The organism is Caballeronia sp. LjRoot31 (genome assembly GCF_964253885.1).
GTDB lineage: Bacteria > Pseudomonadota > Gammaproteobacteria > Burkholderiales > Burkholderiaceae > Caballeronia.
The window spans coordinates 1,033,262-1,090,932 of the sequence record NZ_CAXURX020000003.1 but is presented as its reverse complement, the minus strand read 5'-3'; the positions used below and the strand labels follow the sequence as shown (position 1 = coordinate 1,090,932).

At 60.7% G+C, this 57,671-nt stretch carries 47 protein-coding genes (1 of these 47 cut by a window edge); 30 read left to right on the top strand and 17 right to left on the bottom strand.

Going from position 1 to position 57,671, the window contains the following annotated elements; translation table 11 throughout:
* The first annotated feature begins 134 nt into the window (after positions 1-134).
* Positions 135-2,501: a DNA polymerase II gene (locus ACSQ8V_RS33590; protein WP_436209238.1), complete on the top strand. Its 2,367-nt coding sequence runs from the start codon at positions 135-137 to the stop codon at positions 2,499-2,501.
* Positions 2,502-3,020: 519 nt separating this feature from the next.
* On the opposite strand, the gene ACSQ8V_RS33585 is transcribed toward ACSQ8V_RS33590, so the two are convergent.
* Positions 3,021-3,832 (bottom strand): IS5 family transposase gene (locus ACSQ8V_RS33585; protein ID WP_436180705.1). Its coding sequence is split into 2 segments (ribosomal slippage): positions 3,021-3,484 and positions 3,484-3,832, totalling 813 coding nucleotides; the frame shifts between segments, so codons are not numbered across the junction.
* A 475-nt stretch (positions 3,833-4,307) separates the two neighbouring features.
* Between ACSQ8V_RS33585 and ACSQ8V_RS33580 the strand changes: the two genes are divergently transcribed.
* Entirely contained in the window at positions 4,308-4,871 is a 564-nt protein-coding gene (locus ACSQ8V_RS33580) for a YSC84-related protein (RefSeq protein ID WP_213765972.1), read from the top strand.
* A 225-nt stretch (positions 4,872-5,096) separates the two neighbouring features.
* Here the strand turns inward: ACSQ8V_RS33580 and ACSQ8V_RS33575 are convergent, their stop codons facing one another.
* The 11 genes from ACSQ8V_RS33575 to ACSQ8V_RS33525 form a co-directional block, all read right to left on the bottom strand.
* Positions 5,097-5,438, bottom strand: a complete 342-nt coding sequence (locus ACSQ8V_RS33575) for an HVO_A0114 family putative DNA-binding protein (RefSeq protein WP_213765971.1) — start codon at positions 5,436-5,438, stop codon at positions 5,097-5,099.
* Entirely contained in the window at positions 5,435-5,728 is a 294-nt protein-coding gene (locus ACSQ8V_RS33570; protein WP_436208693.1) for a toxin-antitoxin system TumE family protein, read from the bottom strand. Before ACSQ8V_RS33570 ends, ACSQ8V_RS33575 begins: the two co-directional genes overlap by 4 nt.
* Positions 5,729-5,884: 156 nt before the next feature.
* The gene (locus ACSQ8V_RS33565; RefSeq protein WP_436208692.1) at positions 5,885-6,175 is read right to left on the bottom strand and encodes a nucleotidyltransferase family protein; all 291 of its coding nucleotides are present in this window, start codon (positions 6,173-6,175) and stop codon (positions 5,885-5,887) included.
* Positions 6,176-6,295: 120 nt separating this feature from the next.
* Positions 6,296-7,513 (bottom strand): ABC transporter substrate-binding protein, encoded by a 1,218-nt coding sequence (locus ACSQ8V_RS33560; protein WP_436208691.1) that lies wholly within the window; start codon positions 7,511-7,513, stop codon positions 6,296-6,298.
* A gap of 100 nt (positions 7,514-7,613) precedes the next feature.
* Positions 7,614-8,342: an ABC transporter ATP-binding protein gene (locus ACSQ8V_RS33555; RefSeq protein ID WP_436208690.1), complete on the bottom strand. Its 729-nt coding sequence runs from the start codon at positions 8,340-8,342 to the stop codon at positions 7,614-7,616.
* The gene (locus ACSQ8V_RS33550; RefSeq protein ID WP_213765967.1) at positions 8,342-9,127 is read right to left on the bottom strand and encodes an ABC transporter ATP-binding protein; all 786 of its coding nucleotides are present in this window, start codon (positions 9,125-9,127) and stop codon (positions 8,342-8,344) included. Before ACSQ8V_RS33550 ends, ACSQ8V_RS33555 begins: the two co-directional genes overlap by 1 nt.
* On the bottom strand, positions 9,124-11,046 hold the full coding sequence (locus ACSQ8V_RS33545) for an ABC transporter permease (RefSeq protein WP_436208689.1): 1,923 nt from the start codon (positions 11,044-11,046) through the stop codon (positions 9,124-9,126). The genes ACSQ8V_RS33550 and ACSQ8V_RS33545 overlap by 4 nt, the downstream gene beginning before the upstream one ends.
* 397 nt (positions 11,047-11,443) lie before the next feature.
* Complete coding sequence (locus ACSQ8V_RS33540; RefSeq protein ID WP_213765965.1) at positions 11,444-11,926, bottom strand: MarR family winged helix-turn-helix transcriptional regulator; 483 nt, start codon at positions 11,924-11,926, stop codon at positions 11,444-11,446.
* A gap of 106 nt (positions 11,927-12,032) precedes the next feature.
* Positions 12,033-14,807 carry a c-type cytochrome gene (locus ACSQ8V_RS33535; RefSeq protein ID WP_436208688.1) on the bottom strand — a complete coding sequence of 925 codons (2,775 nt, stop codon included), beginning with the start codon at positions 14,805-14,807 and terminating at the stop codon, positions 12,033-12,035.
* Positions 14,808-14,853: 46 nt separating this feature from the next.
* Entirely contained in the window at positions 14,854-15,363 is a 510-nt protein-coding gene (locus tag ACSQ8V_RS33530; RefSeq protein ID WP_436208687.1) for a (2Fe-2S)-binding protein, read from the bottom strand.
* A gap of 89 nt (positions 15,364-15,452) precedes the next feature.
* Positions 15,453-16,613, bottom strand: a complete 1,161-nt coding sequence (locus ACSQ8V_RS33525) for an FAD-dependent monooxygenase (RefSeq protein WP_436208686.1) — start codon at positions 16,611-16,613, stop codon at positions 15,453-15,455.
* A 318-nt stretch (positions 16,614-16,931) separates the two neighbouring features.
* Here ACSQ8V_RS33525 and ACSQ8V_RS33520 point away from each other — a divergent pair, with 318 nt between their 5' ends.
* The 5 genes from ACSQ8V_RS33520 (at position 16,932) to ACSQ8V_RS33500 (ending at position 22,768) form a co-directional block, all read left to right on the top strand.
* Positions 16,932-17,684 (top strand): maleate cis-trans isomerase family protein, encoded by a 753-nt coding sequence (locus tag ACSQ8V_RS33520; protein WP_436208685.1) that lies wholly within the window; start codon positions 16,932-16,934, stop codon positions 17,682-17,684.
* 102 nt (positions 17,685-17,786) lie between these two features.
* The gene (locus ACSQ8V_RS33515; protein WP_436208684.1) at positions 17,787-18,614 is read left to right on the top strand and encodes an alpha/beta fold hydrolase; all 828 of its coding nucleotides are present in this window, start codon (positions 17,787-17,789) and stop codon (positions 18,612-18,614) included.
* Between the two features lie 49 nt (positions 18,615-18,663).
* Positions 18,664-19,698: a 2,5-dihydroxypyridine 5,6-dioxygenase gene (locus ACSQ8V_RS33510; RefSeq protein WP_436186047.1), complete on the top strand. Its 1,035-nt coding sequence runs from the start codon at positions 18,664-18,666 to the stop codon at positions 19,696-19,698.
* Between the two features lie 25 nt (positions 19,699-19,723).
* Entirely contained in the window at positions 19,724-20,368 is a 645-nt protein-coding gene (locus ACSQ8V_RS33505; protein ID WP_436208683.1) for an N-carbamoylsarcosine amidohydrolase, read from the top strand.
* Positions 20,369-20,497: 129 nt separating this feature from the next.
* On the top strand, positions 20,498-22,768 hold the full coding sequence (locus ACSQ8V_RS33500) for a molybdopterin cofactor-binding domain-containing protein (RefSeq protein WP_436208682.1): 2,271 nt from the start codon (positions 20,498-20,500) through the stop codon (positions 22,766-22,768).
* 37 nt (positions 22,769-22,805) lie between these two features.
* On the opposite strand, the gene ACSQ8V_RS33495 is transcribed toward ACSQ8V_RS33500, so the two are convergent.
* A complete protein-coding gene (locus ACSQ8V_RS33495) occupies positions 22,806-23,276 on the bottom strand; it encodes a MarR family winged helix-turn-helix transcriptional regulator (RefSeq protein ID WP_436208681.1) in 471 nt (156 codons plus the stop codon).
* Between the two features lie 165 nt (positions 23,277-23,441).
* Positions 23,442-24,950: a PLP-dependent aminotransferase family protein gene (locus ACSQ8V_RS33490; protein WP_436209237.1), complete on the bottom strand. Its 1,509-nt coding sequence runs from the start codon at positions 24,948-24,950 to the stop codon at positions 23,442-23,444.
* Between the two features lie 125 nt (positions 24,951-25,075).
* Between ACSQ8V_RS33490 and gabT the strand changes: the two genes are divergently transcribed.
* Complete coding sequence (gene gabT, locus ACSQ8V_RS33485) at positions 25,076-26,359, top strand: 4-aminobutyrate--2-oxoglutarate transaminase (RefSeq protein WP_436209236.1); 1,284 nt, start codon at positions 25,076-25,078, stop codon at positions 26,357-26,359.
* Complete coding sequence (gabD, locus tag ACSQ8V_RS33480; protein WP_436208680.1) at positions 26,356-27,825, top strand: NADP-dependent succinate-semialdehyde dehydrogenase; 1,470 nt, start codon at positions 26,356-26,358, stop codon at positions 27,823-27,825. Before gabT ends, gabD begins: the two co-directional genes overlap by 4 nt.
* 463 nt (positions 27,826-28,288) lie before the next feature.
* Here gabD and ACSQ8V_RS33475 read toward each other — a convergent pair whose 3' ends face one another.
* Both ACSQ8V_RS33475 and ACSQ8V_RS33470 read right to left on the bottom strand, forming a co-directional pair.
* Positions 28,289-28,828: a hypothetical protein gene (locus ACSQ8V_RS33475; protein ID WP_213765955.1), complete on the bottom strand. Its 540-nt coding sequence runs from the start codon at positions 28,826-28,828 to the stop codon at positions 28,289-28,291.
* A gap of 43 nt (positions 28,829-28,871) precedes the next feature.
* Positions 28,872-30,926, bottom strand: coding sequence for an alkyl/aryl-sulfatase (locus ACSQ8V_RS33470; RefSeq protein WP_255631506.1), 2,055 nt, complete (start codon positions 30,924-30,926; stop codon positions 28,872-28,874).
* A gap of 523 nt (positions 30,927-31,449) precedes the next feature.
* Between ACSQ8V_RS33470 and ACSQ8V_RS33465 the strand changes: the two genes are divergently transcribed.
* The 19 genes from ACSQ8V_RS33465 (at position 31,450) to ACSQ8V_RS33375 (ending at position 53,977) form a co-directional block, all read left to right on the top strand.
* A complete protein-coding gene (locus tag ACSQ8V_RS33465) occupies positions 31,450-32,439 on the top strand; it encodes a LysR family transcriptional regulator (protein WP_436208679.1) in 990 nt (329 codons plus the stop codon).
* Positions 32,436-33,911, top strand: coding sequence for an NAD(P)-binding domain-containing protein (locus tag ACSQ8V_RS33460; protein ID WP_436208678.1), 1,476 nt, complete (start codon positions 32,436-32,438; stop codon positions 33,909-33,911). Before ACSQ8V_RS33465 ends, ACSQ8V_RS33460 begins: the two co-directional genes overlap by 4 nt.
* The gene (locus tag ACSQ8V_RS33455; protein ID WP_213765952.1) at positions 33,908-34,882 is read left to right on the top strand and encodes an ABC transporter permease; all 975 of its coding nucleotides are present in this window, start codon (positions 33,908-33,910) and stop codon (positions 34,880-34,882) included. The genes ACSQ8V_RS33460 and ACSQ8V_RS33455 overlap by 4 nt, the downstream gene beginning before the upstream one ends.
* Complete coding sequence (locus ACSQ8V_RS33450) at positions 34,879-35,814, top strand: ABC transporter permease (RefSeq protein ID WP_436208677.1); 936 nt, start codon at positions 34,879-34,881, stop codon at positions 35,812-35,814. Before ACSQ8V_RS33455 ends, ACSQ8V_RS33450 begins: the two co-directional genes overlap by 4 nt.
* Complete coding sequence (locus ACSQ8V_RS33445) at positions 35,811-36,857, top strand: ABC transporter ATP-binding protein (RefSeq protein WP_213765950.1); 1,047 nt, start codon at positions 35,811-35,813, stop codon at positions 36,855-36,857. The genes ACSQ8V_RS33450 and ACSQ8V_RS33445 overlap by 4 nt, the downstream gene beginning before the upstream one ends.
* Positions 36,854-37,867, top strand: a complete 1,014-nt coding sequence (locus tag ACSQ8V_RS33440) for an ABC transporter ATP-binding protein (RefSeq protein WP_436208676.1) — start codon at positions 36,854-36,856, stop codon at positions 37,865-37,867. Before ACSQ8V_RS33445 ends, ACSQ8V_RS33440 begins: the two co-directional genes overlap by 4 nt.
* Positions 37,868-37,920: 53 nt before the next feature.
* Positions 37,921-39,498 carry an ABC transporter substrate-binding protein gene (locus ACSQ8V_RS33435; protein ID WP_436208675.1) on the top strand — a complete coding sequence of 526 codons (1,578 nt, stop codon included), beginning with the start codon at positions 37,921-37,923 and terminating at the stop codon, positions 39,496-39,498.
* 7 nt (positions 39,499-39,505) lie between these two features.
* The gene (locus tag ACSQ8V_RS33430) at positions 39,506-40,852 is read left to right on the top strand and encodes an acyl-CoA thioester hydrolase/BAAT C-terminal domain-containing protein (RefSeq protein WP_436208674.1); all 1,347 of its coding nucleotides are present in this window, start codon (positions 39,506-39,508) and stop codon (positions 40,850-40,852) included.
* A complete protein-coding gene (locus ACSQ8V_RS33425) occupies positions 40,849-41,373 on the top strand; it encodes a CMD domain protein (protein WP_436208673.1) in 525 nt (174 codons plus the stop codon). The genes ACSQ8V_RS33430 and ACSQ8V_RS33425 overlap by 4 nt, the downstream gene beginning before the upstream one ends.
* Complete coding sequence (locus ACSQ8V_RS33420; RefSeq protein ID WP_213765945.1) at positions 41,370-41,948, top strand: peroxidase-related enzyme; 579 nt, start codon at positions 41,370-41,372, stop codon at positions 41,946-41,948. The genes ACSQ8V_RS33425 and ACSQ8V_RS33420 overlap by 4 nt, the downstream gene beginning before the upstream one ends.
* 136 nt (positions 41,949-42,084) lie before the next feature.
* Positions 42,085-43,074, top strand: coding sequence for an AraC family transcriptional regulator (locus ACSQ8V_RS33415; RefSeq protein WP_436208672.1), 990 nt, complete (start codon positions 42,085-42,087; stop codon positions 43,072-43,074).
* A 1,160-nt stretch (positions 43,075-44,234) separates the two neighbouring features.
* Entirely contained in the window at positions 44,235-44,807 is a 573-nt protein-coding gene (locus ACSQ8V_RS33410; RefSeq protein ID WP_436208671.1) for a carboxymuconolactone decarboxylase family protein, read from the top strand.
* Positions 44,804-45,916, top strand: a complete 1,113-nt coding sequence (locus ACSQ8V_RS33405) for an acyl-CoA dehydrogenase family protein (protein WP_436208670.1) — start codon at positions 44,804-44,806, stop codon at positions 45,914-45,916. The genes ACSQ8V_RS33410 and ACSQ8V_RS33405 overlap by 4 nt, the downstream gene beginning before the upstream one ends.
* A complete protein-coding gene (locus ACSQ8V_RS33400; RefSeq protein ID WP_436208669.1) occupies positions 45,913-46,701 on the top strand; it encodes an ABC transporter ATP-binding protein in 789 nt (262 codons plus the stop codon). The genes ACSQ8V_RS33405 and ACSQ8V_RS33400 overlap by 4 nt, the downstream gene beginning before the upstream one ends.
* 67 nt (positions 46,702-46,768) lie before the next feature.
* Entirely contained in the window at positions 46,769-47,959 is a 1,191-nt protein-coding gene (locus tag ACSQ8V_RS33395; protein ID WP_436208668.1) for an ABC transporter substrate-binding protein, read from the top strand.
* Position 47,960: 1 nt separating this feature from the next.
* A complete protein-coding gene (locus tag ACSQ8V_RS33390; RefSeq protein WP_436209235.1) occupies positions 47,961-48,785 on the top strand; it encodes an ABC transporter permease in 825 nt (274 codons plus the stop codon).
* A 257-nt stretch (positions 48,786-49,042) separates the two neighbouring features.
* On the top strand, positions 49,043-50,395 hold the full coding sequence (locus tag ACSQ8V_RS33385) for a TAXI family TRAP transporter solute-binding subunit (protein WP_436208667.1): 1,353 nt from the start codon (positions 49,043-49,045) through the stop codon (positions 50,393-50,395).
* Positions 50,396-50,719: 324 nt separating this feature from the next.
* Entirely contained in the window at positions 50,720-52,135 is a 1,416-nt protein-coding gene (locus ACSQ8V_RS33380; protein ID WP_436186026.1) for a YeiH family protein, read from the top strand.
* A gap of 606 nt (positions 52,136-52,741) precedes the next feature.
* Positions 52,742-53,977, top strand: a complete 1,236-nt coding sequence (locus ACSQ8V_RS33375; protein ID WP_436208666.1) for an acyl-CoA dehydrogenase family protein — start codon at positions 52,742-52,744, stop codon at positions 53,975-53,977.
* Positions 53,978-54,094: 117 nt separating this feature from the next.
* Here ACSQ8V_RS33375 and ACSQ8V_RS33370 read toward each other — a convergent pair whose 3' ends face one another.
* The gene (locus tag ACSQ8V_RS33370) at positions 54,095-55,006 is read right to left on the bottom strand and encodes a LysR family transcriptional regulator (RefSeq protein WP_436208665.1); all 912 of its coding nucleotides are present in this window, start codon (positions 55,004-55,006) and stop codon (positions 54,095-54,097) included.
* A gap of 116 nt (positions 55,007-55,122) precedes the next feature.
* On the opposite strand from ACSQ8V_RS33370, the gene ACSQ8V_RS33365 reads away from it, so the two are divergent.
* Together ACSQ8V_RS33365 and ACSQ8V_RS33360 are read left to right on the top strand one after the other, a co-directional pair.
* On the top strand, positions 55,123-55,764 hold the full coding sequence (locus ACSQ8V_RS33365; protein WP_213765935.1) for a glutathione S-transferase family protein: 642 nt from the start codon (positions 55,123-55,125) through the stop codon (positions 55,762-55,764).
* A gap of 42 nt (positions 55,765-55,806) precedes the next feature.
* Positions 55,807-57,671 carry the 5' portion of a 2Fe-2S iron-sulfur cluster-binding protein gene (locus ACSQ8V_RS33360; protein WP_436208664.1) on the top strand. 235 nt of this gene lie beyond the right edge of the window, so only the first 1,865 of its 2,100 coding nucleotides appear in the window; it begins with the start codon at positions 55,807-55,809; its stop codon lies off the right edge, out of view.

The following is a 57,671-nucleotide window of genomic DNA, read 5'->3' as shown; positions in this document are numbered from 1 at the left end:
CGATTTCATATCGATCGGAAGGATTGGCTTACGCTGGGGTGTTCAGACCGAGCGTAGGGAAGCGGCAAACCGGACAGGAAAGTCGCGCACCCACTAAAATCCATACCGAAGACACGTTTTTTCAAGGTGAGCATCTGAGCGGGCATCAACAAGGTTTTATTCTGACGCGGCATTGGCGGGACACCGCCGATGGAACGGTGGTCGAATTCTGGCTGGCGACGGACGAGGGTCCCCGTCACCTGCGGTTGCGTCCACAGGATTCGGTCGCGTTCATTCCGGCTGAACAACGCGAGCGCGCCGAAACAGTCTTGCAACGAGAGAAGCAGGTGGAGCTCCGCCCGCTGGATCTCGTCGACTTTAATCATCGGCCGGTGCTGGGCCTGTATAGCAAGCAATATCGGCAATTGACGGGGTTGGAGAGGCGCCTGAAGCAAGGTGGCGTCGATGTGTACGAAGCCGATGTCTTTCCGCCCGACCGCTACATGATGGAGCGCTTTATCACGGCGCCGGTCGTGTTCACCGGCGAGTCTCACGGAGACGGTCCGCTTCTGAACAGCGAGTTGAGGCCCGTGCCTGGCTATAGGCCGAACTTGAAACTGGTTTCGCTCGACATAGAAACCAGCGCGAAAACGGAGCTCTATTCCATCGCGCTCGAAGGCTGCGGCGAGCGTCAGGTTTATATGCTGGGACCGCCTAACGGCGACAGCAACGGCATCGACTTCAAGCTTGAATACTGCGAAAGCCGCCCTCTCCTGCTGGAAAAACTCAACGAGTGGCTTGAGAAGCACGATCCCGATGCGATCATCGGCTGGAACCTGGTTCAGTTCGATCTGCGCGTATTGCAGGAACACTCGCAGCTTTACCAGGTTCCACTGCGGCTGGGTCGCGGCGGGAGCGTGATGGAATGGCGGCAGCATGGTCTCACTCAAAACCATTTCTTCGCAGGCGCGGCGGGACGATTGCTGATCGATGGCATTGAAGCGCTCAGGTCGGCAACATGGAGCTTCCCTTCGTTCAGTCTCGAGTATGTCGCGCAGAGCGTGCTGGGTGAAGGCAAGGCCATCGACAACCCGTACCAGCGGATGGATGAAATCCAGCGTCGTTTCGATGAAGACAAGCCTGCTCTCGCACGCTACAACCTGAAGGATTGCGAGCTCGTCACGCGGGTCTTTGCGAAGACTGAACTGCTCCACTTCCTGCTCGAGCGTGCAACGGTCACCGGCCTGCCGGCTGATCGCAGCGGTGGATCTGTGGCGGCTTTTACGCACTTGTATATGCCGCGGATGCATCGGCAAGGCTTCGTCGCGCCCAATCTCGGCGATGTTGCCGGTGCGGCAAGTCCAGGTGGATTCGTGATGAATTCGCGTCCGGGCCTTTACGACTCCGTTCTGGTTCTCGACTATAAAAGCCTTTACCCCTCGATCATTCGCACGTTCCTTATCGACCCCGTCGGGCTGGTGGACGGTTTGCGCCATCCCGACGATCTGCACTCGGTGCCCGGTTTTCTTGGCGCACGATTCTCGCGCACGCGTCATAGTCTGCCGGCCATTGTCGATCAGGTCTGGAAAGGTCGAGAGGAAGCCAAGCGCGAGCACAACCAGCCGCTGTCGCAAGCGTTGAAGATCATCATGAACGCGTTCTACGGCGTGCTGGGTTCCACCGGATGCCGCTTCTTCGACCCTCGGCTCGCCTCCTCGATCACCATGCGCGGTCATGAAATCATGCGTAAAACGCGTGAGTTGATTGAAGCCGAAGGATACGAAGTGATCTACGGTGATACGGATTCAACGTTCGTCTGGCTAAAGCACGCTCGAAGCGAGGAAGAAGCGGCGCGCATTGGCGGGCTGCTCGTCCAACGCGTGAATGCGTGGTGGCAGGATCATGTGCGAGAGCGCTTCGGCCTGGAGAGCGCGCTTGAACTGCAATTCGAGCGGCACTATCGCCGGTTTTTCATGCCGACGATTCGTGGCGCGGAAGAAGGCAGCAAGAAGCGTTACGCCGGTCTTAGCCTTCTGCCCGATGGTAGCGAAGAGGTCGTCTATAAGGGACTTGAAACCGTTCGCAGCGACTGGACTCCGCTCGCGCAGCGGTTTCAGCGAGAACTCTATTTGCGAATCTTCAAGGGCGAGCCATATCAGGACTATGTTCGCGACTACGTGCGGCGCACGCTGAGCGGCGAGTTCGACGAGTTGCTCGTATATAGAAAGCGCCTGCGCCGGCCATTGGATGCGTATGAGCGCAACGTGCCGCCGCATGTCCGCGCGGCTCGCCTGGCCGATGAGTTCAACCGAGAGCGCGGCCGGCCGTTGCAGTATCAACGCGGCGGCTGGATCAGCTATGTGATGACGAGCGCGGGACCGGAACCGCTTGAAACCTTGCAAGCTGCCATTGACTACGATCACTATATGACACGGCAGTTGCAGCCCATCGCCGACGCTATCTTGCCGCTTCTGCAAAGCGACTTCCAGACGCTGGTCTCCGGTCAGCACGAGTTGTTTTAGCCACGACGATATCCACAGAAACTGTTGGCAAGGCTGTGGACAAGTCTTGGGGAGGTCAGGCAAGGTGTTGATTTGGTTGGGGCTTGGGCTCTTGCTTCGTTATGAGCGATACGGGCCGGCCGGGCAAGAGCCGTATGCGTCGTCGCCACGGTGCCCTTACCCGCTTCCTGAACCCCAAGCGTCGTTGGCTTCGAGCGCGGCAATCGCAGGTGGAGCGATAGGGACGACCGGCATGACGGACGCATCGAAACCGGCAAAGAACTGCCGAGCCGCCGCGATGGTCGTAACTACCGGGCAGGTCTGGTTGGATAGGGGGCTTCGAGACTCGGAACGGTTCGGGGTGTTTGTATCTGCGTTGTCGGTGGATATACTCGTCGCACAAAAAATTGAAACACCGAAACGAATTGCGATATTAATTCCATTATTTATTGAGTCTCTGATGCTTTGCCAAATGACAATGCTTGATATAACCTCCTACCCTATTAAACCCTCGATTTAATCTAAGAGACTGTTGCAGAATTAAGTTTGCATATTTTTTAGCCGGGTCCAGCAAGTTAAAGCGCACGCGAGCGTGAGGAAGGCTTCGTGTATGTGCGCATATTTCTCGTAGCGCATCTTCAGGCGGCGATAGGAGTGCAGCCAAGCGATCGTACGCTCGACAGGCCAACGTGTTTTGCCTAGACCACTGCCATGGGGTGAGCGCAGTTTCGCGAGTTCAGGAGTGATGCCGCGTTTGCGAAAGCGTCGCCGATGTGGCTCAGAGCTATAGCCTCGGTCGCCCTGAACAATTTTGGGCTTACGCAAGGGCCGTCCTGGCTTGCCTCGAATTGGCGGAATGGCTTCGACCAGTGGGTCAAGCTGAGTGACGTCATGGCGGTTTGCGCCCGTCAGGATGACGCCGAGCGGGATGCCTTGCGCATCGACGATGATATGGTGTTTGCTGCCGAGTTTGCGCCGGTCCGTGGGGTTTGGGCCTGTTTTTTTCCCGCGTACAACGCGCGAATGGAGGAGCTGTCGACCAGTACTCTGGCCATATCGAGTTGGCCCCGACGGCGCAGTTCCGCCAGCATCGTTTCGTGCATGCGTTGCCATACGCCCGCTTTATGCCACTGGTCCAGGCGCCTCCAGCAAGTGGAGCCCGACCCGCAGCCCATTTCCTGCGGCAGCAAATTCCACGCGAGGCCTGCGCGCAGCACGAACACGATGCCTGTGAGCACGGCGCGATCAGGTATTGGCTTGCGTCCTGCATACCGGCGATTGCGCGGCGCAGCTTTGGGCAGCAACGGTTCGATGAGTGCCCATAATTGGTCGTCTATAAGTTCCTTAGCCATGGCTTCCTGTCAGGGAAAACAAGACAGAAGTTAACACCAGAGCCAAAAAGTTAACAGCCCCTTTTTGTAATTTCGCAACAGTCTCTAAGCGAGAACCGCCGGGTCTGATCACTGAGTCTTCACAGATTGAATTTGCCGATCATCCAGGCTGGTTATGCCTGGTGCAACGCGGTCCTGGCTGATCCAGGCGATGAACACGCCTATTGTTATTAAGCGTGTCGACAATCGCCAACATTCGTAATGTTTTCTTGAATACTCCAAATAAGGTCATTAAATATTCAATCATTTCAATAACAGCAACGGCAGTTGGTCAGTTTGTTGACTCAAGTTATTCACCCGCGCGCGGGGACACGTTCCAAATTAAAAACGCTAACCGTCACTACCATTGATAAAGCGCATCTGCATCGAATACCCAGCGAACCACCCCAGGCCGTATTCAACCGGATACGACCGATCTGCAAGCGGAGTTGACCTCATGGCCCAATGCATCAGACTGATCCTCGTTAACCTGCTGTTGCTGCTTGCGACCTCCTGCTCGACTTCGCAAATACCCCCGACCAACGGGGTCGACCCCGATCTGGAGGCAAAAGCGCGCGCAGCACTGCAGCAGTTGTATAGCACTACGCCCAATGCGAAGTTGCTCCAGTCCCGAGCGAAAGCGGTGCTCGTATTTCCGGAGATACTCAAGGCCGGTTTGATCGTCGGAGCCGAGGAAGGAAACGGCGTGATGTTCGGCGCGGATGGGAAAGTGATGGGCTACTACAACGCAACGTCGGTTTCGTATGGCCTGCAAGCCGGCGCACAATCGTTCCAGGAAGCCATGTTCCTCACGACCGATTCGGCCATCAAGTATCTGCAAACCAGCGGCGGCTGGTCGATTGGCGCAGGTCCAAGCGTTGTTGTCGTGGATTCCGGCACGGCCCGATCGTTGACATCGACTACGCTGCAATCGGACGTCTATGCGTTCATTTATGGCCAGCAAGGGCTGATGGCCGGGGTCGGCATTCAGGGCCAGAAAATTTCCAAGCTCAGTCCGTGAGCGGTTGGTCGTGCAGATGATTGGCGAGTAATCCTTATGGTTCATCGGGCGCGTTCCCGGCACCCCACCGGTACGCGGCCGTATACATCTGAAAATCGAAGGTGCCGAACCTCAGCGCCTTCTTGTCGGTGGTCGAGTGCACGCACACCGTGTTGGAAAAGTCCTTCGTAATCTTCAGATCGAAATCCTGGCAGCCAAAGCTCGTACCGGGATGACCTTGTCTTCCTATGCTGCTTGCAGCATGAAATCGACGTGGACGGCCTCGTAAGGGAACACTATCGCGCCCTCTGCGTTACGTTCGATGACTCCGGCATCAAGCAACGCATGCACGTCTCGATGCACGGCTTTTACGTCTCGCCCCACGCGACGAGCAATCTCACGAATAGATAGCGGCCCGGTCCCCGTAGTGGCTTTGATGATGTTCCAACGCATTTGTGTAAGCGTCTGGAACAGCAGTTCCGGCGATTCGAATGTGATGTATGCGCCTTGCGCCTTGCCTTCGAACGCTGCCAAAAACCGCTTGTTGACGGTTTCGCGCGAAGCGACGCCTAGAGTTACGGTTTTCATGATGGGCTCCAGTTGTCTACGTCAGCCCAAAAATCCACGAGGAGCTGCGCAGGTGTCGAAAAAGAGTAGAGGGTTTCAACGTCGCCAATGTGACGGTGATCCCCCTTGCCGCGCTCGTTGTCGTATCGCAAAACGCACTCGCCCACGACGATATAGGCAAGGCTGTATTTGAACAGGTGAGCGCTCCCACGCAACGGCTCAGGCACCTTCCAAACAAGCAATTCGGCAAAAGCCTGCTCGTTGACTGCATGACGCTCTTTTAGTAACAAGGTGGCTTTCATGTTGGACATGATAACAACACTTTCAAGTGTTGTCAATTACTCCAACACGCTTTGTTACGAATCACAGCGTCGCATACAAGCTCACTCGCCTTGAACGTAGCCTTGTCCATATTGATGGTGTAGCTTCCTGCTGCAGCTAATCCGGCAAGGGTTGCTTGTTCCGACTCATACCGGCACCGCCTCAGCGACCACGGCTCCACGAAATTTGTCCGGTAGTGCGTTCGGAGTCAGCACGTCTACCGACACGCCAAGCAACCGTGCCAGTTGGCGCCGGATCGAACCGATATTCAACAGGGTCATCCCCGGTTCCGGGTCGACCAAGATATCCAGATCACTGTCTTCGGTATCTTCCCCGCGCAAGACAGAACCAAATACGCGCGCATTGACGGCGCGATTTGCCTCGACAATAAGGCGAATTTCCGCGCGGTGCGCATCGAGTGCAACGGACGGCTTCATCGAACGAACTCCTTAGCTGGTTAACATCGGTCGGGCGCCAAGGCCAAGATCATGTGCGAAACCGCGAACCAACACATTCAGCCCGCTTCCGCGGGCCGTTTTCACACACAGCGCATCAACTCAATCCGCTGCGCGCAGCTTCGCCACTTCCGCATCGGAAGGCTGGACGCTCGCACCATCGATATACCGATAGTTTGTCATGATGCCCTTGCCGTCCTTCAACGCCGAGGTGCCCACATACGCGCCCATCGTCGACTGGTTGTCCTGCGCGCGGTACGTGATGGGACCAAACGGTGTATCGACCTTCAAGCCCTTGAACGCCGCCGCAAGCTTGTCCGGATCGGTCGACCTGGCCTTCTTCAAACCATCCGCAATCGACATCAACGCCGAATAACCCACCACCGATCCCACGCGCGGATAGTCGTGATACTTCGTCTCGTAGGCCGCGACGAACTTGCGATTAGCAGGGGTATCGATCGAGTACCACGGATACCCCGTCACGATCCAGCCAACCGGCGCCTCGGACCCGAGCGGATCGAGATATTCAGGCTCGCCCGTCAGCAACGACACCACGGATACATCCTTGAACAAGCCACGCGTATTGCCCTCGCGCACGAACTTGCCCAGGTCGGCGCCGAACTCGACGTTGAAGATTGCATCGGGCTTCGCGTCCGCGAGCGCTTGCGTAACCGCGCCGGCATCCAGCTTGCCAAGCGGGGCCGCCTGGTCCGCAACGAACTCAACGTCAGGCTGCGCCGCTTTCAGCAAACGCTTGAACGTCGCCACGGCGGACTGGCCGTATTCATAGTTCGGATAGACAACCGCCCAACGCTTCTTGTGCAGCTTGACGGCTTCAGGTACGAGCATCGCGACCTGCATGTAGGTCGACGGACGCAGCCGGTACGTGTACTTGTTGCCGTCCTGCCAGACAATCTTGTCGGTCAGCGGCTCAGCAGCCAGGAAGAAAACCTTGCGTTGCTTGGCATAGTCGGCAAGCGCCAGGCCCGTGTTCGACAGGAACCCGCCGAACAACAACGAGACCTGCTCACCCGTTACCAGTTCCTGCGCCACGCGCACGGTGTCCCCGGGGTTGCCGTTGTCGTCGCGTGAGATGACTTCCAGCTTCTTGCCGTCGATACCCCCCGCCGCGTTGACCTCATCGAGCGCCATGTTCCAGCCATTCTTGTACGGGCCGAGGAACGCAGGCTGCGATTTATAACTGTTGATTTCGCCAATCTTGATGGTCTGAGCGGCAGCGCCAACTGACACTAAAGCGGTGGCCAGGGGCGCAACCATGAAGGCGGTTAAGCGCAGCAACGATCCAACACGCGTGGTCATAGTTTTTCTCTCCGGATAAAGCGGCTAGGTTGAATGCTAAATGACATGGCTAAGGCTGATTGAAGGATACCCCCGGTCGATCTTTGCTTGGGCTGCGCGCTCAAACACTCAGGTAGGCTCGCCGCACCGCTTCGTCGCGGGAAAGCTCGTCTATCGTGCCGCTAAAGCGTATCTGCCCTTTTTCGAGCACATACGCGCGATCGCTGACGAGTTCAGCGAAATGCATGTTCTGCTCGGACAACAAGATAGACAGCCCTTCGCGCTTCAACTCGAGAATCATGTTCGCCATCTGTTCGACAATGATCGGCGCCACGCCTTCCGACGGTTCATCGAGCAGGACCAGCGTGGGATTGCCCATCAGCGTACGCGACACGGTCAGCATCTGCTGCTCGCCGCCGCTCATCTGGCTGCCCGGGCGATTCGGCATCTCGCCAAGATTCGGGAACAGGCGGAACAGTTTTTCAGGCGTCCAGCGGGGTGCGTCGTCGCGCGGCGGCTGGCGGCCGGTATCGAGATTCTCCATGACTGTCAGATCGCCGAACACGCGCCGGTCTTCGGGCACGAAGCCCATGCCGAGTCGTGCAATACGGTACGGCGGCAACTTCGCGATGTCGTGCCCACAGAAATGGATCGCACCCTGACGCAACGGCAGCATGCCCATCAGCGCTTTCATGGTGGTCGATTTGCCCGCGCCGTTGCGGCCCATCAGTGCGACCACTTCGCCGCGGCCGACTTCGAGTTCAACGTCGTACAGGATCTGCGCGCGGCCATAGAACGCGTTCAGGCCGGAGACTTTCAACATGCTCTTGTCTTGCGTGGATGTGCTCATCAGGCGACCCCGTCTGCTGCAAGCGACGCACGCGGCGTGAACGATTTTCCCGTGCCGAAATACACTTCGCGCACACGCGGATCGTTGCGGACGGTCTCCGCATCGCCCTCGCCAATCAGCTTGCCGCGAGCAAGCACGATCAGCTTGTCGGCGTAAGCGAACACCACGTCCATGCTGTGCTCGGTGAAAAGCACACCGAGCTTGTGGTCGATCACCAGTTGCTTGGTCAGCGCCATCAGGTCGTTGCGTTCCTTGGGCGCCATGCCCGCGGTCGGTTCGTCCATCAGCAGGAGTTTCGGTTTATTGGCAAGTGCAATGGCCAGTTCGACGCGCTTCACATCGCCATAAGCCAGCACGCCGCACGCACGCTTCGCATGCGCCGCCATGCCGACTTGTTCGAGCAGGGCGAGCGCTTCATCGGCGTGAATGGACGATGCCGGTTTCCACAAGTTGAATAGCTGGTGGTCCCGCGAAACGAGCGCCATCTGCACGTTTTCAATCACAGTCATCGAATTGAAGGTCGCGGCAATCTGGAAGGTGCGACCAACGCCGAGACGCCAGATATCGCGCGGACGTTTGCCTGCGATCTCGTGGCCGTCAAACAGGATCGAGCCTGAACTCGGTCTCAACTGCCCGTTGAGCATGTTGAAGCAAGTCGACTTGCCGGCGCCGTTCGGACCAATCAGCGCGAGCAACTGGCCGGCGTGCAAGTCGAAGGAAACGTCGTCGACCGCTTTGACGCCGCCGAATGACCTCGCGAGATGAGAGACGCGCAGAAGGGTCACAGGGCCTCCTTGGCGGGTTGCGAGGCCACGCTTCCATCGGCATTTTTATGCGACCCGAGCTTGTCCCGCACGAACCCCACGATCCCCTGCGGGAACGCGATCACCAGCACGAGAATCGCTGCGCCCAGCAGGGCCTCCCAGTAGTCCGTCTGACGCGCGACCGTGTCTTGCAGCCACGTGAATACTGCCGCGCCGACAATCGGCCCGGTGAGTGTCTGCAAGCCTCCCAGCAGCACCATGACGAGGCCATCGACCGAACGCCCGACGCTGATCACTTCCGGCGAGATCGACCCCTTGGAGAACGCATACAGCGATCCCGCGAGGCCGCAGAACAATGACGCGATAATGAAAGCGACCCATTGCACGCGCTTCACATCGATACCGATTGCTTCTGCGCGCAAAGTGGAATCGCGAGAGGCACGCATGGCATAACCGAGGGGCGAGAACAACATTCGCCGCAAAAGCCATACGCCCAGCACCGTGAACACCAGGGTCACGTAGTAATACGCCACCGTTGAGCTGAGCCAGCTCGACGGCCACAGATTGAGAATGCCGTTGCTGCCGCCGGTCACCGCGTCCCACTGGAACACGATCGACCAGACGATCTGCGCGAAGGCCAGCGTCAGCATCGCGAGATAGACACCCGACAAGCGCACGCAGAACCATCCGAACACGATCGCCCCGACGCCCGCAAGCAAAGGGCCGAGCACGAGCGCGGCCTCCATCGGCAGGTTCAGGACCTTCAGGAATAACGCTGCGCCATACGCGCCGAGGCCGAAATACGCGGCATGACCGAACGAATGCATGCCGCCCGGACCCATGATGAAATGCAGGCTCGTCGCAAACAAAACTGCGATCAGTATCTCGACAAGCAGCACGGGCATGTAGGGGAACACGCCTGAAAGCAGCGGTGCGAGCACAAGTACGGCGAGCACGAGACCAGCGAAAATTTTCAGACGCGTATCGGCGGGACGCAACGGCGTTTCAGCGGCGGCCATCGTACGAACTGCGGCCTGTGCGCGACCGAGCAGACCCCACGGCCGCACGACGAGCACGATGGCCATCACTACGAACTCGGCCACCAGCGTGAACTTGCTCAACGAAAACACCACGCCGCCAATAGTGACGTCGCCTATGCCAATGCATAGCGCCTTGATCTCCGCGATCAGCAACGCGGCCACGAACGCGCCGGGAATCGAGCCCATTCCGCCGACCACCACCACGACGAATGCATTGCCGATCGTATCGATATCAAGCGACAGGTTCGCCGACATGCGCGGCACCTGAAGCGCGCCGCCAAGACCCGCGAGAAATGCGCCGATAAAAAACACGCCCGTAAATAGCCAGGCCTGGTTGATGCCGAGCGCACCGAGCATTTCCCGGTCACCGGTCGCCGCGCGCACGAGCGTGCCCCAGCGCGTTTTAGTCAGACCGAACCAGAGGATAGCCAGCACCACGGGACCGATCACGATCAATGCAATGTCATAGGTGGGCAATGCGTGGCCAAGCAGATTGACTGCGCCGCCGAGCAGCGGAGCGCGCGGCCCGAACAGGTCTTCCGGGCCCCAGATGTACAGCGCGGCGTCGCGAAAGATCAGCACCAGCGCAAAGGTCGCCAGAAGGTGGAATAACTCGGGTGCCTGATAAATGCGACGGAGCACGATCACTTCGACCAGCGCACCCAGCACGGCAACGACGAGCGCGGCTGCAAGCATCGAAAGCCAGAAACCGGCGACGGTCGAACCAAACCGGCTGGCGATGCTATAGGCCACGTACACGCCAAGCATGTAGAACGAGCCGTGCGCGAAGTTGACGATTCGCGTCACGCCGAAGATCAACGACAAACCGGACGCGACAAGAAACATGGCGCAGGCGTCCGCTAGTCCGTTGATGAGTTGTATAGCCAGATTCGAAAGCATCGACGCCTCTATCGCTCGAGATTCATCAAGGTGTACGTGTCCGCAAGCTTGCTTTTTACAGCGATGTCTTTGCCTGCTGATACAAATGTACACACTCTAATTCTAGTCTTCTATGCAATGACCATGCCCACTTTATAGCTAGTGACTTGTACTAGGTATCGTGGCGTTTATCCCTTGTTTTATCGGGCTTTATAGCTAACGCGAAGCTGACAGCCATGCAAGGATGCTGGTTATGCTGCACCTTATAAAATCAGCGTACACGCCATAATCGCTTTTCCGGTGCGACGGTCCCGCTATTGGTGCAATGCGAGGAAGCGGCGAATGGCATTGCACCAGATGAAGCGGCTAAATAATAAGCGCGGCCATAACCGCGCAAACGCACTGCACACAATCGCGCTTACTCGACATCGGGCGCACTTAGCTTGCGCAGCAAATAGAGCACGGCCACTCGCTCCGCTTCGTTCAGCTCACCCATGGTCAGCTCGCTGATACGCAAGGCGGTTGGCGTGATCTGCTCAACCAGGCTTTCACCCGCCCGCGTCAGTTGCACCGTCACCTTTCTGCGGTCGTCGGGATTTGTCTGCAACTCGATCAGCTCGCGTGTCCTCAGACGTTCAATTATGCCGCGCACTGTGGCTGCATCGATCGCGGTCGCCTTGCCCAGGTCGCTCATTGAAGACGGTCCTAGCCTTCGGCTGGCACTCAATACCGCAAACTGCACGGCGGTCAGTTGAGGGTCGTCGATGGTCTGGCTGAAGATGGCGAGATGGCGCTGATAGGCCTTTCGAAGCAGATGCCCGATCTGCTCCGACACCTCATAGCGGGACACGGCGTCCTGTGCAGCTTGCGATGAACCGGAAGGAAGCTTCGAAGGCGCCATGATAGTTCGAATGTCGGTGAGGTGGAATGGTGGGACGGAGATAGCCGCTCGCGCGGACCGGGCGGCGCAATTCGTCAAGGTAGCCGCAGCAACATTCCCCCTAACGCTAATGCACGTGTTTCCGGATTCGCGCCGACGCCTGAGCCACGTCTTTCCACGACGCTTCATTCGGTGCGAATGAAGCCCGGATATAAGACACGAGATCGGCGATCTGATGGTCGTCGAATGAATCCTTGAAGCCCGGCATGTAACCAAGCGCATCGGTTGCGGGGGCATCAATGCCATTCTGGATGACGTTCAGCAGATTGTCCGGCGTCGCTTCGCTCACGCTGGTGTTCAGCGAGAGCAGCGGACGCACCCCGAAGTTGCCGACGCCACCCGTCGCAGCATGACAGACGGCGCATGCGCCCTCAAAGATCCGCCGGCCGCTATCGAGTCCCTGCAGGGTCACGGCGTCCGTGGCGGGATCGTGCGTGGGTTTTGAAACAGGAACAGCAGCGGGAACAGCGGCCGGCTGCGGCGACAGCGACGCCACGTAATGCGCCATCGCGCGCACGTCCTCTTCCGGCAGCGTCGACAAGCCCGCGACGACCGGCGCCATCGGGCCAGCCGCGACGCCATGTTCATGCGAGAAGCCCGTCTTCAGATAGTCGTACAACGCCTGCTCGGTCCATCGCACAGGCGCTTTCGAATTGGCGACAAGCGACGGCGCCACCCAGCCTTCGGCGCTCCCGCCTGTCAGGTACAAACGCCCGCCCTTCTCCGCCCCGAATGCATTGCGCGGCGAATGGCACGCGCTGCAATGTCCGGCGCCATCCACGAGATACGCGCCGCGATTCCACAACGCCGAACGCGTTGGGTCGGGCTTGAACTCGCCCTGTTTCAGATAGAGCGCATTCCATCCAGCGACCAGTGCGCGCTGATTCAGCGGAAACGGCAAGCGTGTGGCAGGCGGCGTATTTTCGACCGCCGGTTGCGACATTAAATACGCGTACAGCGCGGTCATGTCGGCCTCACTCATCTTCGTGAACGCGGTGTAGGGGAATGCCGGATATAGATGATGGCCGTCGCGTGAAATGCCCTGGCGCATCGCCCGGTCGAACGCGGCGAACGACCAGTTGCCGATACCCGTCTTCGGATCGGGTGTCAGGTTGGTCGTGTAGACCATGCCGAAAGGCGTTTCAAGGCCGAGGCCACCGGCATTGACCACGCCGCCGGGAGCCGTATGGCAGACCGCGCAATCTCCGAACTCGGCAATCTGGCGGCCTCGGGCAATGGTGGCGTCGGACCAGGTCGATGCAGCCGGGCGGGCGATCGCTTCAATCGGGGCACGCAGGGGCCACGCGGCGCAGGCCAACCCGATCAGGCTGCCCACCCCACCGGCCGCGAGCGCGGTCCACAGCGAGCGTTTTACGCGCCTCAGTCCGTTGCCGATCGACCCTTCCGGCTCCCGGGTCCGCCCAAGCGCCGCAAGCACGCGTTCCGGCGTGAAGGGCGGCGCCCGAAAACGCACACCGGTTGCATCGTAAAGCGCATTGGCGATAGCCGCTGCCGCTGGCGAGACATCGATTTCCAGACGATCATTGGCCGTCACCTGCGTAGCGACCTCGCTGCTCGCCGCCGATGCGGGAGCAAGTTCATGCGATACGGCTTGCGCACCCGGCGTCTCGTCGTGCGAGGGTCGCGCGGTGAGTTGCAGACCCAGGGCACGCGAAGCCGCAGCAGCGATCTGCCGGGCCGGAATTCCATTCAACCGGCCAATCCTGCGCCGGCCGCTCGCCCGCCCCGCTACTACCCGCTTAAGCGCAACGTCACCGGTCAGGCGGTTTACATCGAGATCGACGATCCACGCCGAATAGTCGGGCGTCGGGTTATCGCCGGATGCGGCATCGTGTTTGTCGAACGCGAAACCGCGGCCATGTGCGACTTCGTTGTTCGCGCGGCGAGTCTTGCGATCCGGCTTACCGGCGTTCCACGCTGCCCGCTGCGCCACCGTGTCGATCAGTTCCCTCGCGCCGCCATACTCCACCGGATCGAGGTGATCGAGACGAAACGAAACCGGATCGCGATGATGATCGCGCGCGATTTCATCGACGAAAGACTCGCGTGCAAAGGTATGCGCCGAGCCGGGAATCAGCGCGGCGGGGTCATCGACAAACGACGTGGCACGGGATGAAGAATAAGGACCGGGATCTTGCGCAACGGCTTCTCCGCCGGTTAAGCCCGGCGTTCGCGCCATGTAGCGCAAGTCGAGCAGCGCGCCTTCGCCGTCCAGCGACGCCGCGACGCATACTTCTGCCTCCCTGACCTGAGACACCGAGATATAACCGCCAACGCATATCGCCCGGCCAGTCTCCGCCATCAAAACAACCGCAGCAAGCGCGGCATGCGTAGCGATTAGCGGATCACCGTACTCATTGAGGGAATGCAGCGCAAAGCGGTCGGGCAACAGGCCCGTGATAGCGGCAAGCTTCGCCCGTAGATCCGCGGTCTTGGGAGCACTGCTCCAGACCGCGATACTCCCGGCCTCGTTGCGCGCAATGGCCTCGCACGGCACCAACCTGTCCGCCGGAATCGGCCATATGTAATGCGCTTCCTGCTGCAGGCCGGAATGTTGCACGGGTAACGAGGTGGTATCGCCGGCATGCTGCGCACGAGTCGATAACACCAGCCGGCAAGCAGCGTCGTGTGCCTGCTCGAAACGCTCCGCCACGAACGCGGCCACGTTGCCCACAACCACCCAGCGCACACCAGCTTGCACCTCCAGCTTGTGCCCAAACGCGAGCAGCGCAGCGTCGGCATTTCCCAGCACGCACGCGTGAAGCATCGACTCGGGCATCAGCACGGGTCCGCCAGAACTTCCTTCATGCACGGCGTCCATTACATCGGGTCCATTACAGGGCGTCCATTACAGGGGATCCAATGAATCAGCGTTTTTGTTCGCGTTTCAGATATTCGGCCGCGCGATGCACGGCCTTCATGATTTCAATGTGCGTGCCGCAACGGCACAGGTTGAAGCGCAGCGCGTCGCGGATGTCGTCGTCATCGGGCGTGGGGTTGCGATCGAGCAGCGCCTTCGTGCTCATGATCATGCCGTTAAGGCAGTAGCCGCATTGCGCTGCTTGTTCATCGATAAAAGCCCGCTGGATCGGGTGCAGCGCGTCCAGCGTTCCGAGCCCTTCCAGCGTGAGCGTTTCACGTCCAATAGCCGCCGCAACCGGCACGACGCACGAACGTGCAGGGCCGCCGTCCAGCAGCACCGTGCACGCACCGCACTGGCCGAGACCGCAACCGTACTTCGGCCCGTTCAGTTCGAAGTCGTTGCGCAGCACATACAACAAGGGCGTGTCGCGGGTCACATCGACCGTGCGCGTGCTGCCGTTGACGGTCAGCGTCAACGGTCCGGAAACCTGTGTTGCGGAAGCAGACACGCTCATTTTCAAGTCATCGAATCAAGACCGCGCGCGGCAATGTCTCTAGACAGGCAGCTTATCCAGACACTGCCGCGCGCAGCCGGGTCGAAATATCAGGCGGCGGCAGTTGTTGCCTGCTTGGCCGACGGCGACTTCAAGGGCTCGTTGAACACGTCATAAGCGAACACCCATGCCGGATCTTCGTTAGTGCGCAGCCACGTGTTGTTATGCGAGACCAGTTGCACCTTCGATGCACGCTCCGCACGATTCGCTTCATACAACGCGAACACTCCGGCGTAATCGGTTGCCCCAACCTCGTCCAGGCAGCGAGTCAGCATTGCCGCATCCTCGATCGCCATGGCCGCGCCCTGCGCCATATGCGGTTTCATCGGATGGCATGCGTCGCCGAGCAGCACCAGCCGGCCGCGGCTCCACAACGGCAGCGGATCGCGCTCCAGCAGCGGCCACTTCGTGACTTCGGGCGTGGCGTCGATCAGCTTCTGCACCGACGGATGATAGCCCGCGAACGCCTCGCGCATTTCGTCGCGGCTGCTGGGCGCAACCGACTGCCCTGCCGGCCACTCAGCCTGCGGAACGCCGGTCACGTAGTAGATTTCATCGCGCCTGGACGTCACGTAATACACCATCATGTGCCGATCTTCCGACCACCACTTTACACACAGATCGAAAGGATCGGAGCCGAGCAGCGACGCGGGAAATACCGCGCGATGCGCAACATAACCCGTATAACGAGGCGGTTCCGCGCCGAGCAGATGGTCACGGATCTTCGAGTTCACGCCGTCCGCGCCAATCACGATGTCGGCGGTCTCGACACTGCCGTCGGCGAACGTCAGCCGCACTTCGTTGTCCACCTCTTCAATCCCGCTCAGGCACTTGTTGAACTCGATCGTGCCGGGCGCGACCGCTTCGGTCATCAGCGCATGGAAGTCACCGCGATGCACGGTCAGGTACGACGCGCCATATTCTTTCAACGCGAAATCGCCAAGCGGAATCTGCGCGATGGCTTCGCCCGTTTTCCAGTCGCGGCTGTACCAGAAGTCCGGGTGCGAACCCATGACGTTCAGCGCGTCTTCACAGTCCATGCGGCGCATGATCTTCATCACGTTGGGGCCGAGGTGAATGCCCGCGCCGAGACGCGAAAATGAGGGAGCCTGCTCGTAAAGGCGAACCGGATACCCGGCGCGCTGCATCAACGCCGCTGCTGCTGTCCCGCCAAGGCCCGCGCCAATGATCGCGATACGGGGTTTGCTCATGATGATCTCTCCATGTCTGGCGCTCGCCGAAAGTCGTTCGGCCGAGCCTGTTGAATAAACCTATATTGAGTGTACACATTGAATTTTTTTGAGTAAAGAAAATTTGCATTGAGTCTATACAGGTGCGCTTTATCCCTTTATATGTGCATTTAATAAGGGTTTTCACCAATCTAAAGCATGCTTGCACCATTAAAAAATGTTTTCGAAATCTTGTTAAATTCCAATGTGTACACTAGACTTTATCGAACAAAATTGTTGCATCGCTTGCCAGACCAACAACGCCGCCGCGGGCGGCCCAAGACATACGGAGTCGACTAGATGACGAAGACCTTGCGCATCGGCCAGATCGTGCCGAGTTCGAACACGACGATGGAAACGGAAATTCCGGCCATGCTGCTCGCCCGCCAAGCCATCCGCCCGGAGCGTTTCACGTTTCATTCCAGCCGCATGCGCATGAAGAAGGTGGTCAAGGAAGAGCTCGCGGCCATGGATGCGGAATCGGACCGATGCGCGCTGGAACTTAGCGACGCGCGCGTGGACGTGATCGGTTATGCGTGCCTGGTAGCAATCATGGCGATGGGACACGGCTACCACCGCGTGTCGCAAAAGCGGCTGCATGAGCGCACCGTCGAGAACGGCGGCGCCGCGCCGGTCATCACCAGTGCGGGCGCCCTGGTCGATGCATTGAAAGTCATCAAGGCCAAGCGCATCGTGGTGGTCGCGCCTTATATGAAACCGCTAACCGAACTGGTCGTGGACTACATCCGCAATGAGGGTTTTGAAGTCGGCGCCTACCGGGCGCTCGAAATTCCCGACAATCTGGATGTCGGCCGTCACGATCCCCGGCTGTTGCCGGACATCGTGAAAACCCTGCCCTATCAAGATGTGGATGCGATCGTCTTGTCGGCCTGCGTGCAGATGCCATCGCTTGCCGCAGTGCCGCAAGTCGAAGCAATGACGGGCAAGCCGGTCATCACCGCTGCCATTGCCACGACCTACGCCATGCTGCGCGAGCTGGACCTCGAGCGTGTGGTGCCAGGCGCGGGCGCACTGCTCTCCGGCGCTTATTGAGCGGCTTAACGATCGGCCGAATGATCGGCTTATTGATCGGCTGAATGATCGATTACCAATCGCTTTCGACACCTAGCTTTCGATCCATCCACGGACTCCGCGATGAACTCAACTCTTCTCTACGGCGCGAACGTCAACGCCAACGGTATTCGCCAGCATTACCTGCGCTACGGAGGCACAGAGGGCGTGCGTGCCGGCCGTCCCGCCGTGATCCTGATTCCGGGCATTACCAGCCCGGCGGTCACGTGGGGCTTTGTCGGCGAAACGCTTGGCCGCCAGTTCGATACCTACGTGCTCGATGTACGCGGCCGCGGTTTATCCGAAGCATCGTCAACGCTCGACTACAGCCTCGATGCGCAAGCCGCCGATGTCATCGCGCTCGCTGAAGCGCTTGGCCTTGAACACTATGCGCTTGTCGGACATTCAATGGGCGCACGCATCGCGATCCGCGCCGCCCGCAGCGCGCCAAAGGGCCTGACGCACACGGTGCTCGTCGATCCGCCGGTGTCGGGTCCGGGCCGCCGCGCGTATCCGGCGAAGCTGTCGTGGTACGTTGATTCAATCCGCCTGGCTTTGAAAGGCATCGACGCCGACGGCATGCGCGCTTTCTGCCCGACCTGGACCGAAGACCAGTTGCGTACACGCGCGCAATGGCTGCATACCTGCGATGAACGCGGCATGCTGACGTCGTTCGAAGGTTTCCATACTGACGACATCCACGCCGACCTGCCGCTGCTTCGCGTACCTTCACTGCTGATCACCGCCGCTCGCGGCGACGTGGTGCTCGACGAAGACGTGCAGGAAATGCAGACGCTTAGCCCCGGATTGCTGCATGCCCGTGTACCGAATGCAGGCCACATGATTCCGTGGGACAACGAAGCCGGCTTCTATGAAGCCTTCGGCGATTTCCTCGGCGCAAAGCTCGTCTAAGTGCAACGCAAGACAAGCCGACACTGACACTCATTCTTCAGGAGTCAACATGCCAATCAGCGATTACGAAATGATCGCCGCATGGAAGCAGGTACTGACGTTGTCGAAGCTGCAAGCGGGCCAGACCGTCACCATCCTCACCAGCGCGTCCACGCATCCGCAAACGCTTTCAAGCGCGCTGATCGCCACGCAGTCCATGGGCGCGATCGTCAACCGGCTGGACCTCCTGCCAGTGAACGGCGAAAAGGCCCTGAGCCGCGACTCGCTCGCGTATCTCGGCACCACGCCTCTCACCGGCAACTTGGCCGCTATCGCTGCGTTGAAGGCGAGCGATCTCGTACTCGACCTGATGACCTTGTTGTTCTCGCCCGAGCAGCACGAAATCCTCGCGACCGGCACGAAGATCCTGCTCGCAGTCGAGCCACCCGAAGTGCTCGCGCGCCTCGTGCCGACCGAAGCCGATCGCACCCGCGTGCGGGCAGCGGCCGAGCGGATCAAGGCGTCGCGCGAAATGCGCGTCAAGTCAAAAGCGGGCACGGAACTCGTGTGTCCGCTGGGCGAGTTCCCCGCTATCTCAGAGTATGGTTTCGTCGATGAACCTGGCCGCTGGGATCATTGGCCAAGCGGTTTTGTGCTGACGTTCCCGAACGACGGACAAGCGAGTGGCCAGATCGTGATCGATCGCGGTGACATCTTGCTGCCGCAGAAAAAGTACGTGAACGACCCGATCACGCTGACGGTCGAGAACGGTTACGCCACGCGCATCGATGGCGGCGTGGACGCGGCCTTGCTGAGCGACTACATGGCTTCGTTCAACGATCCGGAAGGCTACGCAATCTCGCATATCGGCTGGGGTTTGCAGCCTCGTGCACGTTGGTCGACGCTCGGGCTGTATGACCGCGAGGCGACCATCGGCATGGATGCGCGCGCGTTCGAAGGCAACTTCCTGTTTTCGCTTGGCCCCAACAATGAAGCAGGCGGCAAGCGCACGACCACGTGTCACATCGACATCCCCCTGCGCCATTGCGACGTGATGCTCGACGGCGAAGCCGTGGTCCGCGATGGCGTGGTAATGGACCGATAGAACAATCACCATGCGGAGAGTTTGAATGAGCGACATCCAGAGCCACGCCGAATCGGGCGTGTACAAACAGCAGGGATTCGGCACGCCCTTGCCTGTGAAAGGCAATATCGGCTTGCTGATTGTCGACTTCGTGGTCGGCTTCGCGGACCCCAGGACCTTCGGCGGCGGAAACATCGGACCGGCGATCGAACGCACCGTGCATCTGCTGGCCGCCGCGCGCCGGCATGGCTGGCCGGTTGCGCACAGCCGCATCGTTTACGCAGCGGACGGCAGCGACGACAACGTGTTTTCGCTGAAAGTACCGGGCATGGCGACGCTCACCGAAGACCATCCGAACAGCGCGATCGTGCCTGAGCTGACGCCAGCAGCGGGCGAACTCGTCGTGCGCAAGACGGTGCCCTCCGCGTTCTTCGGCACGCAACTCGCGCCGTGGTTATCGCAGCGTGCGGTGCAAACGTTGATCGTGGCCGGTGCCGTCACAAGCGGATGCGTGCGTGCAAGCGTGGTCGATGCAATGTCGCATGGTTTCCGTCCGCTGGTCGTGTCGGACTGCGTCGGCGACCGGGCGATCGGTCCGCACGATGCGAATCTCTTCGACATGCAACAAAAATATGCCGCTGTCATGACGCTCGACGAAGCCCTTTCGACGATAGAACAACGGCACGCCTGAGCGCAGGATTTGCAGAGATAACGCTGGCGGGTACGATGCGAAAGCGTATTGTTGATCTTGACGCCCCAAGCGTTGAAGCTAATCGTTGAAGCGGTTTAGTCGAATGAAGCGGCATTTTCAGGGACCATCATGCCCACTGCAGCAGCGCTCACCCGAGGTGAACTGCTCGCGCGTAGCGGCTGCCTGACTATCGTCAGGCAGCCGCTCGCGCCGGTAAAACCCGCGCCCGGTCAACCGGGCAGCGGGTCTTCCTACGTTCAGGACTCGCCGGAAATTTTCGTCGCGGTGCTCGACGATGGCAGCATCCTGGCGTTCAACGGTCACGTCGATCTCGGCACTGGCATCCGCACGTCGCTCGCGCAGATCGTGGCGGAGGAACTCGACGTGCCGGCCCCGCGCGTCAAGATGATCCTCGGCGACTCCGCTCAAGTGCCCAACCAGGGCCCGACCATCGCAAGCGCGACCATCCAGATATCCGCCGTGCCGCTCAGGTTTGCCGCGGCGCAAGCACGGCTCGTGTTGATCGGGCTGGCAGCAGAGCGCTGGGGGTTCGATGCCGCCAGCCTTGCCACCGACGACGGTTATGTCATTGCTCCGGACAAGACCCGTATTAGCTTCGGCGAGCTGCTGCAAGGGCAGCGAATCTCGCGTCCCATCGACTCATCCGTCGCGGTTAAGGACCCGTCAACCTACCGGATCGTCGGGCGGGCGACACCGCGCGTCGATCTGCCCGCCAAGGCCACCGGCACCCTGACCTTCGTTCACGACATGCGCGTGCCCGGCATGCTGCACGGGCGCGTCGTGCGGCCACCGTATGCCGGACACGATGGCGGTGCGTTCGTCGGCAAGACGCTGATCGACGTGGACCGTTCATCGGTCGATACGCTGCCGGGCGTGCGCGGCGTGGTCGTGATCGGTGACTTCGTCGGCGTGGTGGCCGAGCGCGAGGAACAGGCGATTCGCGCGGCCCGTGCGCTGCGTGTCCGCTGGCGCCCGCTGCCGCCGCTGCCCTCCCTCGATAACCCTGCAGAGGCCATCGCCCAGGCTCCGGCCCAGCGGCGCCTGCTGCTCGAAGAGGGCGACGTGGAGAGCGTGCAGGGACAACCTGGGACGACCACCCTGACACGCAGTTATGTCTGGCCGTACCAGATGCATGGCTCGATCGGCCCGTCCTGCGCCCTCGCGGACTATCAGGACGGGCGCATCACGGTATGGTCGGGCACGCAGAACCCGCAGACCTTGCGCTACGACTTGTCGCGTCTGGTCGAGCGGGACGAAGCCGATATCGATATCGTCCGGATGGAGGCTTCCGGTTGCTATGGCCGCAATTGCGCCGACGATGTTGCCGGCGACGCGCTCCTGCTCTCGCGTGCCATGGGCCAGCCGGTGCGGGTCCAGTTGTCGCGCGCTGACGAACATCAGTGGGAGCCCAAGGGCACGGCGCAAGTTGTGGATGTCACCGGCACGGTGTCACGCAGCGGCGACACGCTGGGCTATACCTTCGCCTCGCGCTATCCGTCGAACGATGCGCCCATGCTCGCCCTGCTGCTCACCGGCGCGACGCCGGCGGAACCGCGCGTCTTTGAAATGGGTGACCGGACCGCGGTGACGCCCTACACCTTCGCGCATCGCCGTTTCGTCTGCCACGACCTGGCGCCGCTGGTCAGGGCGTCGTGGTTCAGAGGTGTTTCCGCGCTGCCGAACTCCTTCGCCCATGATGTATTCATCGATGAGCTCGCATTCGAGACCGGCGCCGATCCTCTGGCATTCCGGTTGCGTCATCTGAAGGACGAGCGGGCCGTGGCGTTGCTTGAAGCGGTTGCTGAACGCGCAGGCTGGCAAGCCCGTGCCGGACGCCTTCCAGCTCGCGATACCGGCGAACGCGTGCTTCAAGGGCGCGGCGTGGCGTATGCACGGTATGTGCATAGCCGCTTTCCCGGTTTCGGTGCGGCCTGGTCGGCGTGGATCGTCGATCTGGAAGTCGATACCGTCAGCGGAGAAATCCGCATCAAGCGGGTAACGGTCGGTCAGGACACGGGCACCGTGATCAATCCGGACGGCGTGCGCCATCAGATCCACGGCAATGTGATCCAGACGCTGAGCCGCACGATGAAAGAGCGTGTGCGCTTTACCGACGGTCTGGTCGCAAGCAAGGAATGGGGCAGCTATCCGATCCTGACATTCCCCGAACTGCCCCCCGTGGACGTGGTGCTGGTCGACCGGCAAGGCGAGCCGCCGCTCGGCGCCGGCGAGTCCGCTTCGCTCCCCGGTGCGCCCGCTATCTCCAATGCGTTATTCGATGCAACCGGCGTGCGCTTCCGCGAACCGCCATTCACGCCAGACGCGGTCAGGGCCACGCTGCAGGCCGCCGCAGCGCGGGTGCCTGTCGAGCATCGATAAGCGCGTAGCAGCGGCTTGTCTATCGATACGCACAAGCTCAGTTATCTTCCGCCCGCGTCATAGAGCGCAACAGATACACAATGGCAACCCGCTCCGCCGGGTTCAAACCTCCATACGTTTGCTCGCTTACTTGCCGGGCAAAGGGCACGGTCTGGTCGATCAGCGCGAGGCCTTCCGGTGTGGTACGCACCAGCAACTTGCGGCCATCGAGCGGATCAGGCGAGACCACGATCAGCGAACGCGCTTTCAAACGCTCGACTACGCCGCGAATGGTGGCCTGGTCGATTGCTGTCGCCTTGACGATGTCATTGAGCGAGCAGGATTGCTGTTCCTTGACCGCGCACAGCGTAACGAACTGCGCCGCGGTCAGGTCGGAATCTGGAATGGCCGCCTGGAAGATGGCGACGTGGCGCTGGTACGCGCGTCGCAGCAAGTGGCCGATCTGCTCGGAGAAGTGATACTCCTCGCTCGCGGAAACATCCGCAGGGGTGGGCGGTTTTTTGGACATGGGAAGAATTGTAGGGTACACGTTCTATTATGCTTCGATTACGGTGGCGCACCGTTTTCTCCAGTCCTACCGTGCTTCCCTTTTTATCATAGTCTGCGGCATGCCCTCGGCGGCCTTGTGAAGCGCCGCGAGTGACGGCACAGTGATCAGGTATGCAGACTAAATCTACTCCCTTACACCCAACGCCGGGTCAAGCACCGTCGCCAGCTTTTCAAACGCCGGCTCGATTTCCTCTTCGGCCACGCAGCCGTACCCAATCAACAAGCCCGACATGCCGTTAACGCCGCCATTAACGTCATGCCCCGGCCTCAAGAAATAACCCGACAGCGGCCGCACCACAATATTGACCGCGAGCGCCGCTTTCGCCACTTCGCGATCATCCACGCCATCGGGCAAACGCAGCACGAGATGCAGCCCGGCATCGCCGCCGACAATCTGCAACGCGTCGCCATACCGCTTCCTGATTGTGTCCAGCAGGATCTGGCGACGCTGCCCGTAGATTCCGCGCATCCGCCGGATATGCGATGTGAAATGCCCCTCCGCGATAAACTCGGCCAGCACCGCCTGCTGCAACAACTGCCCCTCGCGATACAACTCGGCGGAAGCCGTCGCAAAGCTCGTCGACAACCCCTCGGGCACCACGATGTAGCCAATCCGCAGACCCGGGAAAAGCGTCTTGCCGAAGCTGCCCACGTAGATCACCTGACCCGATGTATCGAGTCCTTGCAGCGACGCGAGCGGCCGGCTGCCGTATCGAAACTCGCTGTCGTAATCGTCCTCGATGATCCAGCAGCCGTTTTGCCGCGCGAACTCCAGCAGCATCCGCCGCCGCGCGAGGCTCATCACCATGCCGAGCGGGTATTGATGCGATGGCGTGACCAGCATCAGCTTGGGCGGGTCTGCAAGATCGTCCACAGAAGGATTGATGCCCTCTGCATCCACCGGAATGGCCTTGAGCGATAGCCCGGACACTTGCAACACGCTACGCACGCCCCAGTAGCACGGGTCTTCGGTCCAGATGACATCGCCGGAATCGGACAGCAGGCGCACGGCGAGATCGATGGACTGATGAATCCCTGTCGTCACGATAATTTGCTCCGGCGTGCAACGCACCGACCGCGAGGTCCGCAAATAATCGGCGAGCACCTGACGCAGCTTGGGCAAACCGCCGCCGGGCGCGTAGGTCAGCAGATCGGGCGGCAAGCGACGCCAGTATTTCGATTGCAAGCGGCTCCAGACGGCCGCTGGAAACCGCGACACATCGGGCACGCCGGGCATGAACGCGCCGCCTTGCCGCTGCGACACACCCGCCCCTTGCAACAACCGTGCGCCGCGCGCGGACAACACACGCGGTTCCGCTGGGACCGCATCGGGCGCCGCGGATTCCGCGCCCACGATATCGTCCGGCGCGCTGTCCGAGACAAACGTGCCCTGCCCGGTTGCCGACCACACGTAGCCTTCCAGCGCGAGTTGCTCGTACACCTGCGTGACCGTATTACGGCCGAGACCCAGCTCGCTCGCGAGCAATCGGGACGACGGCACTTTGGTTCCGGCCGGCAATTCCCGCGACAGAATGGCCTGCTGCAACAAACCATATAACTGCCGATAAATCGGCAGCCCGCCCGTTCGTTCAATCCGCTGAGCCAGCCAATCGGACAACATGCTTGCACGCATCGCGGCCATCGAATAATTGGCTCCTATAAAAACGCGGAAATGGCTCTGATTGAAAGAGCCAAATCTTACTATAGTCGAGGCACCGCCTAAAAACCCGCCAAGGAGCGATGCCCGTGAGCCAGACCCTGAAGAACGCCGACCTTAAAACCCGCAAAGATGCCGCCACGCCGCGCGGTGTCGGCGTGATGTGCGATTTCTACGCCGAACGTGCGGAAAACGCCGAGCTGTGGGATGTGGAAGGCCGCCGTTTCATCGACTTCGCGGCGGGCATCGCGGTATGCAACACGGGACATCGGCACCCGAAAATTGTTGCGGCCATGCGCGCGCAACTTGAGCGCTTCACGCATACGGCGTATCAGATCGTCCCTTACGAATCGTATGTTTCGCTCGCCGAGAAGATCATCGCGCGCACACCCGGCGACTATGCAAAGAAGGCCGCGTTCTTCACGACCGGCGCGGAAGCCGTCGAAAACGCCATCAAGATCGCGCGCGCCGCGACGGGCCGGCCGGGCGTGATCGCGTTCACGGGCGGGTTCCACGGCCGCACGTTCATGGGCATGGCGCTCACAGGCAAGGTAGCACCCTATAAGATCGGCTTCGGGCCGTTCCCGTCCGACGTATTCCACGCCCCGTTCCCGAACCCGCTGCGCGGCATCACGACAGAAGATTCGCTGCGGGCCATCGAGCATCTTTTCGCGGCGGATATCGAGGCCAAGCGCGTTGCCGCGATCATCTTCGAACCGGTTCAGGGTGAAGGCGGTTTCTATCAGGCGCCCGTGGAATTCGTCCGCGCGTTACGCAAGCTCTGCGACACCCACGGCATCCTGCTGATCGCCGATGAAGTGCAAACTGGCTTCGCGCGCACGGGCAAGTTGTTCGCGATGCAACATTACGACGTCGTGCCGGACCTGATGACCATCGCCAAAAGCCTGGCGGGCGGTATGCCGCTGTCCGGCGTGGTCGGTCGTGCCGATGTCATGGACGCGGTCGCGCCCGGCGGTCTTGGCGGCACGTATGCCGGCAATCCGCTGGCGGTGGCGTCGGCGCATGCGGTGCTTGAGATCATCGATGAAGAGAAGCTTTGCGAGCGTGCCGTGCGACTGGGCGATAAGCTGAAGTCGCGGCTGTCATCGATTAAGGCAGACGTGCCGCAGATCGCCGATGTGCGCGGCCCCGGCGGCATGATCGCCGTCGAATTCTGCAAGCCCGGCACCAGCGAAGCCGATGCCGCTTTCGCCAAGCGCGTGCAAACCCTGGCGCTTGAACGTGGCCTGCTTTTGCTGATCTGCGGCGTGTACAGCAACGTGATCCGGTTCCTGTTTCCGCTGACCATTCAGGACGCCGTGTTCGATGAAGCACTCGCTATTCTCGAACGTGTCCTGACAGAAGAAGTGGGGGTCGCAGCATGAGCACGCAACGTTCAGCCATGCAGTTAAAAGACCCGGCGCTGCTGCGTCACGACGCGTTCATCGACGGCGAGTGGCAAGGCGCCGACGACGCTTCCACCTTCGAAGTCATCGACCCGGCGAACGGTCAGTCGCTCGGTCATGTGCCCAGGATGGGCGCGGCGGAAACGCGTCGCGCGATCGATGCGGCGAACACCGCGTGGCCGCTCTGGCGCAAGAAGACCGCGAAGGAACGTGCGGCTGTCCTGCGCCGCTGGTACGAACTGATGCTGGAACACGCCGATGATCTCGCCATGATCCTCACCCGCGAGCAAGGCAAGCCGCTCGCCGAAGCGCGGGGTGAGATCGTCTACGCGGCATCGTTTATCGAGTGGTTCGCGGAGGAAGGCAAACGCGTCGCGGGGGACACGCTGGCATCGCCCGCCGCCGATAAACGCATCGTGGTGACCAAGGAGCCGATCGGCGTCTGCGCGGCTATTACACCGTGGAATTTTCCGAGCGCGATGATCACGCGCAAGGTTGGTCCGGCGCTTGCAGCCGGTTGTTCGATCGTGGTCAAGCCCGCGGAGGCAACGCCGTTTTCCGCCTTCGCCATGGCCGTGCTGGCCGAGCGCGCGGGGTTGCCCAAGGGCGTGCTGAATATCGTGACGGGTGACCCGAAGGCGATCGGCGCCGAGTTGACCAGCAACCCCATTGTCAGGAAGCTGTCGTTCACAGGATCAACGCAGGTCGGCCGTCTGTTGATGGCGCAAAGCGCGCCGACGGTCAAGAAAGTGTCTCTGGAACTGGGCGGCAATGCGCCGTTTATCGTTTTCGATGACGCCGATATTGATGCCGCAGTCGAGGGTGCTATTGCGTCGAAGTATCGCAACAGTGGGCAAACTTGCGTGTGTACGAACCGGTTTTATATTCATGACCGGGTGTATGACGAATTTGCCGCCAAGCTGGGCGCGGCCGTTGCGAAGCTCACGGTGGGCAATGGGTTGGATAGCGGGGTTTTGCTCGGACCGCTTATTAACGACGCCGCCGTGCAGAAGGTCGAATCGCATATTCATGACGCGCTGGACAAAGGCGCCAAGGTCGTAGTTGGCGGCAAGCGGCACGCGCTTGGGTTCGGCTTCTTTGAACCGACCGTGTTGGCTGGGGTGACTTCAGAGATGAAGATCGCGAAGGAAGAAACGTTTGGGCCGCTCGCACCGTTGTTCCGGTTTTCTTCCGATGACGAAGTGATTCGCATGGCTAACGATACCGAGTTTGGATTAGCCGCGTATTTTTATAGCCGCGATATCGGTAGAGTTTGGCGCGTTGCAGAAGCGCTGGAATATGGCATGGTCGGGATTAATACCGGGCTCATTTCCAACGAGGTCGCGCCGTTTGGCGGGGTTAAGCAGTCAGGGCTCGGGCGAGAAGGGTCGCGGTATGGGATCGATGACTATCTGGTGATCAAGTATTTGTGTATGGCCGTTTGAGGGACGTTCGCACTTGAGGGGGTGGCTTGGGCTGGGGTTCTTCGGGGCGGACGGTCGGGGTTGATGCCGGGTTGATGCTTTCGGCGTTAGTGGTCTGCGAGAGTCGGATATTCTCTTTATCACTATTAGCCACTGTGCGTGGCGGCACGTCATTTCTTTGTCCAAAGCGACAAAGAAACGAAGCAAAGAAAACGCTTTCAACCACGCTACCCTAAGTGTCCACAGCGCGCAGTTTTCATTCATAGGTGCCCCAAAAGCACGGTGCTCGCCAGAGCCACGGATGTGTGAAACCCTCCTTCTCCGAACACCGATACCCACACGCTTCGCCACCAGTGATTGAATCTGCCCGAGGAGCACCCCGCGCTATCCGCGGAGAACCGCCCTCCGATACGCGTACCCGGAGCAGCGCGCAGCCTACCATCAGCGGTACTTGCGGCACGGGTATGCCGCAGTACCGCTCTGTTCAAACCTCAACCGTAACCCGCTCCGTGCTCTCTACCGGGAACGTCGTATTGAGCGCCGCATGCAGCAACGCTGCATGCGCAGCACCCGCGTCCAGCACGATCAGGTTGTCCGCAAAGGCCTTCTCCAGCGAAAGCCTACCCTCGATCACCGCCTCCATCGCAATTTCCGTTGCAATAAAGACGACGTCCCGGTCCTCCTGGTTTTCCGCAGTCACATCAGGCGGCTCCGGACTGCAGTCAGGATCAAACCCGGTCTCCGTCGCATGGAAAAATCCCCACGTCCCTATTTCAATCAGCAAAACATAGAAATCCGGCAGCGCCATCAACTCGCTCACCGGCATGGACGACTCAAGCCGGTGCTGCAACGCTTTCAACGTATCAATGGCCGCCACGCGCAACTTCACATTGGCTAGCGGACCATCGAAAACTTTTTCCGGCAGCACCCCCACATCAATCGCTTCGCGAGTGGCGACCGCCACCGTCAGCGATCCGGGATGATCCACATTAAATTCAATCTTGAGGTCACAGATAGAGCACATTGTCTCAATTCCTTTGCAAGCGCCGCATGAACCTAAATGGGCCTCATGGCGTCACGATGTTGAACCAGAAGTCGAAGTTATCCAGCCACGATACGAATTCCCCCAGCTTCTGCGTGTTGCCGGTAATCTTCGCCTTGCCCGCAATAATCTGCTTCTGCATCGTCGTGACGCCCATCATCACGTCGTTAAGATCGGTCCGGGACATGGTCACGGAAGCGTCGGCGGTGTCCGAAGTCTTGCCCTTCGAGTAGTGCAGCGCCGAATTCTCCACACCGACCAGATAACTCTCCTGCGTGTCGGTCATGATGAAGTTGAATGAAATCGACTTGCCCGCCGCCCGTTCCGCATTCAAGCGAACACCCTGGTAATCCAGGAACATTTCCAGCGGCATCGCCCGGATCGTGTCAGGACTTTGTGAACTGCCAAACGGCACCTTATGCACGCCATTACGCAGTTCCATGGCGCCAGTCAGATAGAAATTGCGCCAGCTCGATGCCTCCGACTGGTAACCAAGTTGCTCATACGCGTCAGCGAGCATGTGCTTGGCAGCGACGTTTTGTGGATCGGCAAACACAACGTGGTTCACCACTTCAGCAACCCAGCGGTACTCGCCCTTGTCGTAGTATTTCTGCGCCTTCTGCAAGACGGCATCTGCGCCACCCATAAATTCCACGTAACGCTTGCCGTTTTCAACAGGCGGCAATCTATGAAGATTTGCGGGCACACCATCGAAAAAGCCCAGGCGCAAGTTGTATTGCGCAACCACATCATGGAAAACAGTGCCGTAATAACTACGGCAGTACCATTGTTTTGCCAGAGTGTCAGGCAACCGCAGCATCTCCCCTATCTCAAGAGGCGTGTAGCCGGTATTGGCCAGGCGCATGGTCTGGTCATGCAAATACCGGTACATGTCACGCTGCGCTTTCAGGAAGGCAATGATCCGGTCATTACCCCACGTCGGCCAGTAATGCGAAGCAAACAACACCTGCATGTCGCTGCCGAACATATCAATAGCAGCCTGAAGGTACTTCGACCACAACAAGGCATCGCGTACTTTTGCACCGCGCAATGTATACAGGTTATGCAGCGTGTGAGTGGCGTCTTCAGCGGCGCAGAATGCCTTGTATTTCGGAATGTAGAACATGAATTCCGACGGCGCCTCGGATTCCGGCGCCATGATGACCGTCATTTCAACGCCATCCAACGTCAGCTTCTGGCCAGTCTCGGTGGCGAAGTCGGTCGGCACCAGCAACGTAATCGCGCCAATGGACGTCGTTTTGCCCAGTCCCGCGTCGACCACACCGTCCACGCCTCGCGGCAACAAATTGCCGTACATGTACGCGGCCCGCCGGCTCATCGCGTTACCCGCGATGACGTTTTCGCCCACTGCAGCCTCGGTGAACCCAGCCGGAGCGTATATCTTTACCTTGCCCGCTTTCAGATCGGCTTCGTCGACAATACCGCGGATGCCACCATAATGGTCCGCATGGCTGTGCGTATAAATAACGTGCGTAATCGGCCGGTCGCCAAGATGCGGTATTACCAGTTGCTTCCATACTACAACCGATACATCCGCGGTCATCAACGGATCAATGACAATCCAGCCGGTATCCCCGCGGATAATACTCATCACCGAAAGGTCATAACCCCGGACCTGCCAGATACCGTCAACCACTTCGAACAGACCGTGATTCATGTTCAGCTTGGCATTTCGCCAAAGACTGGGATTGACTGAATCCGGTGCGTTATTTTCCGGACCACCCGTAATAAACGCAAACTGCCCCAGGTCCCAGGCCGCGCCGCCCTTGGAACTCGGAATAATGCCGGGGCTAGGCAACGTGGCGATCAAACCACGGCTCGCATCCTTGAAATCCTGCGTGTCATTGAAAGCTAATTGATTGGCATAAACCGAATTTGCTTCCAGCGTTGCCTTGGTCGGTGGCTTTGAACCAATCCCGGTTGGCATGGCGGGCGAGGCGCCTTGCGCCAGCGCCTCGCCGCCTACCGCGCTTAAACCTGATGCAACGCCCACCGTGACAACACCCCGAAGAAACTCTCTACGCTTGCTCACGGAAGCCGGCATTTTTTCGTCGGACATATGAATTACCTCCTGGGTTTCCGATTGTCCTACTGGCAGATCGCCTGATAGGCACTTGTAATTAACGTCCTGCAATCAATGCTTTATCAATTGTTGCAAACTTGTATCAGTACACCGAACAAACCGATTCAATCCCTGAGCAAGCGTTTGATAAGGTGCATTGGGATGCCTTGAAATCTGCCTCGACCAATATCGTTTTTTCGCAGCGTTTGGGTGAGATTGGCGAAAAATTTTTCTCTTGATATTTACGCTCGTTTCGCCTAGCGCTTGCAATGGGTCGCTGAAACGTTAAAAAAATTTAATAGAGCTGTAGTGATAAACCATTCGCGCCGGCGTTTTCCTTTTTGCAGCATTCGAGGTCGGTCGCGCCAAGCGGTTCTGATGAGCACCCGCAGCCCTTTGCAGCAGCTTCCCAGATCGAGCACTATGTAAAGCATTTTTGATCATTTGCATTTTACATGCTAGGCGCGCAAGAATGCGTTTTATGCATTCATCGATCTAACCGGTCGACCGTCGCGTACCCATGGAAATCCGTCAACTGGAAGCGTTTGCCGCTGTCATGTCCGCCGGAAGCGTCACGGCCGCCGGGCGTTTGCTCGGGCGCTCGCAACCCGCGGTATCGCGTTCGATCCAGGAGCTGGAAGCCGAAATCGGCTATCCGCTATTCCAGCGTTTCGGGCCGCGTGTCGCGCCCACGCGCGAGGCATCCGAGCTTTACCAGGACGTCGAACGCACACTGGCAAGCTTGCGTCAGGTGAAATTGCGCGCCGAACAGATCGCACGGCAAGCACCGCCTCCGCTCACCATTGCCGCCACAGCGGCGCTTGCCGCCGGGCTTGTGCCTCGCGCGCTCGCCTTGCTCAACGAGGACCATCCGCTCGAATCCGTGCATCTGCGTAGCGCCGCCCCCGAACAAGTAGTCGATGCCGTGCTGAGCGGCATCGTCGATATAGGTGTCTCAAGCCTGCCGCTCGAACATCGCGGCGTGCTCGTGCACTGGATTGGCGAAGCCGCGTGTGTTGCCGCCGTGCGCGCCGACGATCCGCTCGCGCGCGCGCCGCACATCGCGTTGAGCGATTTTGCGAATCGCCGGCTCGTCACAATGCAGAACCCTTACCGCCTGCGGCCAAGGCTCGACTCGGCATTCGCGCACGCGGGCGTGCGCACGGCCGGCGTGATCGAAACCAACTCGTCGCTGAACGCGCTCGGCGCGGTGCGCGCGGGACTCGGCCTCGCCGTGCTGGAACCGGTGACCGCACTTGGATTGCCTGTCGATGGCGTAGTGATCCGTCCGCTGGATATCCGCATCGCGTTCCTGTTCGGCGTCATCACACCTGAGTTCCGCCCGCCGAGTGCAGCGGCCCTCGCCGCGACGCAAGCACTGGCGCAAGCTGCCGCCGAGATCCTGCCCGACTTTGTCCTCCACGAGGCAAACCAGCACAGCGCCATTCTTCAAGCGCTTTACGGCGAGCCCGAAGACACCCTTAATCCGACCGAAGAGCCCGCGACGTGATCCTCGACAAAAACGTATCATCGACACATCCGACCGGCCTCGCGGCGCTCGAAGCGCGCCTCGCGGAAGACCTGTCCCTGCTCGAATTGCCCGCGCGCGAATGGGTGCCGGGCAAGACGCACAACGGTAACGAAGTGCTGGACGTGGCGGTGATCGGCGGCGGCATGGCGGGGTTGGCCGCGTCCGCCGCGCTCAAGTTGCTGGGCGTACGGGCGATTATCTTTGACCGCTCGCCGCAGGGACTGGAGGGTCCCTGGGCCACGACCGCCCGCATGGAAACGCTACGCTCACCGAAGCAATTGACAGGCCCCGCTTTAGGGTTGCCCGCGTTGACGTTTCGCGCGTGGTTCGAGGCGCAATTCGGCACGCCGGCATGGCAAGCGCTCGACAAGATCGACCGGCTGCAATGGATGCAATATCTGATCTGGTATCGCCGCGTGCTCGCACTCGATGTCCGCAACGGACACACTATTGAAGCCGTGACCCCGCGTGCCGATGGTCTCGTCGCATTAAGCATACGAACGTCCGATCGCCGCTTCGAGGTCTATGCACGACGCGTCGTGCTCGCTACCGGACGCGACGGATTGGGCGGGCCTGCGTTGCCGGAGTTTGTCGAAGGATTGCCGCGCAATCGCTGGGCGCATTCATCGGATACCACTGACTACACGACGCTGGCCGGCAAGCGCGTGGCCGTGGTCGGCGGCGGATCTTCCGCCATGGACAGCGCCGCCACGGCGCTCGAAGCGGGCGCGGCCAGCGTCGATTTGCTGATTAGGCGGGAGGATCTTCCACGCATAAACAAGGGTAAGGGGGCAGGTAATCCGGGCCTCACGCATGGCCACCAGACCCTGCCCGATGCGTGGAAATGGAAGATCCGCCACTACATCAATACCCTGCAGGTACCGCCGCCGCGCGGCAGTACGTTGCGGGTATCGCGTCATCCGAATGCACGCTTTAATCTTGGATGCCCGGTGTTGTCGGTTGAAAGCACGGAGAGCGGTCTCTCGATCCACACGCCCAAAGGCACTTTCGCGGCCGACTTCCTCGTGGTCTCTACGGGCTTCAAGGTTGACTGGTCCGCGCGCCCGGAATTCGCCGCCTTTACACCGTATATCCGCACCTGGGCCGATCGCTACACACCGCCCCCCGGCGATGAAGACGCCGAGCTGTCCGACTCGCCCGATATCGGACCCGCGTTTGAATTCCTCGAGAAATCCCCGGGCGATTGCCCCGGCTTGTCGCGCATCCACTGCTTCTGCTATCCCGCGTCGCTCTCGCAAGGCGCTGTCTCCGGCGATATCCCCGCGATCAGCACAGGTGCAAAACGGCTTGCCCAAGGTATAGCAAGCCTACTGTATCGCGAGGACGTGGAGCAGCATTACGCAGCGCTCGAAGCGTATGCCGAACCCGAACTCTACGGCGATGAATGGCAACCGGCCGAAGCACCGCCCCAGTATGCGGAGGACCAATGAGCGGCTGGCTCATTCGCCGAATCGCGCAGGCGGCGTTCGTCGTGCTGCTGATGACGCTGATCGTGTTCATCGGTCTGCATGCGATCGGGAATCCTATCGATATCCTGATCGGGCAGGACGTCGATCAGGTCGACCGGGCACGCATCATCGCCCAACTGGGCCTCGACCAGCCGCTCTGGAAACAGTATCTGGCCTTCCTCGCCAGTGCGATGCATGGCGACCTTGGCAACAGTTTCGTCTATAACGAACCCGCCATCCGCCTGATCCTGCAACGCCTTCCCGCGACTCTGGAGCTCGCTGTTTCGGCGCTGCTGCTGGCGCTCGTGATTGGTATTCCGCTGGGGTTATTCGCTGGGCTGCATCCGCGCAATCCGCTCTCGAAGATGCTGATGACCGGCAGTATTGTCGGCTTCTCCCTGCCTACGTTCTGGGTCGGCCTGATGCTCATCATGCTGTTCAGCGTGAAGCTCGGCTGGCTGCCCGCCAGCGGACGCGGCGCGACTGCGAGCCTGTTCGGCGTCCAGTGGTCGTGGCTCACGCTCGACGGCTTGCGCCACCTGATCCTGCCCGCGCTGAATCTCTCGCTCTTCAAGATCTCGCTGGTCTTGCGTCTGACGAGTGCCGGCGTGCGTGAAGTCACGCCGATGGAACACGTGCGTTTTGCCCGCGCCAAGGGTTTGTCGCCTATGCGGATCGTGCTCGTTCACATCCTGCGCAATACGCTGATTCCGCTCATCACGGTGATCGGCCTGGAGTTCGGTTCGACCATCGCATTCGCGGTCGTCACCGAGACCGTGTTCTCGTGGCCGGGCGCGGGCAAGCTGATACTCGACAGCATCAACGCGCTCGATCGTCCGGTAATCCTGTCGTACATGATCGTAGTCGTCTGCATGTTCGTCTCGCTGAATCTGTTCGTCGATATCCTCTACAAGTTCCTTGATCCGCGCGTACGGCTGGAGGGCGCGCGATGAGCACGGCTCCGTTGGTCCCCAAAACGGGAGAGCCCGTGCGCGGCGCGCTCAAACGCCGTCAGTCTCCATGGCGGCAGCTCGTCGCGGATTTTGGCCGTTCGCCCGCGGCGATGGCCGCGTTGATCGTCGCCATACTGCTAGTGCTCGCGGCCATTTTTGCGCCGCTGATCACGCCGCAAAATCCGTACGACCTGCTGCAACTCGATGTACTCGATGCCCGCCTCCCCCCCGGTTCGATGAACGGCGCCGGCACGCATGCGTACTGGCTCGGCACCGACGGGCAGGGCCGCGACCTGTATTCAGCGATGCTCTACGGCCTGCGCCTGAGCTTGTCCGTAGGCCTCGGATCGGCTGTGATCGCGGGCGTGGTCGGCACCGTGTTCGGCCTGATCGCGGCTTACGCCGGCGGCAAGGTCGACAACCTCATCATGCGGCTCGTGGACCTGCTGCTTGCCTTCCCGTCCATCCTCGTCGCCATGATGCTGCTCGCGTTCCTGGGGAAGAGCGTGACCAACGTCGTGCTCACGCTGGTGCTGATCGAATGGGCATATTACGCACGCACTGCGCGAGCGCAAGCGCTTGTCGAAGCACGGCGCGAATATGTTGAAGCCGCGCGCAGTCTTGCGATCCCCAACTGGCGCATCGTGCTCGTTCACATCCTGCCGAACTGCCTGCCGCCGCTGATCGTGGTCGGCACGCTGCAAGTCGCGCGCGCGATCACGCTTGAAGCAACGCTGTCGTTCCTGGGCCTCGGCGTGCCGATCACGGAACCCTCGCTCGGACTGCTGATTGCCAATGGTTACCAGACCATGCTCTCTGGCGAATACTGGACCAGTGTCTATCCGGGTCTTGCGTTGCTCGCCGTGCTGGTATCGATCAACATGGTCGGCGACCGTCTGCGCGAGTTGCTCAATCCGAGGTTCGTGAAATGAGCGCCGCTGCTTTCCATGATTTCCATACCGCGGACAACACACTCGAAGTCCGCCATCTGCGAACGCGCTTCTTCACGCGCGAAGGCGAACTGCCCGCTGTCGAAGACGTCTCGCTGACGCTCGCGCGCGGTCGCGTGCTGGGTCTGGTCGGCGAATCGGGATCGGGGAAATCGGTGACCGGTTTCTCGATCATGGGACTGATCGATGCCCCTGGCCGCGTGGTCGGCGGCGAGATCCTGTTCAAGGGCAAAAACCTCGTCGGCTTGCCCGAAGCGGAGATGCGGCGCCTGCGCGGCAGCCGTATCGCGATGGTGTTTCAGGACCCCATGTCCACGCTCAATCCGGTGCAGCGCGTGGACGCGCAGATGATTGAAGCGGTGCGCGCGCATCGCGACGTGAGCCGGCGCGCCGCGCGCGAGCAGGCAAGCGAAGCGCTGGCGGCCATGGGTATTGCCAGTCCCGACGAACGGCTGCGCGCGTATCCGCATCAATTGTCGGGCGGCATGCGCCAGCGTGTGGCAATCGCGATTGCGATGCTGCACAAGCCGGACCTGATCATCGCCGATGAACCCACTACCGCGCTCGATGTCACCATCCAGGCGCAGATCCTGTCCGAAGTACAAACGCTCGTGCGCACGCAAGGCACGTCGCTGATCTGGATCACGCACGATCTGTCCGTGGTGGCGGGTCTCGCCGATGACATCGCGGTGATGTATGCGGGCCGGATCGTTGAACAGGGCACCGTGGATGCGGTGCTCGACCGTCCGCAGCATCCGTACACAGCAGGTTTGATCGACAGCTTGCCGAGCCTCAACACGCGCGGCAAAAGGCTCACGCAGATTGCAGGCATCACGCCGGACCTACGCTCTTTGCCGCCGGGCTGTGCGTTCGCTGCGCGCTGTACGCGTGCCACAGCGGTCTGCTCGACGCCTCCAGTGCTTGGACCTTCGCCGGCCGCGCAAGCGTCCGAGCATGGCTCGCATCTCGTGCGCTGTTTTCATCCCGGCCGGCAAACCGATGTCCGCACGGAGACAACCGCATGAGCCAGGTCCATACACGCGCGCTCATTGAACTGCGCGGGGTCAGCCAGCGCTTCGGCGAACGCGACGAGAACGCCGCGACACGCTGGCTGCGCGAGCGTAACGTGCTTGCGGCACAAGCGGTCACACGAGCAGTCGAACATGTCGATCTCGCGATCGCGCCGGGCGAAGTGGTCGGACTGGTCGGCGAATCCGGCTGCGGAAAGTCCACGCTCGGTCGCATTGTTTCGGGGCTCATCGCGCCGACCGAAGGCGACGTGCTGGTCGATGGACAGGACCGCGCAACGATGTCACCGGCGGCACTCCGTGCCGCGCGGCTCGCGATCCAGATGATCTTCCAGGACCCGTATTCCAGCCTGAATCCGAGAAGGCGTATCCGCGATATCGTCGGCGAGGCACCGCTTGTTCACGGCATGATCGAGCGCAGCGATCTCGACGCCTACGTGGCGGCGCAGTTAAAACGCGCGGGCCTCGACCCGTCGCTCGCCGACCGTTATCCGCACGAGTTCAGCGGTGGTCAGCGGCAGCGCATCGGCATTGCGAGAGCGCTCGCGGTCAACCCGTCCATGCTCGTCTGCGACGAAGCGGTGGCCGCCCTCGATGTATCGATACAAGCGCAGATCCTGAATCTCTTCATGGACCTGCGCGAGCAACTTAATCTCACGTACCTGTTCATCAGCCACGACCTGGGCGTGGTCGAACAATTGTCGGATCGCGTGGTGATCATGTATCTCGGACGGGTGGTGGAAAGCGCTCCCGTGGAAGAGATATTCCGGCATCCGAATCATCCTTACACGCAGACCTTGCTGGCCGAAATTCCGCGTATAGATGCGCGCAAGAAGCACTTCACCGCTATTCGCGGCGAAATGCCGAGCCCGCTTTCACCGCCGCCGGGTTGCCATTTTCATCCGCGCTGTCCGCATGCCATGCCACGTTGCACGACCGAAGTGCCGCGCTTGCGTGGCATCGCCATCGAGCATGTCAGCGCATGTCACCTGAACGACGCTCACTAAACGACCCTCACCAAGTTTCAATCCAGAACCACTCAATAAAAAGGAATTGCATCGTGAAACGCCTGGTCCTTTCCACGCTGACCGCCACGCTCGCTACTGCGGCGTTGTTCAGTTCAGGTGCATCAGCGCAAACGCTCAATATTGCGTTCGCCGATCCGCTCTCGTCGCTCGATCCGCAACTGAACAACTACGCGGGCGACCGTTCCGTCGACCTGCACTTCTGGGATCTGCTGGTCGAGAATCACAACAACGTCCTTGCGCCCGGCCTCGCGACAAGCTGGAAGTCAACCGGCAACGACACGTGGGAATTCAAGCTGCGACACGACGTCAAGTGGCAAGACGGCACGCCGTTCACCGCGGACGACGTGATCTATTCGTATCAGCGCGCCCGCAACGTGCCGGGGACCATCGCGACCTTCGCGGGGTATCTGCGCACTATCGCGTCCGCCACGGCGCCTGATCCGTACACGTTGATCATCAAGACCAGCTCGCCCACGCCGGACCTGCCGCTGAATTTGACATCGGTACATATTGTGAGCAAGCACGTGGGCGAGAAGGCGACGACGGAAGACTACAACTCCGGTCGCGCGATGATCGGCTCAGGGCCGTACAAATTCGTTTCGTACACGCCGGGCGACCGCGTGGTGATGACGCGTAACGACGCGTACTGGGGCACGAAGCCGATCTGGGACAAGGTCAATTATCGCTACGTGAGCAATGCGGCGGCACGTACGGCGGCGTTGTTGTCGGGCGACGTAGACGTGATCGATAAAGTCTCGGTCTCCGATCTCCCGCGTCTCAAGCAATCGCCGAAGGTATCGGTGTTCGCGTATCCGGGCCTGCGCGTGCTGATACTTCAGCCAAGTTTCCGTGAAGGCCCGAGCCCATACATTACCGATAACGCCGGCAAGCCGTTGGCCAGGAACCCGCTGCTCGATGTGCGCGTGCGTCGCGCGTTGTCGCTCGCGATCAATCGTCCCGCCATCACCGACCGCATCCTCCAGGGCGCCGCAACGGTCGCCAACCAGTGGATGCCGGCCAAGACCTTCGGTTATAACCCGGACGTCAAGGACATCCCGAACGACCCGGTCCAGGCAAAGAAACTGCTGGCCGAAGCAGGCTTCCCGGACGGCTTCCAGTTGACGCTCAGCGTGCCTAACGATCGTTATCCACAAGCGCCCGAAACGGCGCAGGCCGTGGCGCAATTCTGGACGCGCATTGGTGTGAAGACGAAGGTCGAGGTCATGCCGTGGGCCAGTTACGCCAGCCGCGCGAACAAGAATGAGTTTGCGGTGAGCATGATTGCGTGGGGTAACGGCACGGGCGAAGCAAGCTATGCGCTCGTCAATATTCTCGGCACCGTTGATCCAAAGAAGGGCATTGGTTCGTCGAACTGGGGCCGTTATAGCAGCCCGGCCGTTGACCACGCGCTCGACGCCGCCACGGCCGAGTTCGATTCAGCGAAACGTGAGGCCATCTTGCAGCAGTCAGTGAAGGTGGTAAGCGACGACGTTGGCATCATTCCGCTCTTTCACTACGAAAACATCTGGGCTGCAAAGAAAGGCCTGAAAGTGACGCCGATAGTGAGCGACCGCACGACCGCGATGATGGTTACGCGCAGCGGAAGTTGAGGCCATCATGATCAACATCACGGCTACGCCGGACGACGATCTGATTGACGTTGCGCGGCGCATTGCAGTAACCGGCGCGCGCGCGGGTACATTGCTGACCCTTCGCACGCAGACCGTACGCGGCGCGGGCACGGTCTGGACAAGTCGCGCGGTCTTTCGTGCCGATGATCACGGCGTCATCGACGTTGCCCGGGATGTGCCGGTCGAAGGTGACTACAGCGGTGTATCGGCGATGGGACTCATCTGGTCGCAAGTCCCCGTCGAAGCGGGCAAACGCGAAGTGTTTCCCGCCGATGTCTCCAAGGCGTTGTCTACCTGCATCGAAGTCATTGGTGAAGACGGACAAGTGCTGAGCGCCACGCTGCTGAATCAGCGGCTGATGGCGCCCGGCGTGCAACGGCGCGACATGCGCGTTGACGGCTGTGTTGGCACGTTGTTCCTGCCCGCAACGCCTGGACCACATCCCGTGGTGCTCGTGCTGAACGGGTCGGGCGGCGGCATCAATGAACCGCGCGGGGCGCTTTACGCATCGCGCGGATATGCTGCCCTCGCACTGGGTTACTTCAAGACACCGGGGCTGTCTGACTACATCTCCAATACGCCGCTCGAATACTTTCGCCGCGCGCTTGACTGGATCACGCGCGAGTTGCAACCGGCGTCCGGCTTTATTGCCGTGAGCGGGCAGTCGCGCGGCGGCGAACTCGCGTTGCTGCTCGGCGCAACGTATCCGGATCGCATCAAGGCGGTGATCGGTTATGTGCCCGGCGCGGTCGTTCACAGCGCGCAGAACGCCGCCGATCCCGCGATAGGTCGCGAAGGTCCAACCTGGCTGCTCGACGGCAAACCCCTGCCGCACCTGTGGGAAAACAACCGCACGGCTAGCTGGAAGCCCTTCGACGATGGCCCGCCTCCGCATCGTCACGAACGTGCAATTCGAACCGCGTTACTCGATAAAGAAGCGGTGGAGCGGGCGCGGATTCACGTCGAGAATACAGATGGACCGGTGCTGCTGCTCTCCGCTACCGACGACGGTTCATGGCCCTCCTCCGAATACTCACGCATGGTCGTAGAGCGGCTTGAACGGGAAAAACATGCATATCCGGTGCGCCATCTCGACTTCCATAACGCCGGCCACGCGATCATTTTCCCGTATGTGCCGACCACGCAACTCGTGTACGCGCATCCCGTTTCCGGACGCATCAGCACCGGCGGCGGCGAACCCGCAGCGAACGCACGCGCCGATGAATCATCGTGGCGCGAAGTGCTGGCTTTTCTCGATGCAGCCGTCCATTCCCGCGCGTCAAAAAGTACTGGCGACTCGGCTGGCAACTCTTTCAGGCAGGAGCAACCATGACAGACACCTACGATCTCAGCACTGATGTTGTCGACCGGATCGCGGGCCTTACGCCCGGTTCACCGGCCTACGCCACGCGACATAAACGCGACAAGGTCGCCGCCGCGACCCAGCGTAGCTACGACGCGTTATTCGATCCGGCGCTGCCCGATTTGTCGCTAAGCGATCGCTTGCTTGTTGCGTTATACGCGTGCACGTTGTCGAATGCCCCTGCATTAGCGACTCATTATGCGGAACGGCTCGCTTCGATCAATGCGGACCGTACCGTGATCGACCAGATCGTACAGGGTTCGATCGACGCTCAGGAACCTCGCTTGCGCGCAATGCTGGCCTTTACGCGCACGCTGATCGAAGCACCCATAGACGGCGATAAAACCGCGCTGGAACGTCTGCCCGCCGCCGGCATTCCGACGCCCGCTGTAGTCGCCCTTGCACAATTGATCGCCTTTCTTTCCTATCAGATTCGCCTGACGGCCGGTTTGCGCGCGCTGCAGGTCTTGAATGCAACGGAGGCAGCATGAGCCGGATCATTGAAGCGCATGGCTTCACGAATCGCGTGCTGGGATGGGATGCGTGGCTGGATGTGGTGGAACTCGCCGATGCCTCGCCCGAGCAGATCACCGTGCTCGAAGAGAGCCATCCGAAAGCGAAGGAGTCCGATTATTATCTGTTCCTCGTGCATCAGCCGGAAATCCTGCGGCAGCGCTCGGCGGCCTTCAACGCAATCATGTATGCACCGGGCGGCTTGCCGCGCGCGGAGCGGGAGTTGGCATCGACGGTCGTTTCGCGGGTCAATGGCTGCGTGTATTGCGCGTCCGTGCATGCACAGCGTTTCGAGCAACTGGCGAAACGCGACGATGTTATCGAACAGGTTTTCAACGATCCGGCTACCGCTGGCACGTCGCCGCGCGAGAAGGCGATCGTGCTGGCGTCGATCGACCTGACGCTCACGCCGGGTCAGGTTGAACCGGCACAGTTGCGGGCGCTGCGCGATGTGGGATTGAGCGACGACGAGATCCTCGACCTGATTCACTCCATTGCCATCTTCGCGTGGGCCAACCGGCTGATGCTCAATCTCGGCGAACCGGTTGGATGAGCGGACCGGGGTCGGCCGCTGTCGCTCGACCTGAACACGCCCGAAACGGAATAAGGTTCCAACAACAAGTTCTTTGCATTGTTGCGGCAGGACGGGTACGTATAGCGATTCACCGCTGAACTATGCCGATCCCGTCATGCCCCTTCACGCCGAAAAAATTGCCGACTGGCTGCTTGCCGGTCTCGAACTCAAGAGCACGCTGTTCCATGTCGGCCAGTATTGTGGAAGCTGGCAGGCGTCGACGGCGGGCCATCAGCAGGCGAGTTTCCATGTCGTGCTGCATGGAGAATGCTGGCTGCATCTGCCCGCCAAGCCGGGGCGCATTGCAACGAGCGTGCGCCTGACACAAGGTGATGCCGTGTTCCTGCTGCACGACATGCCGCATTGCCTCTCGCCGCTGGCCGTGGCACCCCCAACCGGTCAGGAGAGTCAGCGGGCGGGTTCTATGCAGCCCTTATCGTCCGACGAAAGTCCGGCGCAACAAAGTCTCGGACTGGCATGTGGGTTCTTCGAATTCCGCTCGGGCCTGGACGACCAGTTGCTCGCGCTGATCCCTGATCACATCGTCGCCCGCCACGACACTGCGGCGCCCGACGGTCCCCGTGCCGTGTTCGACCTGATTCGCGCTGAGGCGCAGCGGCATCCTGACGCACCTTCGCCGCTGATCGCGCGCCTGACCGAGCTTTTGTTTTTCTACGCGCTTCGTTCTGTCGCTGCACGCGACGACATTGCGCCGGGTCTTTGGTCACTGATGCGTCGCGCGGAGTTTGCGCCGTTGATTACTGCCATTATCGATACCCCAGCAGAGCGCTGGACGACCGACAGAATGGCGGATTTCGTGCATATGTCGCGGGCGCGTTTCTGCAAGCAGTTCGTAGAAGCATGTGGCCAGCCGCCCGCGCAGTTCGTCACGCTGGTTCGTATGAAAGTGGCTGCGGCGATGCTTCGGAACGGCACTACGACGCCGGACGCCGCGGAACAGGTTGGATATCAATCTGAGTCCGCGTTCGCTCAGGCGTTCAAGCGCGTGACCGGGGAGCAGCCGGGTGCCTACCGGCGGACTCGTACGCAGGATCCTGTCGCTTTGGGTTTTGCTATTGATGATGCGCAGGTGGCGCTGCACTGAGAAAGCTATTTTCGCTCGCGCCGGTGGACGGGGTTTTGGTGGTGGTAGGGGGAGGGGTTGGGGTGGTCGGTTCTGGGGGTTAGTGGTCAGAGGTCAGTGCCGGGTTGCTGCTTTCAGTGTTAGTGGTCTGCGAGAGTCGGATTTTCTCTTTATCACTATTAGCCACTGTGCGTGGCGGCACGTCATTTCTTTGTCCAAAGCGACAAAGAAACGAAGCAAAGAAAACGCTTTCAACCACGCTACCCTAAGTGTCCACAGCGTGCAGTTTCTATTCATAGGTGCCCCAAAAGCACGGTGCTCGCCAGAGCCACGGATGTGTGAACCCCTCTTTCTCCGAACACGGATACCCACACGCTTCGCCACCAGTGATTGAACCTGCCCGAGGAGCACCCCGCGCTATCCGCGGATAACCTCCCTCCAATGTGGACGCGCCTCGGACCTCGTCGCCAACCTACCAAGTAATATAGCCCCAAAATATGTAAGACCGAACCGACGAAAATAGCCGTGTAAGCACGCAGTCAGTTCACCAAAAAAACTGAAGCACTAAACACGCATCGAGCTGCTAGGCATCAAGTTGTGATCCACGAAGACAACCGCGTAGACCAAGCCGCTAACCCCGGCAAGAAACGAAGCATGCAGAACGCGTGAGGCCGTGCTGGTCCCTTGGCAACGCGTGCTTGCCCGAGAGCGTTGGGGGCGAAGCGTGTTCGTGTCAGGATTCGCGAGAAGGAGGGGTTCACACATCCGTCGTTCTGGCGAGCACCGTGCTTTTGGGGCACCTATGAATGAAAACTGCACGCTGTGGACACTTAGGGTAGCGTGGTTTAAAAGCGCTTTCTTTGCTTCGTTTCTTTGTCGCTTTGGACAAAGAAATGACGTGCCGCCACGCACAGTGGCTAATAGTGATAAAGAGAAAATCCGACTCTCGCAGACCACCACGGCCGAAAGCACCAACCCGGCATAGACTCCGACCACTAACCCCAGAACCGACCACCCCAGCATCAACCCCGACCACCAACCCCAGAACCTGACAACCCCGTCCACCGGCGCGAGCAAAAAAAACTGAGACGAATAAGCATCAATCCCAGACGCACGCGCATTGCCGAAAGCACTCGACCCAGTGACAATAGACAATACCCCTTCGACTACGAGGAACCGTCATGAGCCGTCTGCCGTTGCAAACCATTGAAAGCGCACCAGAAGCGAGCCGCCCTTACCTTGAGAAGGCGTTGGCGAACAACGGCTTTTTGCCCAATCTGGTGGCATCGCTTGCGAACGCGCCCACCGCGCTTGAAACGTACCTGACCGTGGCGGGTATCAACGGCCGCAGCGGCCTGACACTCGCCGAACGCGAAACCGTTCAAATCACGGCCGCCGCTATCCATGGCTGTGGTTTTTGCGTTGCCGGACACACGGCGGTCGCATTGAAGAAGGCACAATTGGACGCGCCCGTGGTCGACTCAATCCGCGACCAGCAACCAATCGACGATGCCCGCCTCAACGCAATTGCCGTCTTCACGCGTGCCGTGATCGCGACGCGCGGCGGGGTATCGGATGAAGAACTGAACACCTTCCGCGCAGCTGGCTTCACCGACGCCAACGCGCTCGAAGTCGTGCTCGGCGTCAGCCTCGCCACCTTGTGCAACTTCGCCAACAATCTCTCGCAAAACGAACTCAATCCGGAACTGGCTGCTTACCGGTGGGAACCCAAAGCCAAGGCACACGCCGCATGACAACCTCTGCGATGCGACCAGTCACGAGCGAACTTGAAGCGTGGCTCGACACGCATGCTGAAGCTATCGACACAGAGCAAGACCTTGCCTCCGAGATCCTGCCACGGCTCGGTCGAGCGGGTCTGTTCCGTACCGGTGTGCCTGCGCATCTTGGCGGCACGGGCGGTGTGATTGGAGACGCAATCGAGGCGGTCGCGAAGGTGGCGGAACAATCGCTCGCGGCGGCATTCGTGTTCTGGGGACAACGCACTTTCATCGAATACCTGCTGCAAAGTCCGAACGAGACGTTGCGCACGCGCTGGCTCGACCGGCTGCTCAGCGGCGAACTGGCGGGCGCAACGGGGCTGTCGAATGCGATGAAATACCTGTCGAACATCGAACCATTGCAGATGAAAGCGCACTTGCTCGATCACGCCGGCGAGCATGATCGATGGACGCTCGACGGCAGCTTGCCGTGGATCACCAACCTGCGTCCGGAAGGTTTCATCGCCGCAGCGGCATTCGATCACGCATCAGAAGACGACAACACACCGCCCTCCATCTTCGCTATCCCGCACAATGCCCCAGGCGTTACGCGTAGCGTTGACCTTGACCTGATCGCGTTGCGTTCGAGCAATACGGCGGCTTTACGCGTGGAAGGCGCGGTACTGGACAACACGTTCCGCATCACGGCCGACGCACCCGCCTGGCTCGCACGCGTGCGCCCGGGTTTCCTCGGCCTTCAGTGCGGTATGTCGATCGGCCTTGCACGTCGTTGCCTTGCAGCAGTTGGCGAAACGAGCGCGATATCGCGCGCCGCCGTAGAGGACGAAGCCGCGCAGTTGGCGCGCGAACTCGACGACCTCACGCATCGGCTGAAAGAAGGCGTGCGCAACGGCACGTTTGTCTCCACGCCTGCCGCGTTGTTCGAGATCCGCATCGCATTGGCGGCAGTGGTAGAGGCCGCCGTCGGGCTCGAAGTTCAAGTGACCGGAGGCCGCGGTTATTTGCGCGGCCAGACCGGCACCGCGCGCCGCATGCGCGAGGCGGCCTTCGTGCCTATCGTCACGCCGAGTCTCGTGCAGCTTAAAAACCAGCTTGCATTGCATCGCAAGGCGCACACCGCATGAACCAGCCAATGGTGACGCATCGGCCGCTCGTTGAAGCGCGCGGCGTCGGTCTGACCTATCCCGGACGCGCCGTGCTGCAAGGGGTGAACTTGAGCGTTCAGTCCGGCGAACTGGTGTCGGTGCTGGGACCCAGCGGGTCGGGCAAATCGACCTTGCTGCGCATTCTTGCAGGACTGCTGAAGCCGACGTCGGGGCAGATTCTCGTCGATGGCGCGCCGCTCGACGGCCCTCGTCCCGACGTCGCGCTGGCGTTCCAGGACCCATGCCTGCTGCCGTGGTTATCGGTTGAACGCAACGTCGGGTTCGGCCTGGGTTTCTCGCGGCAACCGGCACTCTCGCGGGCGCAACGGCGCGAGCGCGTGAGTGCGGCGCTCGATGAAGTGGGCCTGGCTCATGCGCGTACCTACATGCCACGCCAGTTATCCGGCGGCATGGCCCAGCGCACGGCCCTCGCCCGTTGCCTGACGCGCCAGCCTCGTACGCTACTACTCGATGAACCCTTCGGCGCACTCGATGAAGTCACGCGCGCCGACATGCAGCGCCTGCTCGTCAAGGTCGTGCAGGACACGCACGCGGGCACGGTCCTCGTGACTCACGATATAGACGAGGCGTTGCTTGTGTCCGACCGGATCGTGCTGCTGGGCGCCCAGGGTTCATTGATCGCGCAATGGCACGTGAGCGTGCCCGCGCCGCGCGCCGCCGAAGTGCAGGCGCTGGGCGCGTTGCGCATCGAGATTCTTCAGGCGCTGCAAGATGCGATGTCACGCGAGAGGACGGTCGCTTAAAGCGCCCTGAAAGCAGGGTCGGCACGCCGCTTCACTTTCCATCAATGCAGCAAACGCAGGATCACAAATGTGCCAGCTTCCGATGTCCCGCCGCGAGTGGTTGAAACTCGCCTCCCTGTTCACCGTCGCGGGCGCTGCGCCCTTGCTCGGCTCGCTGAACGCGCGTGCGGCGAGCGAACCCGATGCGCCGGTGCGAATCGGTTACCTGCCCATCACCGACGCCACCCCGCTGCTCGTCGCGCACAACAACGGCTACTTCGAAGCAGCCGGCGTCACCGCCGAGAAACCCACGCTCCTGCGTAGCTGGGCGCAACTGGTTGAAGCGTTCCTCTCGGGTCAGGTCAACGTCGTCCACCTGCTTTCCCCGATGACCGTCTGGGCGCGCTACGGCAGTCAGGCACCGGCGAAGGTCGTCGCGTGGAATCACGTGAACGGGTCCGGTATTACGGTGGCGCCGGGTATCGGCAAACTCGGGGACCTCGGCGGCAAGACGGTGGCGGTGCCCTTCTGGTATTCCATCCACAACGTCGTGCTGCAGGACATGTTGCGCTCGCAAGGGCTCGTGCCGGTGCTCAAGAAAACCTCCGCACCGAAGCCGAACGAAGTGAACCTGATCGTGATGTCGCCGTCCGATATGCCACCCGCGCTGGCGGCCGGACAGATTGCCGGGTTTATCGTCGCCGAGCCGTTTAACGCGGCCGCCGAAGGGCTCAATATTGGCAAGGTGCTGCGCTTTACCGGCGACGTCTGGAAGAACCATGCGTGCTGCGTGGTGTTCATGCACGAGCAGGACCTGACCGGGCGCGCGGCGTGGTCGCAGAAGGTCGTTGACGCCATTGTCAAGGCGCAGGTCTGGACCCGCGAGCATCCGGCGGAAGCGGCGCAGCTTCTTTCGAAGGAAGGCAAGAACCACTACACGCCGCATACGTCCCAAGTGCTGACACGCGTGCTCGCGCCGCCGCCCGGCGACGAGGGCCGTTACCTCGCCGATCGGGCCATCGTCCATGCGGACTGGCATGAGAAACGTATCGACTTCCAGCCGTATCCGTACCCGAGCTATACCGAAGAACTCGTGCGCCGCATGAAGACCACGCAGGTTGAAGGCAACGCGCAGTTTCTCGCCAAACTCGATCCGGCGTTCGTGGCGCGCGATCTCGTCGACGACCGGTTCGTCCGGAACAGTATTGCGGCAGTTGGCGGCATGAAGACCTTCGGCCTGCCCGACGGATTCACGCGTTCGGAGAGCATCGTTGTCTAGCCTGCCCTCTTCGCCCGAACAGGGCGCCACCGGGACCAGCAGCCCGCCACGGGGCCGGTCATGGTTCGGGCGCACTTGGCCGGGGCTCGCGGGTATCGTGGCCGTGGTGGCGCTCTGGTGGCTCGTGCTGACGCTCGTGGCCGGGCCGAATAGCCTCGCCGCCCAGTTCCTGCCCACACGCGCCCTTGCCGCGCTGCCGTCGCTTGTGACGGACGACCGGTTGTTCGAGCACATTGTCACGAGCTTGCGGCGGATTGCCGTCGGTCTGGCGTGGGCGCTGCTGATCGGTGTACCGCTGGGATTCCTGATCGGCCGCCTGCGCTGGCTCGATGCGGCGTTGTCGCCCACGCTTCAGTTCCTGCGCATGATTTCGCCGCTTTCATGGATGCCAATTGCGGTGATGTCGCTCGGCGTGGGCGATCGGGCCGTGTACTTCCTGCTGACCTTCGCCGCGCTGTGGCCGCTCGTGATGAGCACGGCCGCCGGTGTTGCGCAGATCGACCGGCGCTGGCTGCAACTGGGTGAAAGCCTCGCAGCAACACGCTTTGAAATGCTATGGCATGTGTACGTGCCGGGCATTGCCGTCCATGTGCTGACCGGCGTGCGCTTGTCCATCGGCATCTTGTGGATCGTACTCGTGCCGGCGGAAATGCTGGGCGTGAGCGCGGGCCTGGGCTACCTCGTTCTCGATACCCGCGACCGGCTGGCCTACTCCGAATTGACAGCGGTGATCCTGGTGATCGGCGCGCTGGGATTCCTGCTGGACTATGCTGCGCGACTCGCCTACCGGCGCTTCGGCGCGGGACGGCTTGACGGCGAAGATTAATCGTCGTCCGGGCGCCGACTCAGTCCGGCGCTCCTCTCATTCGTTCGAACACCCAACGCCTGACAGCGCCAGGCGTTTCCCCCTCGACGCCCGGGTTCCCCTATAAACTCTGCAAGGGGTCAGGTTTGCCCCGGCGAGCATGTCCTGCGGGTATGCTGCGGGTATTCTTTGAGGCACAGACTTTGCTCCAGTTGAGCGCTGCCTGACTACGGCTTGATGTCATTCCTAAAAGTGTGAGGCTTTTCCCTCGGGGTCTCATGAAACAACATCGCCCGCATTCGCCGCGTTTTCCGCACGACCACTCTCATGTGGCCTGGCGCGATCTTTCGCTGACGTCGGCACCCTTCGCGCTGTTTTTTATCGTCGTGATCGGGCTGATCGTGTGGCTGGCGGACCCTGCTCCGCCAAGAACCATCACGATCAGCGCAGGTCCCGTGGACAGTGCGCTCCTGCATACCGCCGACGAATACAAAAAAATCCTGGCGCGCAATGGCGTCACCCTCAAGGTGCTCCAATCCGACGGTTCGGTGCAGAACCTGCAACGACTGATGGACCCCAAGAGCCATGTCGATCTTGCGCTGGTCCAAGGGGGCGTGTCAGATGCAGCGGCCAGGTCGTCACTCATGTCGCTCGGGAGCGTGTTTTACGTTCCGCTTGTGGTGTTTTATCGCGGCAAGGGGCTAACGCAGTTGTCGGACCTGGAGGGCAAGAAGATTGCGATAGGCCGCGAGGGCAGCGGCACCCGCCGGCTGTCGCTCGCCCTGCTCGAGGCGAACGGCGTAGCCCCGGGCGGCGACACTCAACTCGTGCCGCTCGACGGCATGGACGCGGCAAAGCAACTGGTCGCAGGCACCGTTGATGCGGCGATGCTCAACGGCGACTCGACCACGCGCGGACTGATGCTGAGGTTGCTTGGCATACCGGGCATTTCAGTGATGGATTTCGCGGAAGCAAGCGCCTATACGCGGCTCTTTCCGTATCTGGACGAAATCGACCTGCCGCCAGGCGTGCTCGATCTCCGCCGAAAAATACCCCCGCAGACTTTGCATCTGATCGGCCCGACCGTCGAGATTCTCGCGCGGCAGAACTTGCACCCGGCCATATCGGATCTGGTCATTGAAGCGGCCCAGGAGGTCCACGGAATGCCGGGGCTGCTGCAAAACGCCGGGCAATTTCCCAGTCCGATCGCCCGCGAATACCCGATCAGCGAAGAGGCCACGCGCTACTACAAGTCGGGGAAGAGTTTCCTCTACCGCATCCTGCCCTTCTGGCTCGCGAGCATTGCAGACCGGATACTTGTACTGCTGCTGCCCGTCGCTGTGCTGCTGATTCCGGCCTTGCGGCTGATCCCGGCGTTGTATGCGTGGCGCGTGAGATCGCGGATCTATCGATATTACGGCGCGCTGATCGCGATAGAACGCAGTGCGTTGACCAGCTCGACCGAAGAAGAGCGAAAGGCGCTCGTAGCGGAAATCGATCAGATCGAGGAATCACTGAATACCTTGCGTATGCCGCTCGCGCATGCGGATGCTTTTTATGTGCTTCGCGAACACGTCGGATTCGTGCGTGCACACCTGAGCGAAGCATCGCGGCAAAAAGTCCACGGGTAGGGTTCGGGTCTCGTTCCCGCCGGGGATGGCCGGCGGCTTCTGCCGGAGAAGGGTCGGAGAACGAAGCACCCTCCCTAATACACAATTTCGGCTTTAGAAATAGCGAATCGATATTGGCGCGAGTGACTCACGCCTGCCAATAATCCAATTGTGGAATTCCCTGCATTGCGGCGCGCAACGGAACGGATCGAAACCGCTATCGCAGCGCAGCAATCCGGCGAACCTCCACGGAACGCGCAAATACCTTCAGTCTCCATGCCGGTGGACGTAGCGAGTACCGTCCGGACTCGCACGCACCGGCTTTATAACAATTTCGGGGCGATGATGAGCGACACAAACACAACCACACCAGCTTACGAAGCCGAACACCGGCCCGACCGGTCCAGCAGCGGCCCCTTTAAAACCGAAGATTGGTGGGCGGTCTGGATCGGCCTGGCAATCATCGTGATCGCGTACCTGCTGTTTGCGTCAGGCACGAGCATCAAATGGCTGGCAGTCGCGCCCGCCAAGTGGTCGAGCGGTGCCCAGGCGGCAACGGACCTGGGAAGTCACCTCCCGAACTACATCGCACTCTTTATCGTCTTCGCCATCCTGTTCGGCGTCGCGGTCGCGGCGCTCGGGCAGCGGGTTGCGCAGTTCGTGCCGGGCTTTCTTGTCGTGTTCGTGGTTTCAACGCTGATTTTCGTCGCCGGGGCCTGGACCAGTTCATCGACGTACAACCTCGAACCGCCGCTGATCGCACTCGCGCTCGGCCTGATTGTCTCGAACCTGACGCGGCTTCCGGCATGGCTCGTGCCTGCGTTGCGCGTCGAGTTCTATATCAAGGTCGGTATCGTGTTGCTCGGCGCCACGCTGCCCTTCACGCTGCTCGTGTGGGCCGGACCCGTTGCAGTCGGACAGGCGACCGTCGTGTCGCTGGTCACCTTTTTTGTCATCTTCCTGGTCGGCCGCGCACTCGGACTGGACAAGCGTTTTGCGGCTGTGCTCGGCGTCGGCGGCGCTGTGTGCGGCGTGTCGGCGGCTATCGCCATTGCGGGGGCGGTGCGGGCAAAGCGCGAACAAGCATCGGTGGCCATTACGCTCGTCGTGGTCTGGGCAATTGTGATGGTGTTTGCGCTGCCATTCGTGTCGCGTGCGCTCGGCTTGCCGACCGGGGTGGCTGGTGCGTGGATCGGGACATCGGAATTCGCGGATGCCGCCGGTATTGCCGCCGCGCAGGCATACGGCGATCTGGCGAAGCATGCCGGAAGCGCGATTGCCGGCGCGCCTGAAGCGTCGCTGCAAGCCTTCACGCTGATGAAGGTAGTCGGGCGCGACATCTGGATCGGCATCTGGGCATTTGTGCTCGCAATTGTCGCTACCACGCGCTGGGATCGCGACGAACCCGGCGCCGTCAAGACGCAAACGACCGCGCGGGAAATCTGGACGCGCTTTCCCAAGTTTGTGATCGGCTTCCTGATCGCGTCGGCACTGGTTACGTGGATCGGCAGCCATTACACCCTGACTGAATACCGGAGCGTCGTGACGCCCGCCTTCGTCGCGCCGATCACCGCACTGCGCACCTGGGCGTTCACCTTCTGTTTCCTGAGCATCGGCCTGACTACAAGGCTCGGCAGCCTGTCCGCGACAGGTGCGAAGCCTTTCATCGCTTTCACGGCGGGCGTTGCCGTGAACGTGGTGATTGGCTACCTGCTCTCGGTGCATGTGTTTGGGGCGTATTGGGCCTCGCTCGGACAATGAAGATGAACGGTGCCGCCAGGCTTTTTGGCACGGGGGCTCCCCGCTCGGTCTGCGCCGCTTGCCGGCATTGCGAACAAGACCGGCACGTACTCGAATCGATGATTCCCGGGCTGACTTCGTTCAGCTCGGGATTCGGAGCGAGTGTGGGAGAGACACGCCTTTGCCGGCGCCACGATCAGTTGATATCGCCCGCCGATTCGTGCAGCGAATTCGAGGCCGTGCGCGAGGGCCATGACGCCGTCACGGCCCGTTGAAACTCATCCTTGCTGTACACAAGGCGGTTCTGTCGCAGAAAGGTCACTGAGTCTATTAATCAATATATGATAAGCATTACCTATTAAATAGCCGGGTAGAGCCGCTGTTCAGTGAAGACCGGGAGTTGGCTACTTTCCTACGATGGCCGGACAGCGCAGCAACGTAACTCAATGCTAAAACAGTGGTATCGCCGCAATGCTGTTGGGCGGCGGCCACGATGCACACGGAGCCGATAAACATTGCGCAAAACGATCTAACACGGGTGGGGTTGATGGGCTAGATTGAGAAACCTGCACGCTCAAACCAGCATTACCTTCGACTCAGTATCAACATCACCCGGGGATCTTACGCATGACACAACTTCCGCCTGTCGCGCTATCGGTTGGAGCGGATTACGAAAGTGTCGCCAGCCGCTTCAGGCCGATTTTTGAACGCATTGCTGCGGGCGCGGTCGGGCGCGACCAACTCAGGACCCTGCCCTATGATCAGATTGCCGAGCTCAAGCAAGCAGGCTTCGGTGCACTGCGCGTGCCGGTATCGCATGGCGGTGCAGGCGTCTCCGTCAAACAACTGTTCCGCTTGCTGATCGAACTCGGTGCCGCCGATTCGAATCTTCCCCAGGCATTGCGTGGCCACTTTGCTTTCGTCGAGGATGTGGTCAATGCCCCGCCAAGCGCCGAACGCGACCAGTGGTTTGCACGTTTCGTGCGCGGCGACCTGTTTGGCAATGCATGGACGGAAGTTGGCAACGTCGCGCTGGGCAGCGTCATCACCAAGGTAGCGAAGCAAGGCGACCGCTGGGTCTTGAACGGCGAGAAGTACTACAGCACGGGCAGCATTTTCGCGGACTGGATCGATGTCTATGCGCGGCGCGCTGAAGACGACAGCGACGTGATTGTCGCGGTGGCCGCGAAGCAGCCGGGCGTGACGTTAAGCGACGACTGGGACGGTTTCGGTCAGCGCACCACGGGCAGCGGCACCACGGCGTTCAAGGACGCGGTGGTCGAGCCGGGTCATATCGTCGACTTCTCGCGGCGCTTTAAATATCAGACCGCGTTCTATCAACTGTTCCATCTGGCGACGCTGGCCGGCATCGCGCGAGCGGCTGAACTCGATGCAGCCGCCGAAGTGCGTGCGCGCAAGCGCATCTATAGTCACGGCAATGCGCCGCATGTCAGCCAGGACGTTCAGATTCAGCAAGTGGTCGGGGAAATCGCGGCGTGGGCGTATGCCGCGGAGGCGATAGCGTTGCGTGCGACGGAGCCGGCGCAGCGGGCCTATGAAGCGCATTTTTCCGATGACATCGACGCGGAAAAACGCTTCAATATCGAGGCTGAAATAGAGTCGGCGAAAGGACAGATCGTTGTGACGGAACTTGCGTTGCGCGCCTCGACCCATCTTTTCGATGCGCTGGGGGCATCGGCCATTGGCGGCGGCAAGGCGCTTGATCGACATTGGCGCAATGCCCGCGCGGTATCGTCGCATAACCCGATCGTGTACAAGGCGAAACTCGTTGGCGACTGGTCGATCAACCAGAAAGAACCCATCTTTGTCTGGCAGATCGGGGCAGGACCGGGAACGGTTTAAGCCCTAGAACGCTTACGAAAATGTGCTGTCCCTCTCGCAACAGATAACTACTCAGGCGCGAGATCGCGCTTTCCGGTTCGACGCGTAGTGAACGCAACCGGCACACGGCATATCGGCCTACCCGCCATTCATCTCGAGATGAGCCTTGAGCGCATCAATAAACACACGCACCTTCGGCACCGGATAACGTGCCGAAGGAAAAATGGCGTGAATGCCCGCGGGCGGCGATGACCACGCCGGCAGCAAGCGCACCAGCCGTCCCGCTGCAACGTCCTCTCCGATCGAGAAATTCGTCAGGTACGCCACGCCGCCGCCGGCCAATGTTGCTGCGCGACAGATAGGCGCGGTGTCGGCGAGCAATCCTGAACTGAAGCGCACAGTCCGCTTCCCGCCGCGCGTGCTTTCGAGCGGTGCAACCAGCGGCTTCGGTAAAGCGGACATGCCGACGAACGGCAACTTGGCAACCGCTTCGAGTGTGGTCGGCTTGCCCCAGCGGGCGACAAACGCCGGACTTGCGACAAGCCATTTGACGAAGCCGCCGATCTTCACCGCGCGATGACTCGAGTCCGCCAGCCGCCCGAGCCGGATCGCGACATCGACTGCTTCTGCGACCAGATCCACCTGACGGTCGGCCGACACGAGTTCAACCTTGAGTTCCGGATGGCGTTGCTGCAGCGCGACGAGCATAGGCGCCACCACGCTCGCTCCATAGTCGATAGGCGTCGCAACGCGCAGCGTTCCCCGCAACACCCCCGAGTCCTGCGCCAGTGCGGAAATGGCCTCTTCGGTCGCGCTCAGGATCTGCCGGCTCGCTTCATAGAACGTCCTGCCCGCCTCGGTCACGCTGACCCGGCGCGTGGTGCGCATGAGCAGGGTCGCCCCGACTTCGGCCTCGAGACGCTGCATGTGCGTACTGACCATGGTCTTCGCGATACCAAGACGGTCGGCCGCGGCCGTCAGCGAACCCGCCTCGACTACCGCCGCAAAAACCACCAGCCGGTTGAGGTTAACAGCGCTCAGGCTCGTCATGGGATTGTCCACTTTAAGAGGATTGTCTAACCATCATTATCCGTCTTCTCACGCCCTGTGCGGCGCACTATGCTCACTCCATCGAAACATTGGTTCAAACCCTTTCAGAGTCCATCATGCCCAAGCCGCTCCAACCGATACGCCTCCATACCACCCTGCTGTCCGGACACGGGCATCGGGCGAAGCTTTTCCTGACGCTGCTCGATCTGCCTTTCACAACGATCGAGCTCAACATGAAAGCCGGCGATAACCGCAAGCCGGCGCACCTGGCACTCAATCCGTTCGGTGAAGTACCGGTGATCGAAGATGGCGATATTGTCGTGACCGATTCCAACGCGATCCTGGTCTATCTCGCACGCAAATACGGCGACCCGTCGTGGCTGCCGGAAGACCCCGTAGGTGCGGCGGCGGTACAACGGTGGCTGTCGCTGGCGGCGGGAAAGATTGCGTATGGCCCCTGTGCCGCGCGTCTGGTCACGGTATTCGGCGCGCCGAAGGATTACGCGACAGCCAAGCAGATGGCGGAAGATCTCTTCGCGATCATCGATCCCGAGTTTCGCGACAAACCGTTCGCGGTCGGGCAGACGCCGACCATCGCGGACATCGCCGCCTATTCGTACATTGCGCATGCACCCGAAGGCGGCATCTCGCTCGAGCCGTTCCCGCATTTGCGCGCGTGGTTGAAGCGCATCGAGGCGCTGCCGCGTTTCCTGCCAATGCCCGTGACCAAGGCCGGCCTGCTTGCCGAGACCACGTAACACTCCATGCTGCACACGCTTCTCTCCGATACCGAGAACATCATGTCCTCTCTCGCACCCGCTCCTGTTGCCGCGCCGCCTTCGGGCTGGCGGGCCATGGAATCGCCGTTCCATGCCAGTGAACTCGCCGCGCAGGAACGGGCGGGCGTGCGCGAGCGGATGGACGTCGACGCGCGTCGCGGGATTCGCGACTACATGCCTGAGCAACATCGCCTGTTCTTTGCGGAACAGCCGTTCATGGTGCTCGGTGGAGTCGATGAAACGGGACAACCATGGGCCACGCTGCGGGTCGGTGCGCCGGGTTTTATCTCGACGCCGGATGAACGCACTTTGCGTATAGCCGGGCGAACTCTGGCAGGCGATCCGCTTGGCCGTACGTGGCAGGTCGGATCGGTCGTGGGCGGACTCGGCATTCAGCCCGCTACTCGGCGGCGCAATCGTGTGAACGGTGTCATTACCGCCATCGACGACCAAGCCATCACCATTGCGGTAAGCCAGAGCTTCGGCAATTGTGCAAAGTACATCCAGAGCCGCACGCCTGTCGAATTTAATGCGGGAGAAGAGTCATCGGAAGCGCCGCTTGTTTCAAATCGTCTGAACGATGCTGACCGGGCGCTGCTTGCGCGGGCGGATACGTTCTTCGTCGCCAGCGCGAACACATCGAGCGAAGCAGGGATGGGACGTGGCGCCGACGCGTCGCATCGCGGCGGCAAGCCGGGGTTTATTCGCATCGACGATGACAACACGCTGACCACGCCCGATTTCAGCGGCAATCTGTTTTTCAATACCATCGGCAACCTGATGCACGATCCGCGCGCAGGGCTGCTGGTGATCGACTTCGACACCGGCGACCTGCTGTATTTGGCCGTGGATGCCGAGATCATTTGGGAGGGCCCGGAACTCGCTTCCTTCGATGGCGCCGAGCGCTTGGTCCGCTGGCACGTGCGTGAGGTGCGTCGCACTTCGCGTGCGTTGCCCATGCGCTGGTCGGGCGTGCAATACGCGCCGCAGCTTGTGAAAACCGGTAGCTGGAAAGAGGTGGAGATTACGCCGGCAGCCGTGGGGGCGTGGCGCAAGTTAAAGGTCTACAAGGTTAGCGACGAGGCCCCCGGCATGCGGTCGTTCTATTTTCAAGCCGCTGATGGATCGACGCTTGCGGCATACGAGCCCGGGCAGTTCCTGCCGATCCGGTTGCATATTCCAGGATTCACAGCACCGTTGATCAGAACCTATACCCTCTCCAATGCCCACGATGGCCGGTACTATCGGATCACGGTAAAACGCGAGGGTGCGGCGTCGACGTGGCTGCATGAGAACGTCGAGGCAGGAATGGAGATCGAGGCGAAGGCGCCGGGCGGGGCTTTCGTACTTGACCGTACGAGCGGCCGCGCGGTGGTCCTGCTGTCTGCCGGCATTGGCATTACGCCAATGGTCGCGATGCTGAACAGCTTGCTCGCAGACACGAGCGGGCGCGCACAGCCCGAGCACATTCATTTTATCCATGGTGCTCGCCGGTCGGAAGAACGTCCGTTCGCTGAAGAACTCAAGGCTGCTGAGCAAGCGCACTCGCATCTTTCGGTGCATCTTCGCGACAGCCAGGCTGATGTCGTTCCCGGAGCGAACTTATCCGCTGGACGGGTTGATATTGCATATCTCAAGAGCGTGTTGCCGTTTGGTGATTACGACTTTTACCTCTGCGGCCCCGCCGCGTTCATGCAGGATATGTACAGCGGCTTACGCTCGCTCAACATTGCCGACGACCGGATTCGCTTTGAGGCGTTCGGACCGGCGAGTGTCAAACGGACGGAAAACGCTGCGCCGGCATCGACGGTAGCGAAGACTGTTGCGCCTCGTGACCCTGAGCGGTCATCGAAGGTAGTTTTCATGCGTACGCATCGCGACGCACA

Bases quoted from the DNA above. Each gene is read 5' to 3' on its own strand.
- ACSQ8V_RS33580 (WP_213765972.1), top strand. From the start codon at position 4,308: ATGGCCCAATGCATCAGACTGATCCTCGTTAACCTGCTGTTGCTGCTT.
- ACSQ8V_RS33575 (WP_213765971.1), bottom strand. From the start codon at position 5,438: ATGAAAACCGTAACTCTAGGCGTCGCTTCGCGCGAAACCGTCAACAAG.
- ACSQ8V_RS33570 (WP_436208693.1), bottom strand. From the start codon at position 5,728: ATGTCCAACATGAAAGCCACCTTGTTACTAAAAGAGCGTCATGCAGTC.
- ACSQ8V_RS33565 (WP_436208692.1), bottom strand. From the start codon at position 6,175: ATGAAGCCGTCCGTTGCACTCGATGCGCACCGCGCGGAAATTCGCCTT.
- ACSQ8V_RS33560 (WP_436208691.1), bottom strand. From the start codon at position 7,513: ATGACCACGCGTGTTGGATCGTTGCTGCGCTTAACCGCCTTCATGGTT.
- ACSQ8V_RS33555 (WP_436208690.1), bottom strand. From the start codon at position 8,342: ATGAGCACATCCACGCAAGACAAGAGCATGTTGAAAGTCTCCGGCCTG.
- ACSQ8V_RS33545 (WP_436208689.1), bottom strand. From the start codon at position 11,046: ATGCTTTCGAATCTGGCTATACAACTCATCAACGGACTAGCGGACGCC.
- ACSQ8V_RS33540 (WP_213765965.1), bottom strand. From the start codon at position 11,926: ATGGCGCCTTCGAAGCTTCCTTCCGGTTCATCGCAAGCTGCACAGGAC.
- ACSQ8V_RS33535 (WP_436208688.1), bottom strand. From the start codon at position 14,807: ATGGACGCCGTGCATGAAGGAAGTTCTGGCGGACCCGTGCTGATGCCC.
- ACSQ8V_RS33530 (WP_436208687.1), bottom strand. From the start codon at position 15,363: ATGAGCGTGTCTGCTTCCGCAACACAGGTTTCCGGACCGTTGACGCTG.
- ACSQ8V_RS33525 (WP_436208686.1), bottom strand. From the start codon at position 16,613: ATGAGCAAACCCCGTATCGCGATCATTGGCGCGGGCCTTGGCGGGACA.
- ACSQ8V_RS33520 (WP_436208685.1), top strand. From the start codon at position 16,932: ATGACGAAGACCTTGCGCATCGGCCAGATCGTGCCGAGTTCGAACACG.
- ACSQ8V_RS33515 (WP_436208684.1), top strand. From the start codon at position 17,787: ATGAACTCAACTCTTCTCTACGGCGCGAACGTCAACGCCAACGGTATT.
- ACSQ8V_RS33510 (WP_436186047.1), top strand. From the start codon at position 18,664: ATGCCAATCAGCGATTACGAAATGATCGCCGCATGGAAGCAGGTACTG.
- ACSQ8V_RS33505 (WP_436208683.1), top strand. From the start codon at position 19,724: ATGAGCGACATCCAGAGCCACGCCGAATCGGGCGTGTACAAACAGCAG.
- ACSQ8V_RS33500 (WP_436208682.1), top strand. From the start codon at position 20,498: ATGCCCACTGCAGCAGCGCTCACCCGAGGTGAACTGCTCGCGCGTAGC.
- ACSQ8V_RS33495 (WP_436208681.1), bottom strand. From the start codon at position 23,276: ATGTCCAAAAAACCGCCCACCCCTGCGGATGTTTCCGCGAGCGAGGAG.
- ACSQ8V_RS33490 (WP_436209237.1), bottom strand. From the start codon at position 24,950: ATGCGTGCAAGCATGTTGTCCGATTGGCTGGCTCAGCGGATTGAACGA.
- gabD (WP_436208680.1), top strand. From the start codon at position 26,356: ATGAGCACGCAACGTTCAGCCATGCAGTTAAAAGACCCGGCGCTGCTG.
- ACSQ8V_RS33475 (WP_213765955.1), bottom strand. From the start codon at position 28,828: ATGTGCTCTATCTGTGACCTCAAGATTGAATTTAATGTGGATCATCCC.
- ACSQ8V_RS33470 (WP_255631506.1), bottom strand. From the start codon at position 30,926: ATGTCCGACGAAAAAATGCCGGCTTCCGTGAGCAAGCGTAGAGAGTTT.
- ACSQ8V_RS33465 (WP_436208679.1), top strand. From the start codon at position 31,450: ATGGAAATCCGTCAACTGGAAGCGTTTGCCGCTGTCATGTCCGCCGGA.
- ACSQ8V_RS33455 (WP_213765952.1), top strand. From the start codon at position 33,908: ATGAGCGGCTGGCTCATTCGCCGAATCGCGCAGGCGGCGTTCGTCGTG.
- ACSQ8V_RS33450 (WP_436208677.1), top strand. From the start codon at position 34,879: ATGAGCACGGCTCCGTTGGTCCCCAAAACGGGAGAGCCCGTGCGCGGC.
- ACSQ8V_RS33445 (WP_213765950.1), top strand. From the start codon at position 35,811: ATGAGCGCCGCTGCTTTCCATGATTTCCATACCGCGGACAACACACTC.
- ACSQ8V_RS33440 (WP_436208676.1), top strand. From the start codon at position 36,854: ATGAGCCAGGTCCATACACGCGCGCTCATTGAACTGCGCGGGGTCAGC.
- ACSQ8V_RS33430 (WP_436208674.1), top strand. From the start codon at position 39,506: ATGATCAACATCACGGCTACGCCGGACGACGATCTGATTGACGTTGCG.
- ACSQ8V_RS33425 (WP_436208673.1), top strand. From the start codon at position 40,849: ATGACAGACACCTACGATCTCAGCACTGATGTTGTCGACCGGATCGCG.
- ACSQ8V_RS33420 (WP_213765945.1), top strand. From the start codon at position 41,370: ATGAGCCGGATCATTGAAGCGCATGGCTTCACGAATCGCGTGCTGGGA.
- ACSQ8V_RS33415 (WP_436208672.1), top strand. From the start codon at position 42,085: ATGCCCCTTCACGCCGAAAAAATTGCCGACTGGCTGCTTGCCGGTCTC.
- ACSQ8V_RS33410 (WP_436208671.1), top strand. From the start codon at position 44,235: ATGAGCCGTCTGCCGTTGCAAACCATTGAAAGCGCACCAGAAGCGAGC.
- ACSQ8V_RS33405 (WP_436208670.1), top strand. From the start codon at position 44,804: ATGACAACCTCTGCGATGCGACCAGTCACGAGCGAACTTGAAGCGTGG.
- ACSQ8V_RS33400 (WP_436208669.1), top strand. From the start codon at position 45,913: ATGAACCAGCCAATGGTGACGCATCGGCCGCTCGTTGAAGCGCGCGGC.
- ACSQ8V_RS33395 (WP_436208668.1), top strand. From the start codon at position 46,769: ATGTGCCAGCTTCCGATGTCCCGCCGCGAGTGGTTGAAACTCGCCTCC.
- ACSQ8V_RS33385 (WP_436208667.1), top strand. From the start codon at position 49,043: ATGAAACAACATCGCCCGCATTCGCCGCGTTTTCCGCACGACCACTCT.
- ACSQ8V_RS33380 (WP_436186026.1), top strand. From the start codon at position 50,720: ATGAGCGACACAAACACAACCACACCAGCTTACGAAGCCGAACACCGG.
- ACSQ8V_RS33375 (WP_436208666.1), top strand. From the start codon at position 52,742: ATGACACAACTTCCGCCTGTCGCGCTATCGGTTGGAGCGGATTACGAA.
- ACSQ8V_RS33370 (WP_436208665.1), bottom strand. From the start codon at position 55,006: ATGACGAGCCTGAGCGCTGTTAACCTCAACCGGCTGGTGGTTTTTGCG.
- ACSQ8V_RS33365 (WP_213765935.1), top strand. From the start codon at position 55,123: ATGCCCAAGCCGCTCCAACCGATACGCCTCCATACCACCCTGCTGTCC.